Source organism: Mesorhizobium sp. M0040 (assembly GCF_040323505.1).
Taxonomy (GTDB): Bacteria; Pseudomonadota; Alphaproteobacteria; order Rhizobiales; family Rhizobiaceae; genus Mesorhizobium.
Window position 1 is genome coordinate 1 of sequence record NZ_JAMYVA010000010.1, and the last position, 56522, is coordinate 56522.

At 62.5% G+C, this 56522-nt stretch carries 51 protein-coding genes and 1 pseudogene (1 of these 52 running past the window's edge); 33 read left to right on the forward strand and 19 right to left on the reverse strand.

The features are described from left to right. Positions 1-281: 281 nt before the first annotated feature. A complete protein-coding gene (locus NKJ91_RS11425) occupies positions 282-1610 on the reverse strand; it encodes a DNA polymerase IV (protein ID WP_352455640.1) in 1329 nt (442 codons plus the stop codon). A gap of 68 nt (positions 1611-1678) precedes the next feature. On the opposite strand from NKJ91_RS11425, the gene NKJ91_RS11430 reads away from it, so the two are divergent. Then, entirely contained in the window at positions 1679-2254 is a 576-nt protein-coding gene (locus NKJ91_RS11430; RefSeq protein ID WP_352455641.1) for a GNAT family N-acetyltransferase, read from the forward strand. 95 nt (positions 2255-2349) lie between these two features. Then, entirely contained in the window at positions 2350-3897 is a 1548-nt protein-coding gene (locus NKJ91_RS11435) for a hypothetical protein (RefSeq protein ID WP_352455642.1), read from the forward strand. Positions 3898-4082: 185 nt separating this feature from the next. On the opposite strand, the gene NKJ91_RS11440 is transcribed toward NKJ91_RS11435, so the two are convergent. After that, positions 4083-4382, reverse strand: a complete 300-nt coding sequence (locus NKJ91_RS11440) for a DUF3572 domain-containing protein (protein WP_352455643.1) — start codon at positions 4380-4382, stop codon at positions 4083-4085. A gap of 217 nt (positions 4383-4599) precedes the next feature. On the opposite strand from NKJ91_RS11440, the gene NKJ91_RS11445 reads away from it, so the two are divergent. The 8 genes from NKJ91_RS11445 to NKJ91_RS11480 all read left to right on the forward strand — a co-directional run bounded on the left by NKJ91_RS11445 (position 4600) and on the right by NKJ91_RS11480 (position 13124). Beyond that, positions 4600-4971: a response regulator gene (locus NKJ91_RS11445; protein ID WP_006334976.1), complete on the forward strand. Its 372-nt coding sequence runs from the start codon at positions 4600-4602 to the stop codon at positions 4969-4971. 33 nt (positions 4972-5004) lie between these two features. After that, positions 5005-6378: a PleD family two-component system response regulator gene (locus NKJ91_RS11450; protein WP_023679987.1), complete on the forward strand. Its 1374-nt coding sequence runs from the start codon at positions 5005-5007 to the stop codon at positions 6376-6378. A gap of 462 nt (positions 6379-6840) precedes the next feature. Further along, the gene (locus NKJ91_RS11455) at positions 6841-7575 is read left to right on the forward strand and encodes a FadR/GntR family transcriptional regulator (RefSeq protein ID WP_023679986.1); all 735 of its coding nucleotides are present in this window, start codon (positions 6841-6843) and stop codon (positions 7573-7575) included. Next, entirely contained in the window at positions 7572-8759 is a 1188-nt protein-coding gene (locus tag NKJ91_RS11460; RefSeq protein ID WP_352455644.1) for a PLP-dependent transferase, read from the forward strand. The genes NKJ91_RS11455 and NKJ91_RS11460 overlap by 4 nt, the downstream gene beginning before the upstream one ends. 29 nt (positions 8760-8788) lie before the next feature. Then, positions 8789-10066, forward strand: a complete 1278-nt coding sequence (locus tag NKJ91_RS11465) for an ABC transporter substrate-binding protein (RefSeq protein ID WP_031212851.1) — start codon at positions 8789-8791, stop codon at positions 10064-10066. 214 nt (positions 10067-10280) lie between these two features. Then, positions 10281-11204, forward strand: coding sequence for a carbohydrate ABC transporter permease (locus tag NKJ91_RS11470; RefSeq protein WP_352455645.1), 924 nt, complete (start codon positions 10281-10283; stop codon positions 11202-11204). After that, entirely contained in the window at positions 11204-12052 is an 849-nt protein-coding gene (locus tag NKJ91_RS11475; RefSeq protein ID WP_352455646.1) for a carbohydrate ABC transporter permease, read from the forward strand. The genes NKJ91_RS11470 and NKJ91_RS11475 overlap by 1 nt, the downstream gene beginning before the upstream one ends. Before the next feature lie 4 nt (positions 12053-12056). After that, a complete protein-coding gene (locus NKJ91_RS11480; protein WP_352455647.1) occupies positions 12057-13124 on the forward strand; it encodes an ABC transporter ATP-binding protein in 1068 nt (355 codons plus the stop codon). Positions 13125-13192: 68 nt separating this feature from the next. Here NKJ91_RS11480 and rpmG read toward each other — a convergent pair whose 3' ends face one another. From rpmG to NKJ91_RS11525, 9 genes are all read right to left on the reverse strand, one after another. Then, on the reverse strand, positions 13193-13360 hold the full coding sequence (gene rpmG / locus NKJ91_RS11485) for a 50S ribosomal protein L33 (protein WP_006201775.1): 168 nt from the start codon (positions 13358-13360) through the stop codon (positions 13193-13195). Positions 13361-13679: 319 nt separating this feature from the next. Continuing rightward, positions 13680-14048: a YybH family protein gene (locus NKJ91_RS11490; RefSeq protein ID WP_352455648.1), complete on the reverse strand. Its 369-nt coding sequence runs from the start codon at positions 14046-14048 to the stop codon at positions 13680-13682. A gap of 51 nt (positions 14049-14099) precedes the next feature. Then, a complete protein-coding gene (locus tag NKJ91_RS11495) occupies positions 14100-14561 on the reverse strand; it encodes a YqfO family protein (RefSeq protein ID WP_352455649.1) in 462 nt (153 codons plus the stop codon). Between the two features lie 109 nt (positions 14562-14670). Continuing rightward, positions 14671-15846, reverse strand: coding sequence for an MFS transporter (locus tag NKJ91_RS11500; RefSeq protein WP_023679978.1), 1176 nt, complete (start codon positions 15844-15846; stop codon positions 14671-14673). A 16-nt stretch (positions 15847-15862) separates the two neighbouring features. Continuing rightward, positions 15863-16597 (reverse strand): NUDIX hydrolase, encoded by a 735-nt coding sequence (locus tag NKJ91_RS11505; protein WP_352455650.1) that lies wholly within the window; start codon positions 16595-16597, stop codon positions 15863-15865. A gap of 72 nt (positions 16598-16669) precedes the next feature. Beyond that, positions 16670-17122, reverse strand: coding sequence for a DUF983 domain-containing protein (locus NKJ91_RS11510; RefSeq protein ID WP_023679976.1), 453 nt, complete (start codon positions 17120-17122; stop codon positions 16670-16672). Next, complete coding sequence (gene rnr / locus NKJ91_RS11515) at positions 17122-19428, reverse strand: ribonuclease R (protein ID WP_502896617.1); 2307 nt, start codon at positions 19426-19428, stop codon at positions 17122-17124. Before rnr ends, NKJ91_RS11510 begins: the two co-directional genes overlap by 1 nt. Before the next feature lie 6 nt (positions 19429-19434). Next, entirely contained in the window at positions 19435-22050 is a 2616-nt protein-coding gene (topA, locus tag NKJ91_RS11520) for a type I DNA topoisomerase (protein WP_352455651.1), read from the reverse strand. A 446-nt stretch (positions 22051-22496) separates the two neighbouring features. After that, a complete protein-coding gene (locus NKJ91_RS11525) occupies positions 22497-22874 on the reverse strand; it encodes a COG4315 family predicted lipoprotein (RefSeq protein ID WP_352455652.1) in 378 nt (125 codons plus the stop codon). A 187-nt stretch (positions 22875-23061) separates the two neighbouring features. Here NKJ91_RS11525 and NKJ91_RS11530 point away from each other — a divergent pair, with 187 nt between their 5' ends. Continuing rightward, positions 23062-23808, forward strand: coding sequence for a cytochrome c biogenesis CcdA family protein (locus NKJ91_RS11530; RefSeq protein ID WP_031212847.1), 747 nt, complete (start codon positions 23062-23064; stop codon positions 23806-23808). A 53-nt stretch (positions 23809-23861) separates the two neighbouring features. Here NKJ91_RS11530 and NKJ91_RS11535 read toward each other — a convergent pair whose 3' ends face one another. After that, on the reverse strand, positions 23862-24767 hold the full coding sequence (locus tag NKJ91_RS11535) for an SDR family oxidoreductase (protein WP_023679971.1): 906 nt from the start codon (positions 24765-24767) through the stop codon (positions 23862-23864). Between the two features lie 129 nt (positions 24768-24896). Between NKJ91_RS11535 and NKJ91_RS11540 the strand changes: the two genes are divergently transcribed. Further along, positions 24897-25844, forward strand: a complete 948-nt coding sequence (locus NKJ91_RS11540) for an AraC family transcriptional regulator (protein WP_352455653.1) — start codon at positions 24897-24899, stop codon at positions 25842-25844. Between the two features lie 130 nt (positions 25845-25974). Next, the gene (gene glmU, locus NKJ91_RS11545; RefSeq protein WP_352455654.1) at positions 25975-27336 is read left to right on the forward strand and encodes a bifunctional UDP-N-acetylglucosamine diphosphorylase/glucosamine-1-phosphate N-acetyltransferase GlmU; all 1362 of its coding nucleotides are present in this window, start codon (positions 25975-25977) and stop codon (positions 27334-27336) included. Position 27337: 1 nt separating this feature from the next. On the opposite strand, the pseudogene NKJ91_RS11550 reads toward glmU, so the two are convergent. Continuing rightward, positions 27338-27690 (reverse strand): annotated as a pseudogene (locus NKJ91_RS11550) (ADP-ribosylation/crystallin J1). 227 nt (positions 27691-27917) lie between these two features. Between NKJ91_RS11550 and glmS the strand changes: the two are divergent. From glmS to NKJ91_RS11570, 4 genes are all read left to right on the forward strand, one after another. Continuing rightward, positions 27918-29741: a glutamine--fructose-6-phosphate transaminase (isomerizing) gene (gene glmS / locus NKJ91_RS11555; RefSeq protein ID WP_352455656.1), complete on the forward strand. Its 1824-nt coding sequence runs from the start codon at positions 27918-27920 to the stop codon at positions 29739-29741. Between the two features lie 112 nt (positions 29742-29853). Beyond that, a complete protein-coding gene (locus NKJ91_RS11560; RefSeq protein WP_023680028.1) occupies positions 29854-30135 on the forward strand; it encodes a type II toxin-antitoxin system RelE/ParE family toxin in 282 nt (93 codons plus the stop codon). Between the two features lie 37 nt (positions 30136-30172). Next, positions 30173-30472 (forward strand): HigA family addiction module antitoxin, encoded by a 300-nt coding sequence (locus NKJ91_RS11565; protein WP_031212869.1) that lies wholly within the window; start codon positions 30173-30175, stop codon positions 30470-30472. An 81-nt stretch (positions 30473-30553) separates the two neighbouring features. Then, the gene (locus tag NKJ91_RS11570; RefSeq protein WP_023680026.1) at positions 30554-31306 is read left to right on the forward strand and encodes a DUF502 domain-containing protein; all 753 of its coding nucleotides are present in this window, start codon (positions 30554-30556) and stop codon (positions 31304-31306) included. Here the strand turns inward: NKJ91_RS11570 and recG are convergent. Next, the gene (gene recG, locus NKJ91_RS11575) at positions 31258-33366 is read right to left on the reverse strand and encodes an ATP-dependent DNA helicase RecG (protein ID WP_352455657.1); all 2109 of its coding nucleotides are present in this window, start codon (positions 33364-33366) and stop codon (positions 31258-31260) included. The two genes, NKJ91_RS11570 and recG, sit on opposite strands and share 49 nt — an antisense overlap. Positions 33367-33457: 91 nt before the next feature. On the opposite strand from recG, the gene NKJ91_RS11580 reads away from it, so the two are divergent. From NKJ91_RS11580 to NKJ91_RS11605, 6 genes are all read left to right on the forward strand, one after another. After that, entirely contained in the window at positions 33458-33745 is a 288-nt protein-coding gene (locus NKJ91_RS11580) for an FAD assembly factor SdhE (protein ID WP_352455658.1), read from the forward strand. Positions 33746-33758: 13 nt separating this feature from the next. Next, entirely contained in the window at positions 33759-37256 is a 3498-nt protein-coding gene (mfd, locus tag NKJ91_RS11585; RefSeq protein ID WP_352455659.1) for a transcription-repair coupling factor, read from the forward strand. Positions 37257-37435: 179 nt separating this feature from the next. Continuing rightward, complete coding sequence (locus NKJ91_RS11590) at positions 37436-38809, forward strand: class II 3-deoxy-7-phosphoheptulonate synthase (protein WP_352455660.1); 1374 nt, start codon at positions 37436-37438, stop codon at positions 38807-38809. 149 nt (positions 38810-38958) lie between these two features. Then, on the forward strand, positions 38959-39378 hold the full coding sequence (locus tag NKJ91_RS11595) for a GFA family protein (protein WP_352455661.1): 420 nt from the start codon (positions 38959-38961) through the stop codon (positions 39376-39378). 77 nt (positions 39379-39455) lie between these two features. Further along, the gene (locus NKJ91_RS11600; RefSeq protein WP_031212866.1) at positions 39456-39815 is read left to right on the forward strand and encodes a diacylglycerol kinase; all 360 of its coding nucleotides are present in this window, start codon (positions 39456-39458) and stop codon (positions 39813-39815) included. 101 nt (positions 39816-39916) lie between these two features. Further along, positions 39917-40504, forward strand: coding sequence for a hemerythrin domain-containing protein (locus NKJ91_RS11605; RefSeq protein ID WP_352455662.1), 588 nt, complete (start codon positions 39917-39919; stop codon positions 40502-40504). 3 nt (positions 40505-40507) lie between these two features. On the opposite strand, the gene NKJ91_RS11610 is transcribed toward NKJ91_RS11605, so the two are convergent. Continuing rightward, positions 40508-41095: a DedA family protein gene (locus tag NKJ91_RS11610; protein WP_352455663.1), complete on the reverse strand. Its 588-nt coding sequence runs from the start codon at positions 41093-41095 to the stop codon at positions 40508-40510. Continuing rightward, complete coding sequence (locus NKJ91_RS11615; RefSeq protein ID WP_023680015.1) at positions 41092-41655, reverse strand: DUF1003 domain-containing protein; 564 nt, start codon at positions 41653-41655, stop codon at positions 41092-41094. Before NKJ91_RS11615 ends, NKJ91_RS11610 begins: the two co-directional genes overlap by 4 nt. A gap of 83 nt (positions 41656-41738) precedes the next feature. On the opposite strand from NKJ91_RS11615, the gene NKJ91_RS11620 reads away from it, so the two are divergent. From NKJ91_RS11620 to gltX, 5 genes are all read left to right on the forward strand, one after another. Further along, positions 41739-42452, forward strand: coding sequence for a DNA-3-methyladenine glycosylase I (locus tag NKJ91_RS11620; protein ID WP_352455664.1), 714 nt, complete (start codon positions 41739-41741; stop codon positions 42450-42452). 65 nt (positions 42453-42517) lie between these two features. After that, positions 42518-44200, forward strand: a complete 1683-nt coding sequence (locus NKJ91_RS11625) for an NAD+ synthase (protein WP_352455665.1) — start codon at positions 42518-42520, stop codon at positions 44198-44200. Positions 44201-44226: 26 nt separating this feature from the next. Further along, entirely contained in the window at positions 44227-44628 is a 402-nt protein-coding gene (locus NKJ91_RS11630; RefSeq protein WP_352455666.1) for a GNAT family N-acetyltransferase, read from the forward strand. Between the two features lie 372 nt (positions 44629-45000). Further along, complete coding sequence (locus tag NKJ91_RS11635; protein ID WP_352455667.1) at positions 45001-46806, forward strand: ABC transporter ATP-binding protein; 1806 nt, start codon at positions 45001-45003, stop codon at positions 46804-46806. Positions 46807-46939: 133 nt separating this feature from the next. After that, a complete protein-coding gene (gene gltX, locus NKJ91_RS11640) occupies positions 46940-48313 on the forward strand; it encodes a glutamate--tRNA ligase (RefSeq protein WP_352455668.1) in 1374 nt (457 codons plus the stop codon). Here gltX and NKJ91_RS11645 read toward each other — a convergent pair. Then, the gene (locus NKJ91_RS11645; RefSeq protein WP_352455669.1) at positions 48231-49442 is read right to left on the reverse strand and encodes a DUF2865 domain-containing protein; all 1212 of its coding nucleotides are present in this window, start codon (positions 49440-49442) and stop codon (positions 48231-48233) included. The genes gltX and NKJ91_RS11645 overlap by 83 nt on opposite strands. A 263-nt stretch (positions 49443-49705) precedes the next feature. Here NKJ91_RS11645 and NKJ91_RS11650 point away from each other — a divergent pair, with 263 nt between their 5' ends. Together NKJ91_RS11650 and NKJ91_RS11655 are read left to right on the forward strand one after the other, a co-directional pair. Further along, positions 49706-49900, forward strand: coding sequence for a hypothetical protein (locus tag NKJ91_RS11650; RefSeq protein ID WP_352455670.1), 195 nt, complete (start codon positions 49706-49708; stop codon positions 49898-49900). Between the two features lie 13 nt (positions 49901-49913). Then, on the forward strand, positions 49914-50324 hold the full coding sequence (locus tag NKJ91_RS11655; protein ID WP_352455671.1) for a DUF1287 domain-containing protein: 411 nt from the start codon (positions 49914-49916) through the stop codon (positions 50322-50324). A gap of 12 nt (positions 50325-50336) precedes the next feature. On the opposite strand, the gene NKJ91_RS11660 is transcribed toward NKJ91_RS11655, so the two are convergent. Continuing rightward, a complete protein-coding gene (locus NKJ91_RS11660; RefSeq protein WP_352455672.1) occupies positions 50337-52661 on the reverse strand; it encodes an NADP-dependent malic enzyme in 2325 nt (774 codons plus the stop codon). Between the two features lie 275 nt (positions 52662-52936). Between NKJ91_RS11660 and NKJ91_RS11665 the strand changes: the two genes are divergently transcribed. Further along, positions 52937-53461, forward strand: coding sequence for a GrpB family protein (locus NKJ91_RS11665; protein ID WP_352455673.1), 525 nt, complete (start codon positions 52937-52939; stop codon positions 53459-53461). Between the two features lie 107 nt (positions 53462-53568). On the opposite strand, the gene NKJ91_RS11670 is transcribed toward NKJ91_RS11665, so the two are convergent. After that, positions 53569-54348, reverse strand: a complete 780-nt coding sequence (locus tag NKJ91_RS11670) for an SDR family oxidoreductase (RefSeq protein ID WP_352455674.1) — start codon at positions 54346-54348, stop codon at positions 53569-53571. A gap of 118 nt (positions 54349-54466) precedes the next feature. Here NKJ91_RS11670 and NKJ91_RS11675 point away from each other — a divergent pair, with 118 nt between their 5' ends. After that, positions 54467-55288: a UDP-2,3-diacylglucosamine diphosphatase gene (locus tag NKJ91_RS11675; RefSeq protein ID WP_023720072.1), complete on the forward strand. Its 822-nt coding sequence runs from the start codon at positions 54467-54469 to the stop codon at positions 55286-55288. A 127-nt stretch (positions 55289-55415) separates the two neighbouring features. After that, positions 55416-56522: the 5' portion of an MFS transporter gene (locus tag NKJ91_RS11680; RefSeq protein ID WP_352455675.1), read on the forward strand. Its footprint extends 111 nt past the window's final position; only the first 1107 of its 1218 coding nucleotides appear in the window; it begins with the start codon at positions 55416-55418; the stop codon falls past the right edge of the window.

Below are 56522 nucleotides of genomic sequence, written 5' to 3' on the forward strand. Positions count from 1 at the left end.
CTGGCTCGCGGTCATGTAGGTATAGCCGGTCATGGCTGAAGGGTAGCTGGCACAGTTGCGGATACAAGCGCCGTTCTGAGCCGCTGTATTCTTCGGCTGACGTCACGGCATGGATCCCAGGGTCTCCGCGACGTCGCTTCGCTCCTGCTCCGCCCTGGGATGACGAAGACGTGGTGGCTTATCGCTAATCGCAACCTTGGAGATTGGCAGCCCGATCGGCAGGCTCCCATCCACAGCCCTTTCAGGCTCTGTCAAAGAACCAAAACCTCTGTGCAGAGGAACTAGTCCTCGACCGGTTCGGGCGGATGGGCATCGCGGCCCTTGCCGAAGGTATAGCCGGTTTCCACCGCCCTGCGGCCGAACTTGCCGCGCAGCGTGTCGATGGCGCCTTCGGCCATGGCGCGCTTGCGTGACTGGACGTCGACCAGGTCGGGCGGGTCCGCCCGGTCATCGTCGGAGAGATCGCTGACGCCAATGCCGAGCAGCCGGTATTTCGTGCCATCCGCTTCCTTGCGCAGCAGCTCGAGCCCGGTCTGAAAGATGCGGTCGGCCAGCCGGGTCGGATCGCCGAGTTGGCGATTGCGCGTGCGGATCTTGAAATCCTGGGTCTTCAGCTTGAGGACGACTGTGCGTCCGGCAATGCCGGATTTCTTCAGCCGGGCCGAGACTTTTTCCGACAGCGCCCTCAGCACCGAAACCAGTTCGTCGACGGAGGCGATGTCGGTATCGAAAGTGGTTTCCGCCGAGACGCTTTTCGCGTCCTGGTCGGGAACGACGCGACGGTCGTCCTCGCCGCGCGAAAGCCGGTAGAGCCGGTCGCCCATGACGCCGTAGCGGCGCATCAGATCGCCACGTTCCATGCGCTGCAACTGGCCGATGGTGCGGACGCCGTCGCGCTCGAGCGTGGCGGCAAAGGCCTTGCCGACCCCCCAGATCAGCGTCACCGGCTGCTCGGCCAGGAAGCCGATAGACTCGGCCTCGCCGATCACCGAAAAGCCGCGCGGCTTGCGGAAGTCCGACGCCACCTTGGCCAGGAACTTGCAGTAGGAAAGACCGGCCGAAACGGTGATGCCGATCTCCTTTTCCACGCCGAGTGCGAAGCGCGCCAGCACCACCGCAGGCGGCAGGCCATGCAGGCGCTCGGTGCCGGCGAGGTCGAGAAAGGCCTCGTCGATCGAGAGCGGCTCGACCAGCGGCGTCAGCGCCTGCATCATGGCGCGCACCTCGCGGCCGACGCGCACGTATTTTTCCATGTCCGGCGGCAGGACCACCGCTTCCGGGCAGGCTTCGAGCGCCTTGAACATCGGCATTGCCGAGCGCACGCCGTGGATGCGGGCAATGTAGCATGCGGTGGAGACAACGCCGCGCTTGCCGCCGCCGATGATCAATGGCCGGTCCTTCAACGCCGGGTTGTCGCGCTTTTCGACCGCCGCGTAGAACGCGTCGCAATCGATATGGGCAAGGCGCAGCCGGTAGAGCTCCGGATGGCGGGCGAGCCGTGGACTGCCGCAGCGCTCGCAATGGCGTGCCTCGCTGCGCTGAAAACTCAGGCAGTCGCGGCAAAAACCGTGTTCGGGATTGTTGACAGGGGCCGCCATCGCTGCGAACATAAAGAGAACAAATGCAATGGTACGTCAGGACGGACGCCACGACAAGGCGGTGGGCCGGGAGAGAGCTCATGAATACGACCATAGCGCCGCTAGTGCCCGAGCTTTGGGCGGATTTCGAAGATCTTTTCGGTAGGCAAGGCGCCTGCTACGGCTGCTGGTGCACACATTTCCGGCTGTCGCCCGCAGCGCGCCGCGCGAGCAACCGGGAACGCAACAAGGACCACATCAAGGCGCGGATCGAGGCCGGGCCGCCGCCCGGCCTGTTGGCTTTCGAGGGTGGCCAGGCGGTCGGCTGGATGCAGATCGGCCCGCGTGCCGACGTGCCCGAATGGAACAACCAGGGCAGGGGGTCGGCGCCGATCGACCCCGCCGACGCCAGCGATCCGGGTGTCTGGGCGATCTCCTGTTTCTTCATCCGGACCAAGGCGCGGGGCAGGGGCGTGTCGCACCGTCTGGTCGCGGGCGGCATCGAGTTCGCCCGCCAGAACGGCGCGCGGCTGATCGAAGCCTGCCCGATCGATCTATCGAAGGATTCGCGCTCGATCGGGCTGTTCGTCGGCTCGTCGCGGGTCTTCGAAAAGGCCGGGTTCCAGCGGTTGGTCGAACGTAAGCCAGGCCGACCGCTGGTGCGGCTGGTGCTGTAACAGCCGCCGCAACACATAGGCCTTCTCTTGCGGCTGCGATGGTATTTGCCTACCAGTGATGACGGCTTGAGGGCCGCGATTAAGTGAGGATCGACATGAAGCGCGTTTTGCCACTTGTTTTGCTTCTTGCCTGCAGCGCACCGGCCTTCGGCCAAGCGGTCGACAGGCAAGGCGCGAAGCAGCTTTCCGACGATCTGGCGCACTACATCGGCAAGAAGCTGTTCGATATCGGGTTCGTGAAAATTTCAGTCGACGGCGATGCCTACAAGCTCGCTTTCGACTTCAAGCCAGTCACGGATTTGATGGCAAAGCAGCAAGCCTTCAAGTTCGACGTCACGCCTTACTTCATCTTGGTCAAGCCACGCAAAGACGGTCAGTGGGACGTTTCGGCGGACGTGTCCCCGAAGGGGTCTGTTGATTTCGTCGGTCCGGAGGGGCCGCAGCACATCGACTTTTCCATTTCAAACAACAAGTTCACCGCTATCTATGCCCCTGATCTGGCGGCCTTTGTGAACGCCTCGGGTTCCACTTCGGGCGTCACGATGAGTGTAAAAAGCCCGCTGCAGAATGTGGAAGCCTCTGCGGATGGCGGCGCTGGCAGCATGAGCGCGACGAAATCAGCGAATGGCGGCATAGATTTTGCGTATTCACAGACAATGACCGCCTTTGCCGAAACCGTCAGACTGGACGATCCCAAGAGCGGTCTGAAATTCTCATACAATGTCAAATCGCCGCACGCGGCGGTGGATGCGACCGGCAAGGGTTTGCGGACAAAGCCGCTGCTCGACCTGCTTGCTTTCATCGTGGCGACTGATGATGCAGCCAAATTCAAGGCGGATGAGGCGGAGTTCAAATCGCTTCTGACGGCAGCACTGCCATTGTGGGAGCGGATCGACGGCACCTACGGCTTCAAGGACTTTGTGGTGGAGAGCCCGGTGGGCAAGTTCGGTGCGACGCAACTGAATACCGCCGTCGGCATGGACGGCATCGCCAAGGACGGCAAGATCAACTACGCGTTCAGGGTTTCCGGCCTGACAATACCACAGCAGGTGCTGCCCAGCTGGAGCGTTGCGTTGCTGCCGACGGATATCGACCTCAACTTCGGCGGCGCCAACATCGATCTGGACAGCATGGCGAAGAAAATCATCGAAACCCTTGATTTCAGCAAGGATCCACCGCTGCCGGCAGATTTCGGCAACCAGATCTCCGCCGATTTCCTGGCCAAGACGCCAAAGGCCATTCTCGGACACAGCACGATCAAGAACGGCAACATCGAGATTGCGATGGAAGGTGAAATGACGTTCCCCGGCAAGAAGCCCGAGGCGAGCATGACCATCGATGTCGCGGGCTATGACAAGATTGTGGAGGCTCTGCAAACGGCGGCCAAGACCGAGCCGGAAGCGGCGCAGTATTTCCCGTTCGCACTCGCCGTCAAAGGATTTGGCAAGGCACTGCCGGATGGTCGACTGGAATGGGTCGTCAACGCTAAGGCAGACGGTTCGGTCACGGTCAACGGCGCCATGCTGAAGCCGGCCGATGCCGTTCAGGACAACCCCATCATGGACCCAAGCGAGGCTACTGTTCCGGATCATGGCTCGGGCGAGAATGACAATGGCGGGGCAGGGGCGAAGTTGAAACCCTAAGTGCCGAGCTTGGAGCGGTTCATCGTTTCACGGAAACGCCGAACCGCTCCATGTCTTTGTTTTTTGCGCAATTCCGGACGGAAAACCGTTTCACACTTTTCCTGGAATTGCTCTACACGCGGCTGGCGTCAAAGCCCGAGTGCACTCACGATTTTCGGCGCGGCGATCTGTCTCGGGATCGCCGCTTATATCGAATGCTCATGATTATCGTCGCCGAGCGGCAGCGCCCGCAATGCCTTGCCGACTGCGGCGGGCGGCGTTCCGGTCTCCTCGGAAAAACGCATCAGCGTCGGCTCGTGGGCAAGGATGAACTGCAGCACGCCGGCCAGGAATCCCGGCTCGCCCGCCGCCCGGCGGATGGAATGGGCTTCGATGCCGGTGATCGCCAGGAAGCGGGGCAGAAGTTCCGGATCGGCGGCGACGAAGCCCAACGCCTTTACGGCAACCGTTTCCGCTTCCTCGCGCATTGACGCTGCGTTTGCCATTGCTACCTTCCTTCATGGGCGGAATCGTTCTGTTTTCGCAGTAGTGGCAAGTGTCGCCGGCAGCAAGCTCGCCGACCTGGAATCCGAACGCTTTTAGGGCGGCCGGTTTCCGTTTCGTCAATCATATTGCCGTATAGTGGGAACAGGTTTGGTGCGTGCCGACAAGGGGCGCATGACGGCACCCTTCGCGTGGAAGGCCAGCCGGGACGGGAAATCGATGCCAAAGAAGGTTATGATCGTCGAAGACAACGAGCTCAACATGAAGCTCTTTCGCGACCTCATCGAAGCGAGCGGCTACGAGACGGTGCGCACACGCAACGGCCTGGAAGCGCTGGATCTGGCGCGGCAGCACAGGCCGGACCTCATCCTGATGGACATCCAGCTGCCGGAAGTGTCGGGCCTCGAGGTCACCAAATGGCTGAAGGAGGACGATGATCTTCACGTCATCCCGGTCATCGCCGTCACCGCCTTCGCGATGAAGGGGGACGAGGAGCGCATTCGCCAGGGCGGCTGCGAGGCATATATCTCCAAGCCGATCTCGGTGCCGCGTTTCATCGAAACCATCAAATCCTACCTGGGCGATGCCTGATGTATCTTTCCAGCCGAGCCGGAGCTTTGTGAAATGACCGCGCGGATCCTCGTCGTCGACGACATCCCAGCAAATGTCAGGCTGCTGGAGGTTCGGCTGCTCGCCGAATATTTCGAGGTCCTGACCGCCACCAACGGGCCGGACGCGATCGAGATCTGCGAGAACGGCAAGGTCGACGTCGTGCTGCTCGACGTGATGATGCCCGACATGGACGGGTTCGAGGTCTGCCGGCGGCTGAAGGGCGACCCGGCGACATCGCACATCCCTGTCGTGATGATCACCGCGCTCGACCAGGTTTCGGACCGGGTGCGCGGCCTCGAGGCCGGCGCCGACGATTTTTTGACCAAGCCGGTCAACGATCTGCAGTTGATGACGCGCGTCAAGAGCCTGGTCAGGCTGAAATCGCTGACCGACGAGCTGCGGCTGCGCGCCTCGACGACACGCAATATCGGCATCGAGGAGCTTTTGAGCCGCAACTTCGCTGCCGACGATGCGGTGCCGAAGGTGCTGCTGGTCGACGAGCGCAAATCCTCGTTCGAGCGCATCCAGAAGATGCTGCGCGGCAGTGCCGATCTCGACGTCGCCAACGATCCGCATGCCGGCTTCTTCCAGGCCGCCGAGCAGCCGTATGAATGCGTGATGATCTCGACGGCCTTCGCCGATTTCGACCCTCTGAGGCTCTGCTCGCAATTGCGCTCGCTCGATCGCACCCGTTTCCTGCCGATCATCCTTCTGGCGGACGAGGGCGAGGAGGGGCGTATCATCCGCGGCCTCGAACTCGGCATCAACGATTATCTGATGCGGCCGATCGACCAGCAGGAGCTGACCGCGCGGCTGCGTACGCAGGTGCGCCGCAAGCGCTACAACGACCAGCTTCGCGCCAGCGTCACCCAGACCATCGAGATGGCGGTGACCGATGCCCTGACCGGCCTGCACAACCGCCGCTATCTCGACAGCCATTTGCAGACGCTGTTCGACCGCGCCGTGGCACGGCGCCGGCCGCTGTCGGTGATGATCACCGATCTGGACCGCTTCAAGAGCATCAACGACGCGCATGGCCATGACGGCGGCGACGACGTGCTGCGCGAATTCGCGCGGCGGCTGCGCAAGAATGTGCGCGGCATCGATCTAGCCTGCCGCTTCGGCGGTGAGGAGTTCGTCGTGGTGATGCCGGACACCGACGGCGCGGTAGCCGAAAAGGTCGCCGAGCGCATTCGCGCCGAAATCGCCCAGCTGCCGTTTGCCGTCGGCACCGAAGGCAAGGCCGTCGAAGTCACCGTCAGCGTCGGCGTGTCGTCGGTGCTGAAGGGGGTAGACACGGTCTCGGCGCTGATGAAACGCGCCGACCTCGCGCTCTACGAAGCCAAGAGCGGCGGCCGCAATCGCGTCGTCGCCAAGGCGGCTTAGCACCGAACACCAATTGCCGGGTCAACGCGACAAGGTTACGAATTTACCTTAATCCAAGCGATTTGCGAGGCTTGGTTAAGAAACGGTTGATTTCCATAAGTTGTTGCGCAAATGTGCAGCCCTTAGACGTAACCGGCACGAGGCTAGATCGCCGGTTCGACCCGAAGAATACCCCATGATGCTCAGGTCCGCCGCATCTCCTGGGTCCGTGGGGTCGGCCGGCCGGCGCTGGCACATAGTGGCCTCCTCGTACCGCTGCCAAACGCCGGCCGGCCCCCAATTTTCAAAACACATCAGGATTCTACGCCAAGACCAGGAAAACGCTTGGTTTTTGTTGCGGCAGCGACAGCGCCCTTTGAAATAGCCGGCTGGGCAGAGCCTATGCGCCCGCAGTCGGTTGACAGGGCCTGTCTTCTATGCAGAAATTGGTTGGACCATTGAGCCATTTGGTGACCCGTTCGCATGACCGAATTCGGCCTTTCCCCCATACAGGCAACTGCTCGCGACGACGCGGTGCTCAAGGCGCTGGCCGGCTTTGTGATGCGGGAAGCTCTCGGGCCCGGCCAGAGACTGCCGACCGAACGCATCCTTGCCGAGCGCCTCAAGGTGAGCCGCAACACCGTGCGCGAGGCGCTGACGCGCTGGGAAGGGCTCGGCCTGGTCGAACGGCGGCAAGGCAGCGGCACCTATCTCAAGGGAGTGGTCTCGCTGGACATGCTGCACATGCCGCTGACGCTGGCCGGCGGCAATGATTTCACCAGCCTGATGCAGACGCTGGAAATCCGCCGGGCACTGGAAGCGGAAGCCGCCGCCCTGTGCGCCGTCCGCGCGGGCCAGGCAGATCTCGTCGAGATCGGGCGCAAGCTCGACATTATGGAGCAGGCCTTCCACACCCGCGCCGGGATGTCGGCGGAGGAGGACTGGGAATTCCATCAGTCGATCTACCGCAGTTCCGGCAATCCGCTGTTCGAGCAGATCATCGCCGCCATGCACGAACTGTTCCATCGTTTCTGGGAGCATCCGCTCGGCGTGCGTGATTTCGGCCACGCCAGCTTTCCTTACCACCGCACCATCTACGAACGCATCGCCGCGCACGATCCGGAGGGGGCCCGGGCCGAGGCGCTCAAGCTGATCGCCACCGTCGAGGACGATCTGAAGCGCGGCGCGGCCAAACTCGAACTTTCAGGCCAGAAATGAGCGATCATCCCGCCGGTTTCGAAAACGACTATCTCGCCGAGGCAGCGACGCTTCTCGCCCATGACGAGCCTTTCCCCGGCGGCGCGGTGGTCCCGCCGATCTACCAGACTTCGCTCTTCACCTTCGCCAACTATTCCGAGATGGCCGACACATTCGCCGGCAGGCGACGTCAGCCGATCTATTCGCGCGGCGACAACCCGACGGTCATGGAGTTCGAGGCGCGTGTCGCCGCTCTCGAAGGCGCGGAGGCCGCGCGCGGCTTTTCCAGCGGCATGGCGGCGATCAGCGCCACGGTGCTTGCTTTCGTCGGTGCCGGTGAGCGCATGGTTGTCGTGCGCAATTGCTACGGCGATGCCTACCGGCTGTTCGAACGGCTTTTGCCACGGCTCAACATCAAGGTCGACTATGTCGACGGTTCCGATCCGGATGCGGTCGCGGCAGCACTTCCCGGCGCCAAGCTGCTCTACCTGGAAAGCCCGACGTCGATGATGTTCGAGCTCCAGGACATAACCCACCTGGCGCGGCTGGCCAAAGAGCAGGGCATCATCACCTCGATCGACAATTCCTGGGCTACGCCGGTGTTCCAGAAGCCGATTTCGCACGGTGTCGATCTGGTGCTGCATTCGGCCTCGAAATATCTCGGCGGCCACAGCGACACCGTCGCCGGTGTGGTGGCCGGTTCGGCCCCCCATATCCGACATATCAACGAGCAGACCTATTCCTATCTCGGCGGCAAACTTTCGCCTTTCGAGGCCTGGCTGTTGCTGCGTGGCCTGCGCACATTGCCGCTGCGGTTGCCGCATCACATGAAGAGCGGGCTGACCATCGCCGAACGGCTGAAAGCGCATGACCATGTCGAGCGGGTCAACCACCCGGCCTATTCCAACCATCCAGGCAAGGCGACGCTTGCCGGCTATGCCGGGCTGTTCTCGTTCGAAGTGACGGAAGACGTCGACATCCCGGCTTTCGTCGATGCGCTGAAACTCTTTCGCATCGGCGTCAGCTGGGGCGGCCATGAGAGCCTGGTCGTTCCGGCAAAGGCCTCGCTCGAGCAGACGCCGGGCCTGAATTCGATGGCGCGCTTCGGCGTCAGCCCACGAACCATCCGCTTCAGTGTCGGATTGGAAAGTGTCGAAGACCTGTGGGCGGATGTTGCCCGGGCCTTCGACAGAGCAAAAAGATAAAGGAGCCGTTCAAAATGGGAGTGCTGAACATGAAAAAACTGAGCATCCTTCTTGGTGCCGTCGCGGGTCTGGCGATTTCCGCCGGCAGCGTGCTGGCCGATTCCACGGTCAAGATGGTCGAGGTCATCACCAGCCCGCCGCGTACCGAATTCCTCAAGAAGCAGATCGCCGAATTCGAGGCGGCCAATCCGGGTGTCAAGGTCGAGCTGGTATCGCTGCCCTGGGGCCAGGCGTTCGAGAAGTTCCTCACCATGGTGCAGGCCGGCGACACGCCCGACATCGTCGAGATGCCGGAACGCTGGATGGGTCTCTATGCGACCAACGGCCAGCTCGAGGATCTCGGGCCATACATGGCCAAATGGGACGATGCCAAAACGCTGGGCGAGCGTGCCAAGCAGTTCGGCTCGACGGTCGATAACAAGCAGTACATGATCCCTTACGGCTATTACCTGAACGCGCTGTTCTGGAACAAGAAGCTGTTCAAGGAGGCCGGTCTGGACGGTCCGCCGGCGACGCTCGATGAATTCGTCGAGGACTCCAAAAAAATCTCGGCGATACCGGGCAAATACGGCTACTGCCTGCGCGGCGGCCCGGGCGCCTTCAACGGCATGCATATGTTCATGAACATCGCAGCCGGCAAGGGCGGCTATTTCAACGAGGACGGCACCTCGACCATCAACGAGGAAGGCTCGGTCAAGGGCCTGCAGATGCTCGCCGACATGTACAAGAACGGCCTGGCGCCGAAAGATGCGGTGAGCTGGGGTTTTAACGAGACCGTCACCGGCTTCTACAGCGGCACCTGCGCCATGCTGAACCAGGATCCTGACGCGCTGCTCGGCATCGCGGACAAGATGAGCGCCGACGATTTCGCCGTGGCGCCGATGCCGGTCGGGCCGAGCGGCAAATCCTATCCGACGCTCGGTTATGCCGGCTGGGCGATGTTCGCCAATTCCCAGCACAAGGACGATGCCTGGAAGCTGATGGCAACGCTGTTGTCGCCCAAGGACAATCTGGAATGGGCAAAGGAAGTCGGTGTCATTCCAATCCACAACGGCGCCGACCAGGACGCCCACTTCAGGACCGAGCAGTTCAAAGGCTGGTTCGAGGAACTGAACAACGGCGACAAATACGAGATGGTGACGCCTCCGACGCATCTGGAAAACCTTGGCAATTTCGTAGACCAGGTGGCGATCAAGAATTTTCAGGAAGTGCTTCTTGGCCAGAAGGCGGCCAAGGACGTGGCCGACGAATGGGCCAAGTTCCTGACCAAGGAACAGCAGGACTGGCTGGCCAAGAACAAGAAATAGCTTTTGTTCCTTCTCCCCGTTCACGGGGAGGGGGTGTCACGACGTGACGGATGAGGGGCGGCGCCAACCCGACTTGGCTCGCGCTGCTTCTCATCTGCCTGCCCGTCCTCCGCAGCAGCTGCGCTGCAGCTGCGGAGGGTGGACCGGCATCTCCCCGTAAACGGGGAAGGCGCTGTCGCCAGCCCGTGCTTACCCAGGAGACGATCAAGTACCAATGACCTATGCCGTGTCCGAAATCCGATCCGCCGGCAGGCCGCGAAAGAAGCGGCTATCCCATGCCGCGATCGAGCCTTGGCTCTATCTCAGCCCGGCGATCGCGCTGCTGGTCGTCGTGCTCCTGGTGCCGCTGGTTATCGGTGTCGGCTACTCGTTCCGCAAATTCTCCGCTTTCAAATCCGAATATGTCGGGCTTGGGCAGTATCAGGCGATGCTGTCGGATCCTGTGCTCGGGCAGGCGCTCGTCAACACGCTATGGTGGACGGCAGCCAGCCTGTTCTTCCAATTTTTCCTTGGACTTGGCCTGGCGCTGCTGCTCGATACGCCGTTCCGGGGCAGAAAGATCGTGCAGGCCGTGGTGTTCCTGCCTTGGGCGGTACCGTCCTTCCTCTCGGGCCTGACCTGGGCCTGGCTGTTCAACCCGATCATCGGGCCGCTGCCGCATTGGCTCTACGCCTTGGGGCTGAAAGCCGAGCCAACCAACGTGCTCTCCGATCCCTCGACAGCCATGTGGGGGCCGATCGTCGCCAATGTCTGGTTCGGCATTCCCTTTTTTGCCGTCACGCTTTTGGCGGCGTTGAAGTCGATCCCGTCAGAACTGCATGAGGCGGCGGCGATCGACGGCGCCTCGCCGTGGCAGCGCTTCACCAAGGTGACGCTGCCGTTCCTGGCGCCGACCATCGTCATTACCGTCATGCTGCGCACGATATGGATCGCCACATTCGCCGACCTGATCTTCGTCATGACCGAAGGCGGGCCTGCCGGTTCGACCGCCACGGTGCCGGTCTATATCTATGTCAGCGCGTTCAAGTCACTGGATAAGGGCTATGCCTCGGCGGTGGCGGTGCTGCTGCTTGTGCTGCTCATCGTCTATGCGATTGCGCTGATAGGCATCCGCCGCTCGCTGGTGAGGCACGTCTGATGATTGCCGGACGCTCCGTCTCCTCGCGCATTCTCGGCGGCATCGGCCTTTACGGCGCCATCGCCGCCTATATGGCCTTCGCGCTGTTCCCGATCTTCTGGACGTTGAAGATCTCGGTCACGCCGGAGCGGCTGCTCTATTCCGAAGGCATCACTTTCTGGCCGTCGCAAACGACGCTGCAGAACTTCGTCACCGTGCTCGAAGCCACCGATTTTCCGCGCTATTTCCTGAACAGCGTTATCGTTTCGGTGTCGACGGCAGCCTTCGTAACGGTCATTGCCACGCTGGCCGGCTACGCCATGTCGCGATTTTCCTTCCGCGGCAAGGCGACCCTGGCCATCCTGCTTTTGCTCACCCAGACTTTTCCGCTGGTGATGGTCATTCCGCCGATCTACCGCATCATGGGACAGATCGGCCTCATCAACAGCCTGACCGGCCTCGTCATCATCTACACCGCGTTCAATACGGCCTTTGCGACCTTCCTGATGCAATCTTTCTTCGACGGCATCCCGCGAGACCTGGAAGAGGCAGCCATGATCGACGGCTGCACGCGCCTGCAGGCGATGCGCAAGGTGATCGTGCCGCTGACGCTACCCGGCATGGGCGCGACGCTCGGCTTCGTCTTTACCGCCGCCTGGAGCGAGTTGCTGTTTGCGCTGATGCTGATTTCCAGCGACGACCAGAAGACCTTCGCGGTCGGCCTGCTCACCTATATCGGCAAATTCGCGGTCGACTGGGGACAGATGATGGCTGCTTCCATCCTGGCGCTGATCCCGGTCTGCGTCTTCTTTGCCTTCCTGCAACGCTACCTCGTCACCGGCCTTACCGCCGGTGCCGTCAAGGGATAGATCGATGGCCTCCGTTACACTCGACAAAGTCCGCAAAGACTATGGAGCCGTGCGCGTTCTGCACGCGGTCGATCTCGAAATCGCCGACGGCGAGTTCGTCGTTCTGGTCGGCCCGTCCGGCTGCGGGAAATCGACACTGCTGCGTATGATCGCCGGGCTGGAGGAAGTCTCCGACGGCGAAATCCATATTGGTGAGCGCCTGGTCAACGACATTGCGCCAAAGGACCGCGACATTGCCATGGTGTTCCAGTCCTACGCGCTCTATCCGCACATGGACGTGTCGAAGAACATGGGTTTCAGCCTGATGCTGAGAAAGGCCGGCAAGCCGGCGATCGATGCAAGGGTGGACAGTGCCGCCAAGCGGCTCGGGCTCGGTGCGTTTCTGCAGCGCCTGCCGCGGCAATTGTCTGGCGGCCAGCGTCAGCGCGTCGCCATGGGCCGTGCCATCGTGCGCGACCCGAAGGTCTTTCTCTTCGACGAGCCGCTTTCGAACCTCGATGCCAAGCTGCGCGTTCACATGCGTGCCGAGATCAAGGCGCTGCACCAGCAATTGAAGACCACTTCGGTCTATGTCACCCACGACCAGACCGAAGCGATGACAATGGCCGACCGCATCGTCGTCATGCATGACGGCCTCGTCCAGCAGGTCGGTGTGCCGCTCGATCTGTACGACCGGCCGGTCAACATGTTCGTCGCCGGGTTCATCGGCTCGCCCGGCATGAATTTTCTGCCTGCCGTGGTTGAAAAGGGCGCCAAGCCGGATGCCATCCTGGCCGACGGCCAGAAGCTGAGGCTGCCGGACGGCATGCCGCTCAGGGATGGCGATGCGATCACCGTCGGCTTGCGGCCCGAGCATATCCGGCTCGCCGACAATGGCGCGCTGAAGGGCGAGGTGGGTGTCGTGGAGCCGCTCGGCCTGTCCACCCAGTTCTATGCCGGGCTTGCCGGCCAGCAGGTCTGCGTGTTTGCCATGGGCCGGGCCAGCGTGAAGCCGGGTGAGGCCGTGCGCCTATCGGCTGATCCGGCATCGCTCCATCTGTTCGATCCGGCAAGCGGCGATCGCATCGGCTAATCCTGCATCCCGAAATGAAAAACGCCGCCCGGAAGGCGGCGTTTCGGTACCGCGAGAGAAAACCCCGATTACTTGATCTTGGTTTCCTTGAATTCGACGTGCTTCTTGGCGACCGGGTCGTATTTGCGGAACGACAGCTTGTCCGTCTTGGTGCGGCTGTTCTTGCTGGTCACGTAGAAGAAACCGGTGTCGGCGGTCGACAGAAGCTTGATCTTGATGTTTGCGGCTTTGGCCATGATGTTCGTCCGTTAATGTTCGTGGAGTTTTGGCCGCTGGAGCACGGGAAACACCCGGACGCGGGAAACTTGCCGCGACACATAAAGAACGCGCCCGGAAAGTCAACCCTTGTCCAGGTTCTGTGTCGTAAGCAGATGAGTTGTCCGGATTAGGTGGCACATGAGTTGTCCGGGTTTATTGCCAGCCGATGGAGGCTGGGGACGAAGCGGACATTGATGTGCTACCAAAACCCGACAATTTGATTGGGTGCCGACAGCCGCGGGAGGCTCCTGTGTGCCTCCGGCCGTCCTCCGGGTGGCGTCTCAGTTTGAATGCTAGCTATGAGTATCGAGCGATGGACGGCTGATCGATCACCCAAAGCCAGTTCCCGTCACCTTGCCGGCGAGCGATTTCCGCAGTAACGGTGCCATCGGCAAGGCGCGTGGAAGTGAGCGCCAAATCCCTGTTGATGATAGCCGGACGCTGATCTCCGAGATCAAACTTTCGTCCCGCTGCCACCAACTTGGCGTAAAATCGGCGGATGGCATCTCTGCCGCAGGCCAACTGTCCGTTGCCGGTAGCGAGGATGGCACCGGGTTCGTAAAGAGCAGCCATTCCTTCCGCGTCTCCCGCTTGCTCGCGAGAAACCAATAGCCGCGCCAGGTCCTGGGGATCGCTTGCCGGTTTGCGGTTTGCTTCATCATTCATCGGCAGGCTTCCTGACAGCCAAATTCAAACCGAGATACGACCAGGTTCCGGTCACTCCGCCGCGACGGTTTCCCGTTGCAACGCCTTCTTCCAGTCTCCCGTCGTGTTCCACCAGCGGTTCGGGTTGGCGCGGTCGTCGAGACCCTTGGAGCGGCTGGCAAGCAGTGGCTGAATGCGGATCACCGGCTCCTGATAGCTGTGAACCTGGTAAATCGCTTCGACGACGCGAGCGGCGAGCTTCTGGTCGTCAGGCAGTTCGAACGACACCTCGACAGTCCCTGGCCGCCTGCGCAATTCCGTCTCGGCGCCAGCGGCGGCACCTTCAAGCGGCCGGTAGCGTTCGATGCCGTCCGCCGACTGGAAAGCATTGCTGTCATATTTGCCCATTCCGAGCGGTACGATCGCGACCACCGCCTCCATGATGCGGTCGACATCGGCTGCCGGTGCCTGAAAGGTCACCAGCAGCAGCAATTCCATCCGCAGCGATTTCGTTTCAAAGCCACTATCGATCATCCGAGGTCTCCCTGCTATGCATTTTGGGGGAGCATATACTCGAGCCCTCCTGACATGGTTGTGTCAGGAGTTGGTCAGCAGTGGGAGCGATGTCGGCAGCTGGGCCGACTCAGAGGATTTTGCGGAGCAGCCTGGTGCCGACCAGCACGATATAGCAGGCGAAGAACAGGCCGAGCGCCCAACCGAAGCCCGACGGCCCGAAAGCGTCCATGCCGATGCCGATTGCCTGCGGGCCAAGCACCATGCCGACGCCGTAGCAGAGAACGAAGGCGGCGTTGGCGGAGGCCAGTTCGTGGCCGGAAAGCTGGGAGCCGAGGTGAGCAAGACCGATTGTATACATAGCGGCGACCACACCGCCCCAGATGAACAGAAGCGCTGCCATCAAATGCCAGTTATGCGCGAAGAACGGCATGAAGACCGTGCCGGCAAGCCCGACAGTGGCACAGGCCATCAGCAGATAGCGGCGGTCGCTGACGCGGTCGCTGATCATGCCGATCGGGATCTGCAACAGCACATTGCCAAGCCCGATCATGGTGAGCAAAAGGGCGGCGTCCGCCTCTGAGTAGCCGATGCGGCTACCGTAGACCGGGAACAGTGCAAAGCCGCCGGTCTCGACCGCGCCGAACACCAGCACGGCGGCGGTTGCCGTCGGCACCAGCCAGATGTAACGCAGGAAATTGCTGGTTTCGCCGTCCGAGACGATCGTCGGGCTCTCGTTGCGTGCCGCCAGGACCGGTATGGCAGCGAGCGTAACCAAGGCGATGGTAACGCCGAAGGGCAGGAAGCCACTGCTGCCGAGATGGGCGAACAGCCAAGGCCCGGCGGCAAAGCCGAGAGACAGCACGGTGGCATAGATGCCGAGGACCAGTCCGCGCCGGTGTGGCGGCGCCGAGGTGCTGATCCAGAATTCCGACAGGATGAACAGCACCGTCAGCGCGATATGCAGCAGCACGCGCAGCGGAAACCACATCCAGAAAGCTGGCGCGAAATGGAAACCGACAAAGGCCAGCGCTCCGGCCGCAATCATGGCAAGCATCGTCCAGGCGACCCCGAACCGCATGGCAAGCGGAGTGGCGAGCGGCGCGCCGGCGATAGAGGCGAGGCCGGCGACCGCGGTGTTGAGACCGATCATCGACGCGGAATGGCCACGCGTTTCCAGGATCACGCTGAGCAGCGGCATGCCAAGGCCGATGGCAATGCCGACGACGCTGATCGACGAGATCGCCGCGACCATCGGCAGCCAGTGTACGCGTTCCTTGCCCTGCGGCTGGATATCGACTGTCATGGAATGCCTGGCTGCTCTAGAGAATTTCGCGGACGAAGCGATTGCGGACAAGCCGGTAGAACGGCACGGGACCGCCGGGGCTCAGCAGCGGATCCCGGGCGAGCCGGGTTTCCAGCTCCTCCAGGACCGTGCGCGTGATGTCTGGAATATCGGCTTGCCGGGCCTTGGCCAGCGGCAGCCAAACGACGTCTTCCAACTCGTCGGTCGGACCGCCATCCGGCAGTTGCACGGCGACATCGTCGCGCCATGCGGCGAGAAAGCGCGTATCGAAGCGGCGCACCCGGTTGGGCGGGGTGATGGCGCGTGCGACGAAGCGCAGCGCTTGCAGTGATGGGATGACGCCGTGTTCGACAAAGCCCTGCCAGTCGCGCCTGGCGGTTGCGAACACGCCTTTTTGACCGATCAGCAGGCCGGCCTCCTCATAGGCTTCGCGGATTGCCGACAAGGCAATGGCGCGGGCGCGAGCCGGGCTGGTGCGGCCGATGCCAGCGGTCAATCTCGCTTCTTCCTCGGGATGAAGTGCGGTGGCTATCGGGATGCGGCTGTCGGCCGGATCTGTGCGGCCGCCGGGAAACACGAATTTTCCCGGCATGAAGGCATGACGGGCGTGGCGCCGGCCCATCAGCACCAGGAATTCGTCGCCCTTGCGGTCGAGCAGGATCAGCGTCGCGGCGTCGCGCGGGCGTATAGGCTTGGCATCGAGCGCGATCCGCTCAACCTTGTCGATTTCCGCCTTGGTCATAACGTCCATGCGCTCGACCTAGCGGAATCTTCTCCGATGCGGAAGTGGCGTCCAGCCATGCCGATTGCGCCAGCCTCGGTTTCAAGCCTCGGGATGCGACTCGATCAGATCTTCTTCACCGCCAAAGCCGTGCATATAAAATGCCCATTGCAGGCCGATGACAGCGCCCTTGACTGGCTGCAGCAGGACGACGGCGAGAATGATGGTCAATGGCACCCAGATGGCGATGTGCTGCCAGGTCGACAGCGTCGAGGTCGCTTCGACACCCATGAAGGCGCCGAGCACGATGTGGCCGACAATGACCACCACAAGATAGGCCGGCAGGTCGTCGGCGCGATGGTGGTGAAGTTCCTCGCCGCAATGATCGCATTTGTCGACGGTCTTGACGAAGGCGCGAAACAGCTTGCCCTCGCCGCAATGCGGGCAGCGGCCGAGCATGCCGCGCTTCATTGCCGTCCATAGCGGCCGGGCGGTCCGGCCCGAGTGATGTTCGCCGCCGAAAATCCGTTCTTCCACCTGCAGTTCTGTTGGCATTACCGTCTCCTGCCGCGCGAGCCTGGACGCGATTGCGACGCCCGGGCGCGGCCTTTGGCCTTGTGGAACGACCGTTTGGAGCCGGGCAGCGGCTTTGGCTCGGTCAGCATCTCGAAACGCATCGCGCCGGCCATCGGCGCCACCTCGATCAGGCGAACCTCGACGCGATCAGCAAGCTGATAGCCCTTGCCGGTGCGTTCTCCGAAAAGCGATCGAGCAGTTTCGTCGTATATATAGTAGTCGCCGCCCAGGGTTGAAACCGGAATGAAGCCATCCGCGCCATACTGCGGCAATTGGACAAACAGGCCCGATTTGGTGACGCCCGAGATGCGGGCGTCGAAACGGTCGTCGATGCGCTCGGCGAGATAGGCGGCGATCAGCCGGTCGACCGTGTCGCGCTCGGCGGCCATCGCGCGCCGCTCGGTCGCCGAAATCAGCGCCGAGACCTCTTCCAGCCGCTCCGCCTCGTCCTGCGTCAGGCCCCCCGGACCAAGGCCGAGTGCGGCAATCAGCCCGCGATGCACGATCAGGTCGGCATATCTGCGGATCGGCGAGGTGAAATGCGCGTAGCGCTTCAGGTTGAGGCCGAAATGGCCGATATTGGCGGGCGAATATTCGGCCTGGCTCTGCGAGCGCAGCACCACTTCGTTGACCAGCCCCTCATTGTCGGCGCCGCGCACGCGAGCGAGGATGCCGTTGAACTGGTTCGGCCGCATTTGCGCGCCGCGCGCCAGCGACATGCCGAGCGTCTGCAGGAATTCACGCAACGATTCCTGCTTGGCGAGCGAGGGCGCATCGTGGATGCGGTAGACCAGCGCCTGGCGCTTCGCCTCGAGTGTCTCGGCGGCGGCGACATTGGCCTGGATCATGAACTCTTCGATCAGCTTGTGCGCGTCGAGCCGCTCCGGCACGACGACCTTGTCGACGGTGCCGTCCTGCTTGAGCAGGATCTTGCGCTCGGGCAGATCGAGCTCAAGCGGCTGGCGCGTGTCGCGGCCGCGCTTCAGGATCGCGTAGGCGTCCCATAGCGGCTTCAGCACCGTATCGAGGATCGGGCCAGTCGTGTCATCCGGTGCGCCGTCGATCGCCGCTTGCGCCTGCTGATAGGCGAGTTTCGCCGCCGACTTCATCATGACGCGATGGAAGGAGTGTCTGAGTTTGTGGCCATCGGCCGAGAAAGTCATCCGCACCGCTATCGCCGGACGATCCTGGCCTTCGCGCAGTGAACAGAGGTCGTTCGAGATGCGCTCCGGCAGCATCGGCACGACGCGGTCGGGGAAATAGACCGAATTGCCGCGCTTCAGCGCTTCGCGATCGAGCGCCGTGGCATAGCGCACGTATGCAGCGACATCCGCAATGGCGACGGTGACAACCACGCCGCCGGCGTTCTTCTCGTCGGTGTCGGGCATAGCGAACACCGCGTCGTCATGATCCTTGGCGTCGGCCGGATCGATGGTGAGCAGCGGCAGCTCGCGCCAATCCTCGCGGCCGGCAAGCGTCGCCGGCTTGACCGCCTCCGCCTCGGCGATAACGTCGGCGGGGAAAATATGCGGAATGTCGTGTGCGTGGATGGCGATCATCGAGACCGCCTTTTCGCTGGTCAGCGACCCCAACACCGCCAGAACCTTGGCTCGCGGCAGCCCGTAGCGCGAGGCCCGCGCCGGCTCGACCTCGACCAGGTCGCCGTTCTTGGCGCCGTTCTGGAATTCCTTGTCGACGACCAGCTCCGGCTGACGCCTTTCCACCGGCTCGATGCGGAACGTGCCGTCCTTCAGCACACGGAAAACGCCGAGAACCGCATCGGTGCGCTTCTCGAATATCTTCATCACCCGGCCGGTATAGGCCGGGCCTGCCGGATCGTCGGTCGGAAAGGTCTTGGCCAGCACGCGGTCGCCGATGCCCGGCGTCGGGCCATTGCCGCCGCGCGACACGCGGATCGCTATGACCGGAGGTTCGCCATTGCCGATCGCTTCGGTCGGGTGCGCCAGCAGCACACCGTCGGCGTCACGGCCGAAGATGTCGAGCACCGCGACGTGGGGCAGGGCGCCGACACGGGCAAGCCGCTTGCGCTCCTTGGTCAGCAGGCCTTCATCCTGCAGGTCGCGCAAGACGTCCTTCAGCCAGATACGGTCTTCGCCGCGTAGCGCAAACGCCTTGGCGATGTCGCGTTTTCCGGCGCGGTCCGGATTTTCGGCGATGTAACGCAGTATCTCGTCGCGTGAAGGCCGGTAATTGTCCCTGACCTTGGCACGGGTATCGGCGGTGCGCAGATCGCCGTGGCTTCTTCCGGAGACTTTGCGCGCCAATCCGTCCTATCCCTTTTTCCTGGCCGCCGGTTTTTTGGCCGCAGCCGGTTTCTTCGCAGGCGCGGCCGCTTTGCGGAAGGGCTTCCTGGCGCCGTTGCCGCCCTTGGCTTCCTTTTCCGCAATGAGCGCCACCGCATCCTCGATCGTCACCGATTGCGGATCCTTGCCCTTCGGCAGCGTCGCATTGACCTTGCCGAAATTCACATAAGGCCCGTATTTGCCGTCGCGCACGACTATCTTGCCGCCGCCGGCAGGATGCTCGCCCAGTTCCTTGAGCGCAGCGGCTGTGCCGCCATTGCGGCCGCCTTTGCCCTTCAATTGCTTCTCGGCGATCACCGAGACGGCGCGATTGAGGCCGATCGAGAACACGTCCTCGATGCTGTCGAGATTGGCGTAGGTGCCGTCATGCAGCACGAACGGCCCGTAGCGCCCCAGCCCGGCCGAAATCATCTTGCCGGATTCCGGATGCTTGCCGACGTCGCGCGGCAGCGACAACAAGGCGAGCGCCTTTTCGTGATCGATCGAATCGACCGTCCAGCCCTTGGGCAGACTGGAACGCTTGGCATCCTTGCCGTCGCCGCGCTGGATATAGGGGCCGAACCGGCCATTGCGCAGCGTGATCTCCTCGGCGGTATAGGGGTCCTTGCCGAGCACTTTGGTGCCGTCTTCACCACCGCCGTTCTCGCCATTGGGATTGGCGGCGTCGCCGAGCTGGCGGGTGAAGGAGCATTCGGGATAGTTCGAACAGCCGACGAAGGCGCCGAACTTGCCGAGCTTCAGCGACAGGTTGCCGGTGCCGCATTTCGGACAGATACGCGGGTTCGAACCGTCTTCGCGCGCGGGAAAGACCAGCGGCGCCAGTTCCTCGTTCAATGCATCGAGGACGTCGGTGACGCGCAACTCCTTGATGTCGGCGACGGCGCCGGAAAAATCCTTCCAGAAATCGCGCAGCACGTCCTTCCATGCGAGCTTGCCGTCGGAAATCTCGTCGAGCTTTTCCTCCAGCGAAGCGGTGAAGTCGTACTCGACATAACGCTCGAAGAAGCTTTCGAGGAAGGCCGACAATAGCCGGCCCTTTGCCTGCGGCACCAGCTTGCGCTTGTCGATGGTGACATAGTCACGATCCTCGAGCGTCTTCAGGATCGCCGTATAAGTCGACGGCCGGCCGATGCCCAACTCTTCCAGCTTCTTGATCAGCGAAGCTTCCGAATAACGCGGCGGCGGCTCGGTGGTGTGCTGGGTGGCGTTGATCGCCTCGCGTGTGAGCTGCTCGCCGGCACGGATCTCGGGCAGGCGGCGGCTTTCCTCGTCTTCCGAATCTTCTTCCTTCTGCTCGATGTAAGCGGCAAGGAAGCCGTCGAAGCGAACAACCGAGCCTACAGCGCGAAGCTCGGCGGTGCGCGGGCCGTTGACTGCCTCTATCTCGACCGTGGTGCGCTCTATCTCGGCCGGCTGCATCTGGCTGGCGATGGCGCGTTTCCAGATCATCTCGTAAAGCCGCGCCTGGTCGGCGTCGAGATACTGCTTGACGGAAGCCGGCGTGCGCATGAAATCGGTCGGACGGATCGCTTCGTGCGCCTCCTGGGCATTCTTGGCCTTGGCGGAATAGTAGCGCGGCTTTTCAGGCAGGTATTTAGGGCCGAATTCCTTGGCAATCGCATCGCGTGCGGCAGAGATCGCCTCCGGTGCCATCTGCACGCCATCGGTCCGCATATAGGTGATCAGGCCGGTGGTCTCACCGCCGATCTCCATGCCCTCATAGAGCCGCTGCGCCACCTGCATGGTGCGATTGGCCGAAAAGCCGAGACCCGATGAGGCTGCCTGCTGCAGCGTCGAGGTGGTGAAGGGCGGCCCGGGATTGCGCTTGGTCGGCTTCGCTTCGACAGACGCCGCCTTGAAGCTGGCGCCTTCGAGCATCGCTTTGATGTCGTCGGCCTGCGCCTTGTTGGAAATGTCGAGCTTTTGCAGCTTCTTGCGCTCGAAGGCGGTCAGCCGCGCCTCGAAATTTTCCTTGCGCGGCGTACCGAGAATGGCGGCGACCTGCCAGTATTCCTCGCGGATGAAGCGCTCGATCTCGGATTCGCGGTCGCAGACCAGACGCAGCGCCACCGACTGGACGCGGCCGGCGGAGCGGGCGCCGGGCAGCTTGCGCCACAGCACGGGCGACAGCGTGAAGCCGACCAGATAGTCGAGCGCGCGGCGGGCGAGATAGGCATCGACCAGCGGCGCGTCGATCTGGCGCGGATTGGCCATCGCCTCCAGCACGGACGCCTTGGTGATGGCGTTGAAGACGACGCGGCTGACCGGCTTGTCCTTCAACGCGCGCTTTTGCTTCAGCACTTCCAGGACATGCCAGGAGATCGCTTCGCCCTCGCGGTCCGGATCGGTGGCGAGGATCAGCCCGTCGGCGTCCTTGACCGCCTTGGCAATATCGGCGAGACGCTTTCCAGACGCGGTGTCGACGGCCCAGGACATGGCAAAGTCCTCATCCGGACGCACCGAGCCATCCTTGGCCGGCAGATCGCGGACATGGCCGAACGAGGCCAGAACCTTGTAGTTCTTGCCGAGATATTTGTTGATTGTCTTCGCCTTGGCCGGCGATTCGACGACGACGACGTCCATACGGTCTCATATCAGTTGTGATGCGGCAGAAGAATTCCGCTGCGCGCGACGAAATCTCGTTCAATGTGTCGCTCACATGGCCGCGCTTTTGCATCCGGTCAAGGCCAAGCAGTCAAAATGCGGCCCTGTACCGAATGTGCAACCTAACGGCGCCATGCGATTTTCCGCAATCCTGGATAAGGGAAATGGCCAGCCTATCACTGGACAAGCCCGGCAATTGATCCTGGAGAACGGGACAAACTCTCCCGCGGATATAAGAGAAACATCGAGCACGCGCCAGCCCTGCTTGAACAGATGCTGTGAAGCGCGCAATCGGTAGCCCGGCATTTTGCTCGGACAGTCGCAAGGAAGTACCGTGCTGAAAAGCTGGCCGCCAGGGCGGTTGGGTCGAGTTCCCAGCGACCAACCGTGTTACCGCCTGTTACAGCCGATCAGAAGCTCAAGGCCTAGTCGGCCTTGGCGATGTGCCAGACGCCGCCGACACCCTCGCCGGTCACGTCGCCGGTCTTCTTGTCCTTGATGAACGTGTAGAGCGGCTTACCTTCGTAGGCCCACATCCTGGTGCCGTCGGTGCGGTCGACGATCGTCCACTCGCCCTCGGCCTTGGCGTTGGCGTCAGCCTTCAGCGGCGGCCAATTGGCGGCGCATTTGTCGTAGCAGTTCGACTTGCCCGCCTCGTCCTTGTCGTAGGTGTAGAGCGTCATGCCGCTGGCGTCGGTGTAGATCTTGGTGCCGCCGACCTCCGCTTCCTTCCACGCCTCGGCGGCGAAGGATGCGGCAGTGCCGAGCAAAAGCGCGGCCATGCCAATTGGGATCGTTTTCATGGACTTCTCCCTGGATCATTCGAAAAGCGCGCGGAACAACGCAGCTTCGTTTGATCAACGCTGCCTGGCTGCCCTTTCTTCCCGGGCGGGCGTCGACTTGCTACCCAATGTGATGGGGCCACGCGATGGTGATTGGCGGACGACCGCCGTCGCGGCTATATGGCTGCGCAGTCATCGGGAGACGGAAATGGCATTGGACGTCGGCTATGTCAGTGCGATCGGGGCGGGAGCGATTTCCTTCCTGTCCCCCTGCGTGCTGCCGCTGGTGCCGCCTTACCTGTGCTATATGGCCGGCGTGTCGGTCGACGATTTTCGCGGCGAGGCCGGCATTACGGCAAAGGCCGGTGCGCGAGGCGCGCTGGTTAATTCCTCCATCGCCTTCGTGCTCGGCTTCTCGACCGTCTTCGTCGCGCTCGGCGCCGGTGCCTCGACCATCGGCCATCTGCTGCGGGTCTGGCAGGAGCCGCTGGCAATGGCGGCCGGCGTGCTGATCATCCTGATGGGGCTGAATTTCCTCGGCGTACTGCGCATCCCTTTGCTTTCACGCGAGGCGCGCTTCCAGTCACAAGGCAAGCCGGCCAGCCTGATCGCCGCTTACGTAATGGGCCTGGCCTTCGCCTTTGGCTGGACGCCCTGTATCGGCCCGGTGCTGGGGCCGATCCTGACGCTTGCCGGCGGCCGCGAGACGGTGGGCGAGGGCGCGCTGCTGCTTGCCGCCTATTCGCTCGGCCTCGGTATTCCCTTCCTCGTTGCGGCGCTGTTTTCAGGCGCCTTCATGCGCTTTCTCGGGAAATTCCGCGTCCATCTCGGCCGCGTCGAAAAGGCCATCGGCGCGTTGCTGGTGGTCGCCGGCGTGTTTTTCCTGACCGGCGGCGTGCAGGCGGTGTCCTATTGGTTGCTCGAGAATTTTCCGGTGCTGGGGCAATTGGGATAGGTTTGCCGCCCGGCCGAAGCGCGAGGCCGTAGCTGCGGCGCAGGGCACCGCAGCTACGCGGTCCATTCACCTTCGAAATAGCCCGGCTGGTCGATATCGGCGATGAGCCCGGGTCCGCTCGGCGCCCACCCCAGCAGCGCGCGAGTCCGCTCGCTCGAGGTCGGGACATCCATCGCCGCGAACATCGCGAACCAGCCAAAATGATCGGCGGCTTCTTCCGCGGACTTGGCGACGACCGGCACGTTCAGGCGCCGGCCGATCACGCCGGCGATGTCCTTGAACGGCACGCCTTCTTCGGCGATCGCGTGATATCGCCCGCCATCGGCTCCATGCTCGAGCGCAAGCCGGTAAACGCGGGCGGCATCGAACCGATGCACGGCAGGCCAGCGATTGAGCCCTTCGCCGATATAGGCCGACACGCCCTTCTTGCGAGCGAGGTCGATGAGAATAGGAACGAAGGCGTGGTCGCCTTGGCCATGGACCGACGGAGGAAGGCGCACAACCGACGCGCGCACGCCGCGTGCCGCCAGCGCGGCGGCTGTCGCTTCGGAGGCGCGGGGATACGAAGCGGAAGAGGGGACAGGCGCATCTTCCTCGGTCGCGATACGGCCCCGCGCCTGGAGCGCGGTTCCGGAGGTGACGAGCAGGGGCCGCTCGGAGCCTTCGAGTGCACCGCCCAAGGCCTCGATGGCGCGCCGGTCCATCTCGCAATTTTGCGCGAATTTCGAGAAGTCGTGGTTGAAGCCGGTATGGATCACTCCATCAGCTGCCGCTGCGCCCCTGCTGAGGCTTTCGAGGTCTTCGAGGTCACCTCGATGCACCTCGGCTCCGGTGGCTGCAAGCGACTTGGCCGACGCCGCCGAGCGGGCGAGGCCGAGCACCTGATGGCCGGCGCCGATGAGTTCTTGAACGACGGCAGAACCGACGAATCCGGTCGCTCCGGTAACGAAAACACGCATCACGACTTCTCCTTGTTCGTTTCTGACCACGACCATTTTCGCGGCACAGTTGTGTCGTGATAGGCGCTTGAGAAAATACGATCTATGCGGTAAAGTCCGTATTATCTTCGCAATCGTCCGGAATGACCTGTGGATCCCCTTTCAGATGTGCTCTCGCTGCTGAAGCCGCGAAACTATATGTCGGCCGGTTTCGATGCTGGTGGTGAATGGTCGATCCAGTTCCCCGACCAGCAGCAAAGCATCAAGACCGGAGCGGTGATCTCCGGCCGGTGCTGGCTATTAGTGGAGGGCGTTGCCGACGCAGTGCGCCTTGAGACGGGCGACTGCTTCCTGCTGCCGAGTGGACGGCCTTTCCGCCTTGCAAGCGACATGAGCTTGTCGCCTGTTGAAGCCGTCAAGATTTTTCCGCCAGCGCGGGCCGGCGGTGTCGTGACCCACAATGGCGGCGGTGATTTCTTTCTGGTCAGCAGCCGCTTCGCGCTTGGCGGCAATCATGCCGGCATCCTGTTGCGGATGCTGCCAGCCATTGTGCATATCCGCAAAGAGTCGGACCAGTCGGCGCTGCGCTGGTCGGTGGAGCGGATGATGCAGGAGCTGCGCGAGTCACAGCCGGGCGGCTTTCTGGTGATCCAGCACCTCGCCCACATGATGCTGGTTCAGGCGCTGCGGCTGCATCTTTCGGAAGGATTGAAAGGCGGCATCGGCTGGCTCTTTGCCCTCGCGGACAAACAGATCGGCGCGGCGATCAGCGCCATGCATGACGATCCGGCGCATGGCTGGACGTTACAGGAACTGGCGGAACGGGCCGGCATGTCGCGATCGACCTTTGCGCTCAGATTCAAGGAGACGGTTGGCGCGTCGCCGATGGACTATTTGACGCGGTGGCGAATGCTGCTGGCCGGCGACCGGCTGACGAATTCCAGCGATCCCGTCGCCGTCATAGCGCTTTCGCTCGGCTACGAATCCGAAAGCGCCTTCAGCACAGCCTTCAAGCGGGTCATGAACTGTTCGCCACGGCAATACGGCCGTGGCCGAGCCTCCAGTTTCGCATCACGCAACGAGGCGGAAGCCGCCTGAGCCGATCGGCTTGAGCGTGTCGCGGGTTGGAGGTTCCACCGTCTCACCGGAATTTAACCGCATTGGTGCAGCATGGCGCCGGTGCTGCTAACGCTTCGATTCCAGACCCCTTTCAACGGTTGCTGTCCCCATGAGCCAGAGATCCTGCCTGTCCATCATCCTCGCCGCCGGCGAAGGCACGCGCATGAAGAGTGCAGTGCCGAAAGTGCTGCACACAATCGCCGGCCTGCCGATGGTTGCCCATGTTGTGAAGGCGGCCGAGGCCGCGGGCAGCGGCGAGTTGGCGCTGGTGATCGGCCATGGCGCCGATGAGATGCGCAAGGCCGCACTCAAGTTTGCGCCGAAGGCCGAGGCTTTCGTTCAGGAAAAACGTCTCGGCACCGCGCACGCCGTGCTTGCCGCACGCGCAGCAATATCAAAAGGTTATGACGACATCTTGGTGATGTTTGGCGACACGCCGTTGATCGATCCGGAAGCGCTCGCGGCGGCGCGGCTGAAGCTGGCGGAAGGTGCGGCCGTCGTCGTGGTCGGCTTCCGTACGGAAAATCCTTCGGGCTACGGCCGGCTTATCGAAAAGGCCGGCAAGCTCGTGGCCATCCGCGAGGAGAAGGACTGCTCGGACGAGGAGAAGAAAATCACCTTCTGCAATGGCGGGCTGATGGCGGTCGCCGGCAGGCACGCGCTGAAGCTGCTCGATGAAGTCGGCAGCAAGAACGCCAAGGGCGAGTATTATCTCACCGACATCGTCGGGATCGCCGCTGCGCAGGGTTTTGATGTGGTCGCCACCGAAGCAAGTTTCGAGAACGCGCTCGGCATCAACAACCGTGCCGAGCTTGCCCAGGCGGAAGGTATCTGGCAGGCGCGCCGCCGGCGCGAGGCGATGCGTTCCGGCGTTACGCTGATCGCGCCCGAAACCGTGTTCTTCTCGCACGATACCGAGATCGGTGCCGACACGATCGTCGAGCCCAATGTCTGGTTCGGACCGGGCGTGAAAATCGCGACGGGCGCCAAGATCCATGCCTTCAGCCATATCGAAGGCGCCACCATCGCGTCGAATTGCGATGTCGGGCCGTTCGCGCGGCTGCGGCCCGGGGCCGATCTGAGAAACAAGGCCAAGGTCGGCAATTTCTGCGAGGTCAAGCAGGCGATCGTCGAGGAGGGCGCGAAGGTCAACCATCTGACCTATATCGGCGATGCCCGCATCGGCGCCGGTGCCAATATCGGCGCCGGCACCATCACCTGCAATTATGACGGCTATTCGAAATTCTTCACCGATATCGGCGAGGGCGCCTTCATAGGCTCGAACTCCTCGCTGGTGGCGCCGGTGTCGATCGGCAAGGGCGGCTACATCGCCTCGGGCAGCGTCATCACCGAAAGCGTACCCGACGATGCGCTGGCCTTCGGCCGCGCCCGCCAGCGGACTCTAGCCGGCAAGGGCAAGGAGTTGCGAGAGCGTTTTTCTCAGGCCGCGGCGGCCCGTAAAAAAGGGTAGACTAGCGGAACTCGGCGACAAGCTGGATTTCGCCAACGATTGCATCGTTGAAGGCCGACAGGTCTTCGGCCGGGATCCAGTATTCCAGATGCGCCCGGCTGCCGGCATGCTGGACGCTGTAACGGTCCAGAAAGCTGCGACGCACCTCGAAACGCGTCACGAAACCTGATCCGCTCGCGGGCACATTCCAGTCTCGGGCGATCTGGGTGGCATAGGCCTCGCTGGTGACCGGATAGAAGATCGGCTGATCGGCAAGTCGAGGAGGAAAGGCGCGCATCCTGCCCTCTGGATCAACTCCAGTTCGCGGGGCCCAACCGGACGCCAAAGCGTCACCGTGTCAATTCGTTCGTTCATAGCCGCATCATGTCTTTGACTGATTTCTGGAGCCGTTGAGCCGAGATAGGATACATAAGCGGAGAAACTGAGCAATTGCAGTAACCGGATTGCAAGTGCGCGCTGTCATGGTGCATCTGTGCAGGATAGTCCGGCTGATACCGGACGAAATGGAATGTGATTTTTCGCGACAGCCCGGCAGTCTCTAAATAGCGCCGGGTTTGAGGTCGGAATCGGGGGCAAGCGCCATGTGCGGTATCGTTGGAATTGTCGGTAACTCGCCGGTCGCGCCGCTTATCGTCGATGCGCTGAAAAGGCTCGAATATCGCGGCTATGACTCGGCCGGCGTCGCCACGATCGAGCACGGCAGGCTTGACCGCCGCCGCGCCGAGGGCAAGCTGGTCAATCTCGAGCGCCGGCTGAAGGACGAACCGCTCGACGGCATGATCGGCATCGGCCACACGCGCTGGGCCACACATGGCGTTCCGAACGAGAGCAATGCGCATCCGCATTTTTCCGACGGCGTCGCCATCGTCCATAACGGCATCATCGAGAATTTCGCCGAATTGCGCGACGAGCTGATGCGCGACGGCTACAGTTTCGCCTCGCAGACCGATACCGAAGTCGTCGCTCATTTGGTGGCGCGCGAACTGGCCAAGGGGCTGAAGCCGGTTGAGGCGGCGCACAAGGCGCTGAAGCGGCTGGAAGGCGCCTTTGCGCTCGCCATCATGTTCAAGGGCGACGAGGATCTGATCGTCGGCGCCCGCAACGGCCCGCCGCTCGCCGTCGGTCATGGCGATGGCCAGATGTTCCTTGGCTCCGACGCCATTGCGCTTGCCCCTTTCACCAATTCGATCACCTATCTGGAAGACGGCGACTGGGCGGTGGTGCGCCGCAACGAGGTCGATATCTTCGACATGGGCGGCAACAAGGTCGACCGCAAACGCCAACAGTCGCTCAGCACGAGCTTCATGGTCGACAAAGGCAACCGCCGCCATTTCATGGAAAAGGAAATCCATGAGCAGCCGGAAGTGATCTCGCACACGCTGGCGCATTATGTTGATTTCGTCAGCGGCGTCTCGAAGCCGCTCGACCTGCCGTTCGATTTCGCCAAGATCGACCGGCTGGCGATCTCGGCCTGCGGCACCGCCTATCTCGCCGGGCTGATCAGCAAATACTGGTTCGAGCGCTATGCGCGGCTGCCGGTCGACATCGATGTCGCTTCGGAGTTCCGCTATCGCGAGATGCCGCTGTCGAAGAACGATGCCGCTTTCTTCATCTCGCAATCGGGTGAGACCGCCGACACGCTGGCGTCGCTGCGCTACTGCCGCAAGGCCGGCATGAAGATCGGCGCGGTCGTCAATGTGCGCGAATCGACCATGGCGCGCGAATCCGACGTCATCCTGCCGACGTTGGCCGGCCCGGAGATCGGCGTCGCTTCGACCAAGGCGTTCACCTGCCAACTTTCCGTGCTGGCCTCGCTGGCGGTGCGGGCGGGCGTGGCGCGCGGAACGATTTCGCAGGAGCAGGAGAAAACGCTGATACGCGAGCTGTCGGAAGCGCCGCGTTATGCGAACCAGGTGCTAAAGCTCGACGGGCAGATCGAAAAGGTCGCGCGCGACCTCTCGCACTACAAGAATGTGCTTTATCTCGGCCGCGACACCAATTTTCCGCTGGCCATGGAAGGTGCGCTGAAGCTCAAGGAGATCTCCTACATCCATGCCGAAGGCTATGCTGCCGGCGAGTTGAAACACGGCCCGATCGCGCTGATCGACGAGAACATGCCCGTCATCGTCATCGCGCCGCATGACCGCATCTTCGAAAAGACCGTGTCGAACATGCAGGAGGTCGCGGCACGCGGCGGCAAGATCATCCTGATCACCGACAGCAAGGGCGCCGCACACGCTACGGTGAAGACGATGGAGACGATCGTTTTGCCGGACGTGCCGGAAATCATCTCGCCGATCATCTACGCGCTGCCGATCCAGATGCTCGCCTATTTCACCGCCGTGTTCATGGGCACGGATGTCGACCAGCCTCGCAACCTGGCGAAATCGGTAACGGTGGAATGATCGGTTCCAAACGGCTACCGATAGGGTCCAACGACAATTTAGTATCAGTTATTGATACATATTTCTTGCACCCTGTCTTGTATCAATGTATGATACAAGACGAGGGCAGAAGTTGATCGTTTCGTTCAAAGGCAAAGCGGTGGAAGCGGTTGCCGAGGGGAAGGCACCGAAAGGTTTTCCACCGGATCTGGTTGCCCGCGGCGAACGTCGTCTTCGAGCGAACGAAAACGCCGCACAATTGAACGACCTTCGATCGCCACCCGGAAATCGCCTTGAAGCCCTGAAAGGGAGCAGAGCTGGGCAGCATTCAATTCGTATCAACGACCAATGGCGTATCTGCTTCAAATGGACCAACGCTGGCGCCGAAGAGGTGGAGATCGTCGACTACCATTGAGCGGGCACTTGCCCTAAACCCTTGAGGTCTCTGAACCATGCTCAAGTTCGTTCGTCCAATTCACCCCGGAGAGTTCCTGCGCGAGGAATATCTCGTCCCGCTCGGTATGAGTGCCGGTGCGCTGGCGAAGAAGCTCAATCTTCCTCGTACCCGTATCGAACGCATTGCCAAGGAAGAGATCGGCCTGACTCCTGATACCGCGCTTCGCCTCGCCAGGTTCTTCAACACCACGCCGGAATTCTGGATGAATTTTCAGCAGGCTTATGAACTTGAAACCGAGGCGAAGAAACTCGCACCGGAGCTCGAGAAGATCGAACCGCTGGAAGCCGCGGCATAGTTGATCTTTTAAAAACTTCGCCATTCCAAAGCGCCTTGGGGTTCAGTAGTGTCGCGCTGCAAACACACGCTGCGGTGAACCATGTCGGATGCTCTCAAGACCTCAGGCATGACCCGGCTGAGAAACTATTTCCTGACCGGCTTCGTCGTTTGCGCGCCGCTGGCGATTACTGCCTACATTGCCTGGTCGCTGATCGGCTGGGTCGATTCCTGGGTGAAACCCTACATTCCGGTACGCTACAATCCGGACACGTACCTCCCGTTTCCAGTGCCGGGTTTTGGGCTGATCGTTGCCTTGATCCTCATCACCTTCATCGGCTTTATGACCGCCAATATCGTTGGCCGCGCCATCGTCAACTTCGGCGAGCGCCTGCTTGGCCGCATGCCGCTGGTGCGCGGCATCTACCGTTCGCTGAAGCAGATTTTCGAGACCGTGCTGTCGAACAAGGGCGACATGTTCCGCCAGGTCGGGTTGGTCGAATATCCGCGCAAAGGGGTCTGGTCGCTGGTCTTCGTCGCCAGCGAGAAGGAAACCGAGATCAACCAGAAGCTCGACCGGGAAGGCGATCCGCTGATTGCCGTATTCATGCCATGTACGCCCAACCCGACGACGGGCTTTCTGATGTATGTGCCGAAATCCGACATTGTGCTGCTCGACATGACAATCGAGGACGGAGCCAAGCTGATCGTGTCGGCCGGCTTGGTGGCGCCGGCGGTCAAAATGGTGACGGTGAACGGCGAGCAGATCCACGGCGCGCTTGCCAATCCTCCGCTCGACACGATGCCTCAGCCGGCACGCAGGAGCCGCACGGCCTCGTCGCGGCCGAACAGATAGAGCAACAGGCGCAGCGCCGTGCCGCGTTCGGACTGCAATTCCGGATCGCGCGACAGGATCAGCCGCGCATCGTCGCGAGCGGCCTCGAGCAGGTCGGCATGCGCCTCGATGCGCGCCACCTGGAAGCCCGGCGTGCCGGACTGGCGGGTGCCGAGCAACTCGCCTTCGCCGCGCAGCTTCAGATCCTCTTCGGCGATACGGAAGCCGTCCTCGGTCTCGCGCATTACCGACAAACGGCGTTTTGCCGTCTCGCCGAGCGGATCCTTGTAGAGCAGCACGCACGATGAAGGCTTGTCGCCACGCCCGACCCGGCCGCGCAATTGGTGCAGTTGGGCGAGGCCAAAACGCTCGGCATGCTCGATGACCATGATTGTCGCGTCCGCCACATCGACGCCGACCTCGATGACGGTGGTGGCGATCAGGATACGGGTGTCGCCCTGCTTAAAGGCGCGCATCGCCTCGTCCTTGTCGGCGCCTTTCATGCGACCATGCACCAGGCCGACGCGGTCGCCGAACAGCGGCTTCAGCGAGGCAAAACGGTCCTCGGCCGACATCAGCTTGATCTCCTCGGATTCCTCGACCAGCGGACAGATCCAGTAGATTTTCTGGCCATCGGCGACGGCGTCGAGCATGCGTCCGATCAGTTCGTCGAGCCGTTCAAGCGGCAAGGTGACGGTGCGGATCGGCTGGCGGCCGGCCGGCTTTTCCGTCAGCTTCGACACATCCATGTCGCCGAATGCAGTCAGCACCAGCGTCCGCGGTATCGGCGTTGCCGTCATCACCAGCATGTCGGGCGCGTCGCCCTTGGCGGTGATCGCAAGGCGCTGGTGGACACCGAAACGGTGCTGCTCGTCGACGACGGCGAACACGAGGTCACGGAACGTCACCGTTTCCTGGAACAGCGCATGGGTGCCGACGACAATGTCGATGTCACCATTGGCCAGCCCGGTCAGCGTGTCGGCACGCTCGCGGCCCTTTTCGCGACCTGTGAGGACGGCGACACGCAGGCCGGCCCGTTCCGCCAACGGCGCAATCGTTGCCAGATGCTGGCGCGCCAGGATTTCGGTCGGCGCCATCAATGCCGCCTGGCCGCCGGCCTCGACGGCACGCGCCATGGCAAGCAGCGCGACCACCGTCTTGCCTGAGCCGACATCGCCCTGCAAAAGGCGCAGCATGCGTTCGGGGTCACCGAGATCGGCGTTGATTTCGGCAAGCGCCATTTCCTGCGACATGGTCAGCGAATAGGGGAGTGCCACGCGCAGTTGTTCGACTATGCGGCCGTCGCCGACAAGTGGCCGGCCAGATAATCGGCGGACCTTGGCCCGCACCAGCGCCAGCGATACCTGGCCGGCCAAGAACTCGTCATAGGCAAGGCGCCGCCACGCTGCGCCGTCGACAGAGACGTCGATCGGGTCGGCAGGATTGTGGATGCGGTTGAGCGCATCGCTGAAAGCAGGAAAGGCATGGCGGCGCCGGAACTCACCGTCCTGCCATTCGGGCAGCACCGGCAGGCGGGCCAGCGCCTGGCCGATGGCCCGGCGCAGCACCTTGCCCGAGAGCCCGGCGGTCAGCGGATAGACCGGCTCGACCAGCGGCAGGTTTTCCGCGTCGCCGGCAAGTGCGATATGGTCGGGGTGAACCATGGTCGGGCGGCCGTTGAACCATTCCATGCGGCCGGAGACGACGACATGCTCGCCTACGGGCATCGCCTTTTCGAGATAGGCGGCATGGGCATGGAAGAAGGTCAGCGCGATTTCGCCGGTGTCGTCATGGGCGTAGACCCGGTAGGGTACCGACCTGTTGCCGCGCGGCGGCGGCTGGTGGCGGTCGATGCGGACGTCGAGCGTAACGATGGCGCCTTCCGCCGAGCCGGCGATGCCAGGCCGGTTGCGGCGATCGATGACGGTATGCGGCAGCACGAACAAGAGATCCCCGGCGCGCGCGGCCCGGTCGCCGAGGTCGGCTGCTACGACTTTTTCGATCAGGGCGCCAACTTTTGGCCCGACCCCGGCAAGCGAGGTGATCGGGACAAACAGCGGATCGAGGAGGGAGGGACGCATGATGTCAGCTTATGTTGCGGCGACTGTAGCGCAAGGCTGACACCGCCTTCTATCCACGCTATATGCGCCGCCTGGGCAAGGATGTTGCAAGATGACCGGAACGAAACGATCAAGCGAGGGGCTCGATGCCCGCCGCCGCAAGCTTCTGTTTCGTTCGTGGCACCGCGGCATGCGCGAGATGGACCTTATACTCGGCAGCTTCGCCGACGCCGAGATCGGCGCCTTGACCGACGACGAGATCGACCAATATGAGAGGCTCCTCGACATTCCCGACACCGAATTCCTGCCTCTCGTCACTGGCGAACGCCCGGTTCCGGCGGATATCGACTGTGCCGTCCTGCAAAAAATCCTGGCTTCGCGCCGGGAGATGACCTTCTGAACAACGTGTAGCCATGAGCCTTATCCCTACGATCGGTCTGCCGAAAGGCCGCGCCGGCCAGTTCATCGTCGATGGCGTCGCCGACGGCTACGAAGCCTTTGCGCTGGTGCAGGCTGCGCACGAGATCGCCCCCGACAAGCCGGTGCTGTTCGTGGCGCGCGACGGCCAGCGTCTGCCGGCGATCGTCGAGGCGCTTGCCTTTGCGGCGCCGGGCCTGCCGGTGCTGGAACTGCCGGCCTGGGACTGCCTGCCTTACGACCGCGTCTCGCCCGGCGCCGATGCCGCCGCAAGGCGGCTCGATGCACTGGCCGCAATGATTGCGCTGGCGAAGAAGCCGCACCGCGCCGTCGTCCTCACCACTGCGAATGCGCTGTTGCAACGCATTCCGCCGGCTGAACTCGTCGAGGCGCAGACCTTCCACGCCAAACCCGGCAACCAGATAGACATGAACGTGCTGGTGTCGCGGCTGGAGAATTCCGGCTTCGAGCGAGTGCCGACAGTGCGCGGCATCGGCGAATTTGCGGTGCGCGGCGGCATTCTCGATCTCTTCGCGCCCGGCTGGACGGAGGCACTGCGCCTCGATTTCTTCGGCGATACGCTGGAATCGATCCGCGTCTTCGACACCGCAACCCAGCGCACCATCGGCCAACGCAAATCGATGGCGCTGCAGGCGATGAGCGAGGTGGCGCTGACGCCGGAAACCATCAGCCGCTTCCGCCGCGCCTACATCGAAGCCTTTGGCGCGCCCTCCCGCGACGATGGGCTCTATGCGGCGGTCAGCGAGGGCAGGCGGTTTGCCGGCATGGAGCACTGGCTGCCGTTCTTCTATGAGCGGCTGGAAACCGTCTTCGACTACCTGCCCGATGCGCCTGTGGTTTTCGACCATCTGGCGCATGAGGCACTGGCCGAGCGCCACACTCTGATCCTCGACCACTACGAAGCGCGCAAGAAGCAGGCCGACGGCGCCTTGAAGGACGCGGTGCCCTACAAGCCGGTGCCGCCGGATCTGCTCTATCTGTCGCCCGAGAACCTGATTGCCTCGCTTGGCCCGCGCGAGGCGATAGATTTCACGGCCTTCGACGCGCCCGATGCCGGCGCGAAAAAGGTGTTCCATGCCGGCTCGCGCCACGGCCGCAGCTTCGTCGAGGAACGCGCCGATCCTAACGCCAACGTTTTCGACGTCGTCGTAAAACACATTTCCGACGAGCGCGCTGGACGCCGCCGTGTCGTCGTCGCCGGCTGGACTGAAGGTTCGCTCGACCGGCTCGGCCAGATCCTGGTCGAGCATCACCTTGGCAATCTGAAGCCGGTGGCGACGCTTGCCGAAGCCGAAAGGCTTGAGCCAGGGCAGGCGGGACTGGCCGTGCTGCCGCTCGAATCCGGCTTCGAGACTGAGAAACTGGTCGTCGTCGCCGAGCAGGACATTCTCGGCGACCGGCTGATCCGGCGCTCGAAGCGCAAGAAGCGCGCGTCCGACTTCATCGCCGAGGCTTCGGCATTGTCTTCAGGCGATATCGTCGTCCATGCCGACCATGGCATTGGCCGCTTCATCGGGCTGCGCACCATCGAGGCGGTCGGTGCGCCGCACGATTGCCTCGAAATCCACTATGCCGGCGACGATCGGCTATTCTTGCCGGTGGAAAACATCGAGCTGCTGTCGCGCTATGGCTCGGATTCGGCCGAGGCGACGCTCGACAAGCTTGGCGGCGGCGCCTGGCAATCGCGCAAGGCGCGGCTGAAGAAGCGCCTGCTCGACATGGCCGGGCAACTGATCCGCATCGCGGCCGAGCGACAGATGCGGGCCGCGCCGGCGTTGGTGCCGGCGGAAGGCCTCTATGGCGAGTTTGCAGCGCGTTTTCCCTATGAGGAGACCGATGACCAGCAGACGGCGATCGATTCGGTCATGGATGATCTAGGCGCCGGAAAGCCGATGGACCGGCTGATCTGCGGCGATGTCGGCTTCGGCAAGACCGAAGTTGCACTTCGCGCCGCCTTCATTGGGGCGATGGAAGGCTTTCAGGTGGCCATAGTGGTGCCGACGACATTGTTGTCGCGCCAGCATTTCAAGACCTTCTCGCAGCGCTTCTCCGGCCTGCCGATCCGCGTCGCCCAGGCCTCGCGGCTGGTCGGCGCCAAGGAATTGGCGGAGACCAAGAAGGGCATCGCCGAAGGCCAGATCGATATCGTCGTCGGCACGCATGCACTGCTCGGCTCCTCGATCTCGTTCAAGAATCTTGGTCTGCTGATCATCGATGAGGAGCAGCATTTCGGCGTCAAGCACAAGGAGCGGCTGAAGGATCTCAAGACCGACGTCCACGTTCTGACTTTGTCGGCGACGCCGATCCCACGCACGCTGCAGCTTGCCTTGACCGGCGTGCGCGAGTTGTCGCTGATCGCTACGCCGCCGGTCGACCGCCTGGCGGTGCGCACCTTCATCTCGCCCTTCGATCCGCTGGTCATCCGCGAGACGCTGCTCAGAGAACGCTACCGCGGCGGCCATTCCTTCTACGTCGTACCGCGCATCAGCGATCTCGCGGAAATCCATGATTTTCTGCGCGAATCTGTACCTGAGCTGAAAGTGGCGGTGGCCCATGGCCAGATGCCGCCCCGCGAGCTCGACGATATCATGAATGCCTTTTATGACGGCCAGTACGACGTGCTTTTGTCGACCACAATCGTCGAATCCGGCCTCGATATACCGACCGCCAACACGCTGATCGTGCATCGCGCCGACATGTTCGGCCTGTCGCAGCTCTATCAGTTGCGTGGCCGCGTCGGCCGTTCGAAGGTGCGCGCCTATGCGCTGTTCACGCTGCCCGCCAACCGCAAGCTAACCGATACAGCCGAGCGTCGGCTGAAAGTGCTGCAGTCGCTCGATACGCTAGGCGCCGGTTTCCAGCTGGCCAGCCACGACCTCGACATCCGCGGCGCCGGCAATCTGCTTGGCGAAGAGCAGTCGGGCCACATCAAGGAGGTCGGTTTCGAGCTCTACCAGCAGATGCTGGAGGAGGCGGTGGCCGAAGTGAAGGATTCCGGCGAGGTGCAGGACGGCGGCTGGTCGCCGCAGATCGCCGTCGGCACGGCGGTGATGATCCCGGAAAGCTACGTCCCGGATCTGCAGCTCAGGCTGGCGCTCTATCGCCGTCTTGGCGATCTCGAAAATACGGAAGAGATCGATGCTTTCGGCGCCGAGCTGATCGACCGGTTCGGGCCGCTGCCGGAAGAGGTAAAGCATCTGTTGAAGATCGTCTTCATCAAGGCGCTTTGCCGCAAGGCCAACGTGGAGAAGCTCGACGCCGGGCCGAAAGGCGTCGTCATCCATTTCCGCAAGCGGGAATTCCCCAATCCGGTCGGGCTGGTCAAGCTCATCGGCGAACAAGGCTCGCTGGCCAAGATCCGACCCGACCAGAGCGTCGTCTTCAGCCGTGACTGGGCGACGCCCGAGAAGCGGCTGGCTGGCTCAGCGGTTGTCATGACGCAGCTGGCGCGGCTGGTGGAGAAGGCGGCGTAGCAGCGCGTCGCTGGTGCTCTGGGCACAGCCGCACCGGCACTTTCGCAGTGCCGTGCTCATTCGCCACGCGACCACTTCCGGTCTAGAATAGGAAATCGGCTTCGTGTATGGAGCCGCGACCCCATATGGGGCGGATTGGCGGGCGATGGCGTCCGTGTGAAAGAGCGTTAGGTGCTTCGATGACGAAATGGTCGCCGAATTCGTGGAGAGCTAAGCCGATCCAGCAGGTTCCAGCCTATCCGGACCTTGCCGCGCTGAGGAACACGGAAGCCCAGCTTGCCACGTTTCCGCCGTTGGTTTTTGCAGGTGAGGCACGCAAGCTGAAGAAGCAGCTTGCAGCCGTCGCTGCCGGTGACGCATTCCTTCTGCAGGGCGGCGATTGCGCCGAGAGCTTCGCCGAGCACGGCGCCGACAATATCCGCGACTTCTTCCGCGTCTTCTTGCAGATGTCGGTGGTGCTGACCTTCGCCGGCGCCCAGCCGGTGGTGAAGGTCGGCCGTGTCGCCGGCCAGTTCGCCAAGCCGCGCTCATCCGACAATGAGACCAAGGGCGGCGTGACGCTGCCGAGCTATCGCGGCGACATCATTAACGGCATCGAGTTCGACGCCAAGTCGCGCATTCCCGATCCTGCAAGACAGGAGATGGCGTACCGCCAGTCGGCGGCGACGCTCAACCTTTTGCGTGCCTTCGCCCAAGGTGGCTACGCCAGCCTGGAGAACGTGCATCAATGGATGCTTGGCTTCGTGTCCGACAGCCCGCAGGGGGAGAAATACGAGTCGCTCGCCAACCGCATCACCGAGACGATGGACTTCATGAAGGCCGTCGGCATCACCTCGGAGACCAATTACGCGCTGCGCGAGACCGACTTTTATACCAGTCATGAGGCGCTGCTGCTCGGTTATGAAGAGGCACTGACTCGCGTCGATTCGACTTCGGGCGACTGGTACGCCACCTCTGGCCACATGATCTGGATCGGCGATCGCACGCGCCAGCCCGACCATGCCCATGTCGAATACTGCCGTGGCATCAAGAACCCGCTCGGCCTGAAATGTGGTCCGTCGCTGTCGCCGGATGGCCTCTTGCAGCTCATCGACCTGCTCAATCCGGAGAACGAGCCGGGACGGCTGACGCTGATCGCGCGCTTCGGTTCCGAAAAGGTCGCCGATCATTTGCCGAAGCTGGTGCGCGCGGTGCAGAAGGAAGGCCGCAGCGTGGTGTGGTCGTCGGACCCGATGCATGGCAACACCATCGAGGCCGCCGGCTACAAGACACGGCCGTTCGACCGCATCCTGAAGGAAGTGCAGACCTTCTTCGAGGTGCACCGCGCCGAAGGCACGCATCCGGGCGGCATCCATGTCGAGATGACCGGCAAGAACGTCACGGAATGCACCGGTGGCGCCCGCGCCATCACCGCCGAAGAGCTGCAGGATCGCTACCACACCCATTGCGATCCGCGCCTCAACGCTGACCAGGCGATCGAGTTGGCGTTCCTGGTCTCCGATCTGCTCAAGAAGACCCATCCGGTGCAGCACAAGCAGGCCGTCAACGGCTGATACGATCTGAACTGTGATGTCATTGAAGAAGCGCCGGGCGAAAACCGGCGCTTTTTCTATTCAATCCCGCCGGTGTCGCATTTGCTCGTGCCTAACGCGCGCAAAACTGGAATCCTGCCAGGCGATGGCAATTGCATCGGGAGGCCGACATGGCTGACAGTCACACCGGATCATGCTTGTGCGGGGCAGTGCGATTCCAGACACGAGGACCGCTACGCGGTGTCGTCTACTGCCATTGCTCGCAGTGCCGGAAGCAGAGCGGGCATTTTTATTCGGCGACCAATGTTGCCGACCGCGACATCACAATCACCGGCGCGGAGAGCATCACCTGGTACGAGGCTTCTCCGTTCGCCAGACGCGGCTTCTGCAAGACATGCGGCTCTCTGCTGTTCTGGAAGCCGAGCGATGAGGGCTATGTTTCGGTCATGGCAGGGCTGTTCGACGCGCCAACCGGGCTTCAAGGAGAATGCCATATCTTCGTCGGCGACAAGGGCGATTATTACGCCATCGATGACGGGCTGCCGCAGTTCGAGAAGTCGACACCGTCGATCAAGGTGGCAGGCGACTGATTTTTGAAGGGGTCGCCTTATTCCCTTGGTCCAGCCATTGCGCTAATCCCCTGCCGGTGATTCCGAAGGGTTTTGGCATGCAGCGGCTGATCGACGCTTTTTACAATTCGGTGCGGGCGTTTCGCAAACTGGCGGCCGGCGAGGAGGCCTTCCAGCTGGAGCTGACACTGCTCGTGCTTGCCTTGCCGCTCGGCTGGTTCCTTTCGGAATCGTGGCGCGGCTATGCGTTGCTGATCGGCGCGGTGCTGCTCATGATCATGATCGAGGTGTTGAACACCGGCATCGAGGCGGCATGCGACGCGTTCAGCCGCGAATTCAACATCGATATCCAACTGGCCAAGGATTGCGGTTCGCTGGCGGTGCTGATTTCGGTGGTGATCGCTGCCGGCGTCTGGGGCGTCGCCGTCATCGAGCGGATCCTCGGGGTACCGATCTGAGGTTTCAGACACTACATGTCGTCACTGCATTTCTCGTTTTGACCATGATATTTTCCGAAAACCGGTACCACTTTTCGGGATCATGGTCTGAGGAGACCGATATGGCCGATACCGCCGGATTTCTGCTGCTCGAACGTGAGGGCCTGCCGGACGATCTTCGCTGGCTGGTTGAAAAATTTCCACGCGAGGTCTGGCAGGCGCATGCCAACATCCACGGCGTGGCCAATATGTGGCTGCAGCGGCACGATATGTTCCGCGAGCTTGGCGGCATGCTCACCAATGGTATCGGCGATTATCGAGAAGGTAGGCTGAACGCGCCGGAATTCGCGCGCTGGTTCGCGCCGCGCCTCAACCATTTCCTCGGCAATCTCGACGGCCATCACAATGTCGAGGACCATCATTATTTCCCGGTCTTCGCCAGGGCCGAGACCCGTCTGAAGCGCGGCTTCGAGATTCTCGATGCCGATCACCACACAATCCATGAGGGACTGGAGCGCAATGCCGAGGCGGCAAATGCCTTCATCCGCACGCTTCAGGAGAGCCAAGACAAGCAGCGTTTCGCCGCCGATGCCTATGCTGACGAGAACAGCCGGCTGATCGCCATGTTGACCCGGCATCTTGCCGACGAGGAAGACCTGATCATTCCGCTGATCCTCGAGAAGGGTGATCGTGCGCTCGGCATTGATTGACGATCAGCTTCCCTTGTGGAGTTCCTTCTTGGCGACGATATGGGCCGCGAGCCAGCCGAGGATGGCCACAACGAGGCCGATTGCCAGAGCGATCAGCAACCGCTCGTGGCGGGCCAGCGCCTGGCCGACGATGTGCTCCGCGCCCAGCCCGAAGACATAACCGACAGTGCAGAACAGTGCCGCCCAGACTACCGACGAGATGGCGTTGAGGATGATGAAGCGCGCCGCGGCGATGCCCGACAGCCCGGCCGCGACTCCGCCGACCAGTCGCAAGCCATAGATGTAACGGTTCGACAGCACGAAAATGTTGGGATGAGAGGTGACAAGGCGGTAGGCGTGGCTGAAGCCCGGCCGGGCTCGGAGCCTGATCACGAATTTATGGTCGGCGAAGCTCCGTCCCAAGATGAAGAAGAACGTGTCGCCACCGAAGGCGCCGAGCGCGGCTGCGAGAAACGCCTGCCACGGGACGAAGACGTGCTGATGCGCAAAAAAACCGCCAAGAATTGCGGCGCTTTCGCCCTCGGCGACGCAGCCCAGAAAAACCGCGACCAATCCATATTGCTCAATGAGACGATGGATGACTTCCGTCATGAAGACGTTCGCTGCTTCGACAGAATGTCGTCGATGCGCTTCACCTGCTCGGCCAGCCGGGCGATCTCGTCTCGCATGCCGATGATCTGGCTGTGGCGCAGTTCGTCGAGCTTTTCATGCAACGCCATGATCTCGATCTCGGCTTTGAGATTGACCTCATAGTCGTGGGCGGCGTCGATACGATCGCGCTCCGTCTGGCGGTTCTGCGCCATCATGATCACTGGCGCCTGCAGGGCAGCGACCATGGAAAGCACGAGATTGAGGAAGATGAAGGGATAGGGATCGAAGGCGGCGCGCGACAAGAGCCAGACATTGCCTGCCGTCCACAGGATCAGGAAGCCAATGAATGCCAGGATGAAGGACCACGAGCCGCCGATCCGGGCGATGGTGTCGGCCAGGCGATCTCCAAACGTCTGGTGAAAGGCGACGGCCTTGTTGGTGTCCTTGGAGATCGTGGTGCGCTCGAGCGTAGATTGCAGTACCCGGCTTTCGAGCGCGCTGAGGCCGTCCGGCTTTCGCTTCAGCCAGCGGCTTGCCAGGTCCTCGATCGTTTTGTTCATCGTCGCCTCCGTCGTCAGCGATGAGGTAGAAGCTGCCGGTTCATACGGGAAGTGGTAGATTGACGCGATGGGGTCAGGAAACAATGGTGGATTTTCAGAAAATTCGCGCCCGTGCAGCGAAGCGCAAAGGCGGTGAGGCAGCGCTGACGTCGCTGCTGGGTCCTATGCCCGACAATGCCGCGGTGGCAAAGATTGCGGACGACCGGATCCTGTCGACCATGGCCGAGCGGGTTTTTGCCGCCGGCTTTGTCTGGCGCGTCATCGAGCAGAAATGGCCGGGTTTCGAGGAAGCATTTCTTGGCTTCGAGCCGAAGCGGCTGCTGTTCCAGCCTGACGATTTCTGGCACGATCTCACAGCCGACAAGCGCATCGTCCGCAATCCGCAGAAGATCAAATCCGTACGTGACAACGCAGCCTTCGTCGAGCGCGTGTCGAAGGAGCATGGCAGCTTCGGCAAGTTCCTGGGCAATTGGCCGGCGGATGACCAGGTCGGATTGATGGCCTATCTCGGCAAGCATGGCAGCCGGCTCGGCGGCAATACCGGCCAGTATTTTCTGCGCTGGCTGGAGTGGGACGCCTTCATCGTCTCGGCCGACATGGCGGCAGCGCTGCGCGACGCCGGGCTCGACCTCGCGCAGAGCCCGACATCGAAGAAGGATTTGGGCAAGATCCAAGTGCAGATAAACGCCTGGGCGGCGGAAACCGGGCTGCCGCGCCGGCACATTTCGCGCATTCTGGCAATGTCGATCGGCGAGAACCATCCGCCGGAAGCCTTGCGCGAATATATGGGCGAATAGGATCGACTGTTTGGTCCAAACGAACGCCATTGCTCGACGAATTTTGCCGCGCTAAACCCACGGGCATGACAGAAAAGACCGCTCCAGACATATTGCGCATCGCCGTCGCCCAGCTCAATCCGACGGTCGGCGACGTCGCCGGCAATCTTGCCAAGGCACGCGAGGCGAGGGCGGATGCCGCCCGCCAAGGCGCCGACCTCGTGCTGTTTACCGAGCTTTTCCTTGCCGGCTATCCGCCTGAGGATCTGGTGCTGAAACCCGCCTTCCTGAAGGCCTGCGAGCGGGCGGCGGAGGATTTCGCCGGCGATACCGCCGACGGCGGCCCGGGTTTCGTCATCGGCACGCCGTTGAAGCGCAAGACCGGCACGCACAATTCGATCATCTTTGCCGATGGCGGCAAGATCCTTGCCGAACGCTACAAGCTTGATCTGCCGAATTACGGTGAGTTCGACGAGAAGCGCGTCTTCCAGGCCGGCCCCGAGATCCAGGGGCCGGTCAATTTCCGCGGCGTGCGCGTGGGAGTGCCGATCTGCGAAGATATCTGGGGCGAGGTTGCCGTCTGCGAGACGCTGGCCGAAAGCGGCGCGGAAATCCTGCTGGTCCCGAACGGCTCGCCCTATTACCGCGGCAAGGTCGACGTCCGCCACCAGATCGTCATCCGCCAGGTCATCGAATGCGGACTGCCGATTATCTATGCCAACCAGCTTGGCGGCCAGGACGAGCTGGTTTTCGATGGCGCATCGTTTGCCATAGGTTCTGACAAGACGCTGGCCTTCCAGATGAGCCAGTTCGAGGAGACGGTCAACGTCACCACCTGGAAGCGAAAGAATGACATCTGGGTCTGCTCTGACGGACCGATGTCGAAAATCCCGGAGAAGGAGGAGGCCGACTACCGCGCCTGCATGTTGGGCCTGCGCGATTACGTCAACAAGAACGGCTTCAAGAATGTCGTGCTCGGCCTCTCCGGCGGCATCGATTCGGCGATCTGCGCGGCACTTGCCGTCGATGCGCTCGGCGAGGAACGGCTGCGCGCCGTGATGATGCCTTACCGCTACACTTCGAAGGACTCGCTCAAGGATGCCGAGGACTGCGCCCGCGCGCTCGGCTGCCGCTACGACATCGTGCCGATCTTCGAGCCGGTCGAGGGTTTCCTGCACACGTTGACACAGCTTTTCGAGGGCACGAAGGAAGGCATCACCGAGGAAAACCTGCAGAGCCGGGCCCGCGGCACCATCCTGATGGCGATTTCCAACAAGTTCGGCTCGATGGTGGTCACCACCGGCAACAAAAGCGAGATGTCGGTCGGCTACGCGACGCTCTATGGCGACATGAATGGCGGCTTCAATCCGATCAAGGACCTCTACAAGATGCAGGTCTATGCGCTGTCGCGCTGGCGCAACGCGCATGTGCCGCCGGGTGCGCTCGGTCCGTCCGGCGAGGTGATCCCGACCAACATCATCGACAAGGCGCCCTCGGCGGAACTGCGAGAGAACCAGACGGACCAGGATTCGCTGCCGCCCTATCCGGTGCTCGACGACATATTGGAGTGCCTGATCGAAAACGAGATGGGTGTCGACGACATCGTCGCGCGCGGCCATGACCGGGCGACGGTGACGCGCGTCGAGCACCTGCTTTACGTCGCCGAATACAAGCGCCGGCAGGCGGCGCCCGGCGTGAAGATCACCAGGAAGAACTTTGGCCGCGACCGCCGCTATCCCATTACCAACCGGTTCAGGGATGGCGGGTAGGCGATTGGCTGCATAACGGTTTAGCCATGGCCAACCTTGAAATCAGCTTCGACCTGTCGCGGATCGATTTCCGGGCGACGTCCGACATTTTGAAGGAGAGCTATTGGGGCAGTGGCCGCAGCGACGAGCAGCACCACCGCGCCTTCGCCAACTCACTGTGCGTCGGCGCCTATGTCGGCGGCAATCAGGTCGGCTTCGGCCGGGCGATCACCGACCGTACGGTATTTGCCTATCTCGCCGACATAATTGTCTGGCCGGGGTATCGCGGACAAGGCATAGGAACCCGGCTTGTCCAGGCGCTTATCGACCACCCGGACGTCAAGACGGTCACGCATTGGAGCCTGTCGACCAACGACGCCCATGCGGTTTACGAGAAGCTCGGCTTCAGGCCTTCCACCGACGGCCGCTATATGCGCTTCGACCGATGAGGGCGCACAACCCGCGATTGTTGCAAAATCGTCTCACTGCTTGGACCAGATGCGCTTTGGGCTATCTAGTGACTTGGCGCGGCGTTGAGGCGTCTCTATAAACACCTCTCCGCGATTCCCCTTCAGGAGGAACCGAATGCCAGGATTTGACATCGTTATGCGAGGCCGCGAAGCCTAGGTCTTCAGTGCGCCGCGAGATAGCCTCGCGGCAAGGCTGAACCGAGGCAGGTATTTCGCCGCTGCCGGTCGCCGCCCCTCTACAGGGCCGCCAAATACGCCAAACCTCCGCATCTCCGGGCGCCTGACGGCGCCGACGCGGTATTTCAATTTCTACTTTCGTGGGATCGGGCTCGTTTGCGCCCGAATGACATCATGACTCGTTTTCGAATAGATTTGCGCGCGGGCGCCTTTCGCAGCGTTCTTGGCTTCACGCTCAGCCATTGGCGGCGTCAGCCGTGGCGGCTTGCCGGCATTATGGGCACGTTCCTGCTCTCGACCTTGGCCGACGTGCTGACGCCGCTCTATTCCGGCCGGCTGGTGGATGCCGTCGCCAGCAGTGCTGCGGCCGACGATGTTGCGTGGAACGCGGCGACAGCGGCCTTTTCGATGCTGGTGGCCCTGGCGCTCACCGGTGTCGTGCTGCGCAATCTCGCCTTCATGGCCATTGTCGAGCTGACGTTGAAGATGATGGCGGATATCGCCGCCGACGCCTTCCACCGCGTCCAGCGCTTCTCCACCGACTGGCACGCCAACAGCTTCGCCGGATCGACGGTGCGCAAGATAACGCGCGGCATGTGGGCGCTCGACCTGCTCAACGACACGATCCTGATCGCGCTGCTGCCATCGGTCGTCATGCTCGTCGGCTCGACGCTGCTGCTTGGCTGGTTCTGGCCGCTGATGGGTGCTGTCGTCGCCACCGGTTCGGTTCTGTTCATCGCGGTGACGACGATGCTGTCGCTTGGCTATGTCGCGCCCGCGGCAAGGCTTGCCAATGCGTGGGATACACGGCTCGGCGGCTCGCTGGCCGACGCGGTGAGCTGCAACGCCGTGGTCAAGGGTTTTGGCGCCGAGGAACGCGAGGAGACGCGGCTTGCCGAGGTCGTCGCCAAATGGCGCGGCCGCACGCGCCGCACCTGGATGCGCGGCACTGTCAACGGCACCACGCAAGGGACGATGCTGCTGCTTTTGAGGGCAGCGGTCATCGGGTTCTCCCTGCTGTTGTGGTCGTGGGGGCAGGCGAGCGCCGGCGACGTCGCCTTCGTGCTGACCTCATTCTTCGTGCTGCAAGGCTATTTGCGCGACATCGGCACGCATATCCGCAATCTGCAGCGCTCGATCAACGACATGGAGGAACTGGTCGACTTCCAGTCCGAACCACTCGGCATCGAGGATCGGCCCGGCGCCAAACCGATCCGGATCACCGATGGCCGTATCACCTTCGACAATGTCACGTTCCATTATGGCAGCCACCGCCTGCCGCTCTATCGCGACTTTTCGGTGGACATCGCGCCGGGCGAACGGGTTGGGCTGGTTGGCCATTCGGGCTCCGGCAAAACGACATTCGTCAAGCTGATCCAGCGCCTCTATGACGTGACCGCGGGAAATATCCTGATCGACGGCCAGGACATTGCCGGTGTCGCGCAGGCGTCGCTGCGCGCACAGATCGCGATTGTCCAGCAGGAGCCGATCCTGTTTCACCGGTCGCTGGCCGAAAACATCGCCTATGCCCGGCCGGCCGCCACGCGGGCCGAGATCGAGCACGCGGCGCGATTGGCCAGCGCGCATGACTTCATCGCCAATTTGCCGAAAGGCTATGGCACGCTGGTCGGCGAGCGTGGCGTAAAGCTATCGGGTGGTGAGCGTCAGCGCGTTGCAATCGCACGCGCCTTTCTTGCCGATGCGCGCATTCTCATCCTGGACGAGGCAACGTCGAGCCTCGATTCGGAATCGGAGGTGCTGATCCAGCAGGCGATGGAGCGGTTGATGGTCGGCCGCACGACGCTGGTCATTGCCCACCGGCTGTCGACGGTGCGGGCGCTGGACAGGCTTTTGGTGTTCGATCGCGGCCGCATCGTCGAAGAGGGCTCGCATGACCAACTGATCCGGCTGCAAGGCGGCATCTACCGCCGGCTGTTCGAACGCCAGGCGCTTGAACTGACCAAAGGCATGGTGATCTGACGGTTGCGGCGCCGCGCGTCCTGATGGACGCGTGGCGCTGCAGTCTTTTCTTCGCCTTCGTCATGTTCTATGTCTGCCGCCGAGCGCGGGGGCGCGTCTTGTCAACAGCAAAACCATCCGGTACGCCCCGCTCATGACAGTTACCGTCCGTTTCGCCCCGTCACCGACCGGCCGCATCCATATCGGCAATGCGCGCACCGCTCTGTTCAACTGGCTGTTCGCCATCAAGAACAAGGGCCGCTTCATCCAGCGCTTCGACGACACCGACGTTGCCCGTTCGACGCAGGAATTTTCCGACGCCATCCTTTATGACCTGCATTGGCTAGGCATCTTCCCCGACGCCACGGAGTATCAGTCGCGGCGGGTCGAAATCTATGATGCCGCACTGCAGAAGCTGAAGGAGGCGCGCCTCGTCTATGCCTGCTATGAGACGCCTGAAGAGCTCGACCTGAGGCGCAAGGTGCGCCGCACGCGTGGCCTGCCGCCAGTCTATGGCCGCGAGGCGCTGACGCTGGCACCCGAGCAGGTGGCGGAATATGAGGCCGATGGCCGGCGGCCGCACTGGCGCTTTCTGCTGCCCAACTTCAGCAGCGATCCGCTGCAGCCGGAGCGCACCGAAATCCACTGGAACGACCTGGTGCGCGGCGAAGAGACCGTCGACCTCGCCTCGCTTTCAGACCCGGTTCTGCGGCGTGAGGACGGCACCTACCTCTATACATTGCCTTCGGTTGTCGACGACATCGACATGGGCGTCAGCCATGTCATCCGCGGCGACGACCACGTCACCAATACCGGCGTCCAGATAGCCCTGTTCCGAGCACTTGGCGCGGAGCCGCCGGTGTTCGGCCACCACAATCTCCTGACAACGGCATCAGGCGAGGGACTTTCGAAGCGCACCGGCGCGCTGTCCATCCAGAGCCTGCGTGAGAGCGGCATCGAGCCGATGGCGATCGCTTCGCTGGCGGTGCTCGTCGGCACCTCGGAAAACGTCGTGGCGGTGCCAACGATGGCCGAGCTAGCCGAGCGCTTCGATCCGGCTGCAACATCGAAATCCGCCGCCAAATTCGACCCGGACGAGCTCTTCGTGCTCAACCGCACGCTGCTGCATCACATGCCGTTTTCCGAGGCGCGCGACCGGCTGATCGTGCTCGGCATCTCCGGCGAACAGGCCGAGCCTTTCTGGCTGGCCGTGCGCGGCAATCTCGACAGGCTGGCCGATGCGGCGATCTGGTGGCGTACGCTTCGAGACGGTCCAGAGGAGCCGGCGGAGTTTTCCGACGATGACCGCGACTTTCTTCGCCAGGCGTTCGAACTGCTGCCGGAGGAGCCTTGGAACGGCACCGTCTGGAAAGACTGGACCGGCAAGATCCGAGAGGCGAGCGGCCGTAAGGGCAAGGCGCTGTTCATGCCGCTCAGGCTGGCGCTTACGGGACAGCCTTCGGGTCCGGAGCTTGCAGATCTGTTGCCGCTGCTGGGTCGGGAAGGAACGTTGGCCCGACGACCCTGACCTTGCGCTGTTCTGGCGGGGGCAGGGACGTCGGCGAAGGCACGGGCTTGACGGCAAGGCGTCTGATCGCCTCACGGTCGAGACCGTCTTGCGCATTGGCCAAGGACTCCGGGTCGGCGCCCGGATCAGGCCTAGCAACCGGCAGCGGAATGAACGGGGTACTCTCTACATTCGCCTCAGATTGTGCCCGGGTTGGCGGGTTGCCGGCGATGATCTCGAAATTCTGCGCGGCATTGCAGCCGCAGGTCGGCGGCCGCGGCATGTCGGACTGCTTGTAGAGGTAGGCCGTCGGCAGTTCGATATAAGGCCTGCCGGTCACCGAAGACGTCATGGACGCCGAATCGCCATTCATGCCGCGCGTGTAGAAAACCTGCATTTCTGTGCCGGGGCAGCTCGATTCGCAATTCTTCTGGTCGCGCTCGAAATCGCCCAGTGAGGCGGCATTCGACATCGGAAAGAAATAACCGTCGCAGGTCCGCACGCACATGGTGCGGAATTCGCCTTGGGGCTGGCCCATGTCGGCGTTGTTGAGCATGGTGCGGATGTTGCCCGGCTGGCTTAGCTCTTCGGCCTGGCTGGGCCCTTCAGGCTGGTCGGGCGCACCGGGTTCAGTTGCGTCACTGCCCAAAAGCTGGTCGAGCAGGTTTCGCTTGCCGTTTTCACGGCTGGCTTCGCGGACCGGCGCGGGCGTCCGCGCTGCCGCATCATCGCGGCAGCCATTGGCGTCAAGCAACGTCAATATGCGCGCGCGATCGCGTCGCGAACCACCGCCGGCAAGGTCGGCGCGCTTGGCCTGCAGGGCGTCGAGATTGGCTGCCATGCGATCGATGGTGGCGTCGAGTGCCGCGCATGCGTTGGCGTTGCGGCGAGACAGCGAAAAGCCGCAGCCGGCGCTGCTGGCCTGGCTGACGGCCTTTGAAATCTGCTGGCGCTGCCGGACGATTGCGTCGTCATATTTCCTGAGCAAGGCCGGTTTGCCGCCGCCACCGCGAGAAGCGGCGGCAAGATCGGCTTCAAGCTGGCGGCAGAGGCGCGGAGCGGCCTGCGCCTGAGTGACGGCAATGTCGCACAGTAGCAGGGCACCGAGCAGCGCGGCGGCACGCGTCAGCTTCCAACATGCGCCCGTCATCCCTCCGAAACTCCGCCTGCCTGTCGTTCAGAAAGCTACCGCGCTTGCGGTTAACCGTTTGTTTAGCATACCGCCGATTCCGGCTTCATCCCAAATCGGACGGCTTGCGCCGGTGCGCGGCTTCGACCACGACCAGCGCTGTCATATCGACCACGCCGCACGACATACTCGGACAGAGCCACGACCGAGACATCCTGGCGATGCACGAAAAAGGCGTATTCGCCCAGAAGAATGCCCGGATCCAGAATGCCCGGAGGCTTGGCATGACCGCGATTACCCGTCGAGCCGCAGTGCAGTTTGGTCTTTTGTGCCTGGCGATGCCGGATGCCATGGCGCAGGAAAAGCCCATCACGCCGGATTGGGGTACCAAATTGGTCGAAGCTGCCCGTGAGCAGATCGGCGTCACCATACTCTACGATCCGACCTATACACGCCTGGCCTATCCGGGGGGACGTTGAGCCCGAGCGGGGTGTGTGCACGGATGTCGTGATCCGTGCCTATCGCCGCGCCTTCGATCTCGACCTGCAAGAATTGGTGCATGAGGATATGCGGGCCAATTTTGCCGCCTATCCGAAGGCTTGGGGCTTGAAGGCGCCCGACCGCAACATCGACCACCGCCGTGTGCCCAACCTTGCGGTCTATTTCGAGCGGCGCGGTGCTGCCTTGCCCGTCAGCCAAGATCCGGCCGACTATCGGCCAGGGGATCTCATCGCCCAGATGCTGCCCGGCAATCTGTCGCATATTGCCATCGTGTCGTCCAATCGCTCCACTTTGGTACCGACAAGAAGACTGGTCATTCACAATATTGGCGGCGGCGCCAGGGAAGAGGACACTTTGTTTGCCTTCAGGCAGACAGGGCATTTCCGGTTCAGGCCAATCTGAGAAAGCCCGCGGCTACCCCAGATCGACGATGGCTTGCGCCTTATGCGCGGCTTCGACCACTGCCAGTGCCGTCATGTTGACGACGCCGCGCGAGGTGACCGACGGCGTCAATATGTGCGCCGGGCTGTCGGTGCCGAGCAGGATCGGGCCGACATGCAGCGCGTCCATCATCGTGCGCAGTGCCGTCAGCGTGATGTTCGCCGAATCGAGATTGGGAAACACCAGCAGATTGGCTTCGCCCTTCAGCCGCGAATGCGGATAGACGCGTTGGCGCAGCTGCTCCGATAGTGCCGAGTCGGCATGCATCTCGCCGTCGCATTGCAGGTCGGGCGCGATGCGCGCCAGGATTGCCGCTGCCTGCCGCATCTTCATGGCGCTTGGCGAATCGCGGGAGCCGAAATCAGAATGCGACAGTAGCGCTGCCTTGGGCTCGATGCCGAAACGCTGAATTTCCTCGGCCGCCAAAACGGTCATTTCCGCAATTTCTTCGGCGGTCGGGTCGACGGAGACATGGGTATCGGTGAGGAAAATGATGCCGCGCTGCGAGATCAGCATGGAAAGCGTCGACAGGTCGCGATCCCTAATGCCGGCGCGTGGCCCGATGATCAGCGTGACGTTGCGCAAATGGCGCTCGAAACGGCCTTCGAGCCCGCAGACCATGGCGTCGGCGTCGCCGCGCTTCAGGGCAAGGGCGGCGATCACCGTATTGTCGGTGCGCACCATAGTGCGCGCGGCTTCCGTCGTCACCCCACGCCGGCCGGCAAGCTCGATCAAAAGGTCGACATAGTGGCGGTAACGCGGATCGTCTTCCGGGTTGATCAGGCCGAAATCGACGCCCGGCTTGATGCGCAGCCCGTAGCGCTTCAGCCGCACCTCGATGACATGCGGGCGGCCGATCAGGATCGGTTCGGCAATGCCTTCCTCGAGCACGACCTGCGCGGCGCGAAGCACGCGCTCGTCCTCGCCGTCGGCATAAATGACGCGCTTGGAGCTCGACGTCTTGGCCATCGAGAATACCGGCTTCATGACCAGGCCGGAGCGGAAGACGAAGCGGTTCAGCTTGTCGATATAGGCGGCGAAATCGGTGATCGGCCGGGTCGCGACGCCGGTCTCGCAGGCTGCCTTAGCGACGGCAGGGGCAATGCGCAGGATCAGCCGCGGATCGAAAGGCGAGGGGATCAGGAACTCCGGACCAAAGATCGGCGTCTCGCTGGAATAGGCACGCGCGGCAACGTCGGACGGCTCTTCGCGGGCAAGCGCTGCAATCGCTCGCACGGCAGCCATTTTCATCTCTTCGTTGATGGCGCTTGCGCCGCAATCCAGCGCGCCACGGAAGATGTAAGGAAAACAGAGTACGTTGTTGACTTGGTTGGGGAAATCGGAGCGGCCCGTGCAGATCATCGCGTCGGGCCGCGCTGCCCGCGCCGCTTCCGGCATGATCTCGGGATTGGGATTGGCCAGCGCCAGGATCAGCGGCTTGGGCGCCATGTGGTGGAGCAATTCCGGCTTCAGCACGCCGGCGGCAGACAGGCCGAGAAACACGTCGGCGCCGGGCAGAACGTCGGCCAGCGTGCGCGCCTCGGTGTCCTTCACATAGGGGTCTTTCCAGCGGTCCATCTCCTCGACGCGGCCCCTATGGGCGACCCCGAACCGGTCGGTGACCCAGATGTTTTCGACCCGCGCGCCGAGCGAGACCAGAAGGTTGAGGCACGCAAGCGCCGCAGCACCTGCGCCCGACGTGACGATCTTGATGTCGGCGATGGACTTGCCGGCGAATTCCAGCCCATTGAGCACAGCGGCGGCGACGATGATGGCGGTGCCGTGCTGGTCGTCATGGAAGACCGGTATGCCCATGCGGGCTTTCAACTGTTCCTCGACTTCGAAGCATTCGGGCGCCTTGATGTCTTCCAGGTTGATGCCGCCGAAGGTTGGTTCCAGCGCCGAGATCGTCTCGACCATGCGCTCGATGCCCGGTGCATCGATCTCAATGTCGAAGACATCGATGCCGGCGAATTTCTTGAACAGCACCGCTTTGCCCTCCATCACCGGCTTGGAGGCGAGCGGACCGATATTGCCGAGGCCGAGCACCGCCGAACCGTTAGTGACGACGCCAACAAGATTGGCGCGGGCTGTATAGTCGGCAGCGGTTGCCGGATCGTCGCGGATTTCAAGGCAGGGGGCGGCGACACCCGGCGAATAGGCAAGCGCCAGGTCGCGCTGGTTGCCGAGCGGCTTCGTCGCCTGGATTTCAAGTTTTCCGGGACGGGGGTGCTTGTGGAAGTAGAGCGCTGCTTCGTCGAGGTCGGATCGGGCCGCCTTCTTGCTTTCGCCTGTCATGACGGCCGCCTCCTCAGTTCAGTCCGTTTGGTGTTTTGAGTCTCTTAGCATGCAGCCGAGGCTTTTCGAGAGCTGATATGTCGCAAGCGCGAGCTTACGGCTTCGCATCGCCGGCCAGTGCGGCCTGCCATTGAAATCTCGAACAACGGGCGGCGAGCTGCGCCGCCGCCCAGTTGAATGTCTGCTAAGGTGGTTTGCAGGCGGTCCGCTTTCTGGCAGATATTGAATGGACCGGACGTTTGCAGACCTGTCCGCAATTCATGAGGAGTCAGAGTTTGCCCCCACCGATCCCCGTTCGCCTGGCACCCCATAATGCGAGCTGGGCCACCCGTGCTGCCAGCGAAGCAGATCGGCTGCAACAGCAGGCGGCTTCGATCCTTCAGGTCCACCACATCGGCTCAACCTCCATCCCCGGCATTGCCGCCAAGCCTGTCCTTGACCTGATGCCCGTCGTTTCGAACCTGGCGGCGCTGGATGCCGAACAGGCAGCCATTGAAGCCCTTGGCTATGAATGGCATGGCGCCTACGGCATGGAAGGACGACGCTATTGCACCCTACACGATCAGGTAACGGGCGAGCGGGTCGTTCAAATTCACTGCTTCGTCGACGGCGACCCCGCCATCCGCAGACATCTTGCCTTTCGCGACCTTCTGCGCAGTTCGCCTAGCATTGCAGAGGAGTATGAGCGAGAGAAGCGGCGATGTGCTGCGCTGCATCCCGAAGACAGCCACGCCTATTCCGACTGCAAAGACGCCTGGATAAAACGTGTCGAAGCAATGGCACTCAGCCGCTATCCCTGAGAACACGTCTATCGTCCGCATCAGAGCTCGCCAGAGACACGAACGAACGTCTTAGCAGGGTCGTTTCCCGCCGTTCCCCAGCGGATACCAAGCGTTAGATATTCCCGCTAGAACGCGCTGACATACAGGCCGCCGTCGACCGGTATGTTCTGCCCGGTCAGGTAACCGGCATGGACCGAGCACAGGAAGGCGCAGATCTCACCGAATTCCTCGGGTGTGCCCAGCCGTTTGGCCGGAACGTCGGCGCTGATGCGAGCTTTGCGCGCGGCGGCCGCTGCCGGATCTTCGGGCGTGCCGGCCTCCTTCGGATCACGCAGCCGGTCGGTGTCGAGCTTGCCTGGCAGCATGTTGTTGATGGTCACGTTGCGGTCGGCCACCGTGCGCGCCACGCCGGCCAGGAACGAGGTGAGGCCGGCGCGGGCGCCGGACGACAGGTCAAGGCCGGGAATCGGGACATAGACCGATAGCGAGGTGATGTTGACGATGCGGCCGAAGCCGCGCGCCGCCATGCCGTCGATCACGGCCTGAACCAGTTCGACAGGGGTCACCATGTTCTGGGTGACGCCCTCGAGGATCTTTTCGCGGTCGAGCGCGCGGAAATCGCGAAACGGCGGACCGCCATTGTTGTTGATGAGGATGTCGGGATCGGGGCAGGCGGCAAGCAGCGCCTTCTGGACATCGGGCTTGGATACGTCGCCGACGATTTCGGTCACCTTGACGCCGAATTTCTCGCGCAGTTCAGCGGCGGTTTTGGCCAGCACGTCGGCGTTGCGGCCATTGACCACCAGATCGCAACCTGCCTCTGCCAGTGCCATGGCGCAGCCGCGTCCCAAGCCTTTGCTGGAAGCGCAGACTATGGCCTTCTTGCCGCGAATGCCGAGATCCATGGTGATTTTCTCCTCTGATTGCCGCGGCAACCTATCCGGATGGCTGGACCAATCGCAACCGTCATACGGTTGTTGCATGAATCGGGGCATAGCCTCACCGAAGCAACGGTGACAAATGATGTCCGGCGCAGAGCCCCGCACTTTCCGCAGCATGTTCATCTCCGACGTCCATCTCGGATCGAAGGCGGCGAAGGCCGAGTTCCTGATCGATTTCCTGCGCCATCACGATGCCGATATCATCTATCTCGTCGGCGACATCGTCGACGGCTGGCGCTTGAGACGGAGCTGGCATTGGCCGCAGAGCCACAATGACGTCGTCCAGAAGTTGCTGCGCAAGGCGCGCAAGGGCGCCAGTATCACCTACATCGCCGGAAACCATGACGAGTTCGCGCGCCAGTTCCAGGGCGTTCACTTCGGCGGCATTGTCGTCGCCGACCGCGCCATCCATGAGACCGCCGATGGCAAACGCCTTCTTGTCATCCATGGCGACCAGTTCGACACCGTCGTCCATAATGCGCGCTGGCTGGCCTATCTTGGCGACTACGCCTATGACGCGGCGATGCTGGTCAACCGCGTCATCACGCGCCTGCGCCAGGTGCTCGGCCTGCCTTACTGGTCGTTCTCGTCCTGGGCCAAGGTCAAGGTCAAGAAGGCGGTGAATTTCATCGGCTCGTTCCAGACCGTGCTGACCGAGGAGGCGCGCCGCTCGCATGTCGACGGCGTGATCTGCGGGCACATCCACCATGCCGCGATCGAAAGCTATGAGGACGTGCAATATATCAACACCGGCGATTGGGTGGAGAGCTGCACGGCGGTGGTCGAGCATTTTGACGGCCGGATGGAGATCCTGCACTGGGCGCATGTCCTGCCGGAGACTCCGGTCGGCAGCGAGGTGCTCGTACCGATCGACATCAAGGGCAGGGCAGTCCAGGCGGCTTGACCAAATCCGGCCGCATCTCGCTTCAATCGGTTAGTCCAGCGGTTTCATCGACTTTTTCGCCGTGTTAAGCAGCGGCAGGTGTGGCGGGCCGACCCGGCTGAATGCCGTGCCGACGGATCGCCTGTCAATGTCCTCGCTGCCGCCGCTTTCGCCCGAACAGCTCGTTAAGCCACGCCATTTCGAACTGCGCATGAGCTTGATCTTCTTTACGCTCTTCGTTCCGCTCGGGGCGCATGTGCCGTATTTCCCGCTGTGGCTGCAGGCGAAGGGGTTCCATGCCGAACAGATAGCCGTGATCCTCGCCGCGCCGATGTTCCTGCGCGTGGCGACGACGCCTTTTCTTACTGCGCTGGCAGACAAAGCGAGCGACCGCGCCAATGTCTATGTTGCGCTGGTCGCCGCATCGCTGATCCTGTCCGCCGGCTACCTCCTGCCGCCGACCTACGCAACGGTACTTGCCGTGTCGTTGGCCCTGACGGTCGTCTGGACGCCGCATTCGCCGATTGCCGATTCGCTCGCCCTTTCAGGTGTTCGCCGCTTCGGCTCGAATTACGCAAGCATGCGCAAATGGGGCTCGATCTCCTATCTCTGCGCCAATCTCGCCGGCGGTTTCATCCTGTCGGCGAGCGGTGCCCAGGCTGTCCCGGTGATCATCTTCGCGGCGCTGTGTGCCGCGCTAGCCGCCGGACTGATTGCGCCGCGCCTCGGCCGTCCACGCCGCGCCTCGCCGCTTTCGGCCGCCGATATCCAGCAATCGGCACCGAAACTCCTCAACCGGTACTTCCTCTATTTTTCGACAGGCGTCGGCGTCATCACCGCCAGCCACGCATTTCTCTACGGTTTCGTGTCGATCTACTGGAAGTCGATCGGCATCAGCGATTCGGTTGTCGGGCTTCTGTGGGGGTGGGGCGTCGTCGCCGAGATATGCATGTTCGTCGTTTTCACCCGCGCTTTCGCCTCCTTCTCGGTCGTCTCGATCATGCTGATTGCCGGGATTGGCGCAATCGTGCGCTGGTTCGCCTTTCCGCTGATCTGGCCGCTTGGGCTTGGCGTTGGCGGGTTTTTCGCGATCCAGACGCTGCACGCGGTTTCGGTGGCGCTGGTGCTGATCGGCCTGCAAAAGATGATCGGTGAGACGGTCGCGGAAGAACGCACCGGGGCGGCGCAAGGCATCGCCTACTTCTCCAATGGCTTCTTCATGGCGGCGGCGACGCTGATTTCCGGTCCTCTTTAC

What these genes read in the sequence shown, in the direction of transcription:
- NKJ91_RS11425 (WP_352455640.1), bottom strand. Translation starts at nt 1,610, where the DNA reads ATGTTCGCAGCGATGGCGGCCCCTGTCAACAATCCCGAACACGGTTTT.
- NKJ91_RS11430 (WP_352455641.1), top strand. Translation starts at nt 1,679, where the DNA reads ATGAATACGACCATAGCGCCGCTAGTGCCCGAGCTTTGGGCGGATTTC.
- NKJ91_RS11435 (WP_352455642.1), top strand. Translation starts at nt 2,350, where the DNA reads ATGAAGCGCGTTTTGCCACTTGTTTTGCTTCTTGCCTGCAGCGCACCG.
- NKJ91_RS11440 (WP_352455643.1), bottom strand. Translation starts at nt 4,382, where the DNA reads ATGGCAAACGCAGCGTCAATGCGCGAGGAAGCGGAAACGGTTGCCGTA.
- NKJ91_RS11445 (WP_006334976.1), top strand. Translation starts at nt 4,600, where the DNA reads ATGCCAAAGAAGGTTATGATCGTCGAAGACAACGAGCTCAACATGAAG.
- NKJ91_RS11450 (WP_023679987.1), top strand. Translation starts at nt 5,005, where the DNA reads ATGACCGCGCGGATCCTCGTCGTCGACGACATCCCAGCAAATGTCAGG.
- NKJ91_RS11455 (WP_023679986.1), top strand. Translation starts at nt 6,841, where the DNA reads ATGACCGAATTCGGCCTTTCCCCCATACAGGCAACTGCTCGCGACGAC.
- NKJ91_RS11460 (WP_352455644.1), top strand. Translation starts at nt 7,572, where the DNA reads ATGAGCGATCATCCCGCCGGTTTCGAAAACGACTATCTCGCCGAGGCA.
- NKJ91_RS11465 (WP_031212851.1), top strand. Translation starts at nt 8,789, where the DNA reads ATGAAAAAACTGAGCATCCTTCTTGGTGCCGTCGCGGGTCTGGCGATT.
- NKJ91_RS11470 (WP_352455645.1), top strand. Translation starts at nt 10,281, where the DNA reads ATGACCTATGCCGTGTCCGAAATCCGATCCGCCGGCAGGCCGCGAAAG.
- NKJ91_RS11475 (WP_352455646.1), top strand. Translation starts at nt 11,204, where the DNA reads ATGATTGCCGGACGCTCCGTCTCCTCGCGCATTCTCGGCGGCATCGGC.
- NKJ91_RS11480 (WP_352455647.1), top strand. Translation starts at nt 12,057, where the DNA reads ATGGCCTCCGTTACACTCGACAAAGTCCGCAAAGACTATGGAGCCGTG.
- rpmG (WP_006201775.1), bottom strand. Translation starts at nt 13,360, where the DNA reads ATGGCCAAAGCCGCAAACATCAAGATCAAGCTTCTGTCGACCGCCGAC.
- NKJ91_RS11490 (WP_352455648.1), bottom strand. Translation starts at nt 14,048, where the DNA reads ATGAATGATGAAGCAAACCGCAAACCGGCAAGCGATCCCCAGGACCTG.
- NKJ91_RS11495 (WP_352455649.1), bottom strand. Translation starts at nt 14,561, where the DNA reads ATGATCGATAGTGGCTTTGAAACGAAATCGCTGCGGATGGAATTGCTG.
- NKJ91_RS11500 (WP_023679978.1), bottom strand. Translation starts at nt 15,846, where the DNA reads ATGACAGTCGATATCCAGCCGCAGGGCAAGGAACGCGTACACTGGCTG.
- NKJ91_RS11505 (WP_352455650.1), bottom strand. Translation starts at nt 16,597, where the DNA reads ATGGACGTTATGACCAAGGCGGAAATCGACAAGGTTGAGCGGATCGCG.
- NKJ91_RS11510 (WP_023679976.1), bottom strand. Translation starts at nt 17,122, where the DNA reads ATGCCAACAGAACTGCAGGTGGAAGAACGGATTTTCGGCGGCGAACAT.
- topA (WP_352455651.1), bottom strand. Translation starts at nt 22,050, where the DNA reads ATGGACGTCGTCGTCGTCGAATCGCCGGCCAAGGCGAAGACAATCAAC.
- NKJ91_RS11525 (WP_352455652.1), bottom strand. Translation starts at nt 22,874, where the DNA reads ATGAAAACGATCCCAATTGGCATGGCCGCGCTTTTGCTCGGCACTGCC.
- NKJ91_RS11530 (WP_031212847.1), top strand. Translation starts at nt 23,062, where the DNA reads ATGGCATTGGACGTCGGCTATGTCAGTGCGATCGGGGCGGGAGCGATT.
- NKJ91_RS11535 (WP_023679971.1), bottom strand. Translation starts at nt 24,767, where the DNA reads ATGCGTGTTTTCGTTACCGGAGCGACCGGATTCGTCGGTTCTGCCGTC.
- glmU (WP_352455654.1), top strand. Translation starts at nt 25,975, where the DNA reads ATGAGCCAGAGATCCTGCCTGTCCATCATCCTCGCCGCCGGCGAAGGC.
- glmS (WP_352455656.1), top strand. Translation starts at nt 27,918, where the DNA reads ATGTGCGGTATCGTTGGAATTGTCGGTAACTCGCCGGTCGCGCCGCTT.
- NKJ91_RS11565 (WP_031212869.1), top strand. Translation starts at nt 30,173, where the DNA reads ATGCTCAAGTTCGTTCGTCCAATTCACCCCGGAGAGTTCCTGCGCGAG.
- NKJ91_RS11570 (WP_023680026.1), top strand. Translation starts at nt 30,554, where the DNA reads ATGTCGGATGCTCTCAAGACCTCAGGCATGACCCGGCTGAGAAACTAT.
- recG (WP_352455657.1), bottom strand. Translation starts at nt 33,366, where the DNA reads ATGCGTCCCTCCCTCCTCGATCCGCTGTTTGTCCCGATCACCTCGCTT.
- NKJ91_RS11580 (WP_352455658.1), top strand. Translation starts at nt 33,458, where the DNA reads ATGACCGGAACGAAACGATCAAGCGAGGGGCTCGATGCCCGCCGCCGC.
- mfd (WP_352455659.1), top strand. Translation starts at nt 33,759, where the DNA reads ATGAGCCTTATCCCTACGATCGGTCTGCCGAAAGGCCGCGCCGGCCAG.
- NKJ91_RS11590 (WP_352455660.1), top strand. Translation starts at nt 37,436, where the DNA reads ATGACGAAATGGTCGCCGAATTCGTGGAGAGCTAAGCCGATCCAGCAG.
- NKJ91_RS11595 (WP_352455661.1), top strand. Translation starts at nt 38,959, where the DNA reads ATGGCTGACAGTCACACCGGATCATGCTTGTGCGGGGCAGTGCGATTC.
- NKJ91_RS11600 (WP_031212866.1), top strand. Translation starts at nt 39,456, where the DNA reads ATGCAGCGGCTGATCGACGCTTTTTACAATTCGGTGCGGGCGTTTCGC.
- NKJ91_RS11605 (WP_352455662.1), top strand. Translation starts at nt 39,917, where the DNA reads ATGGCCGATACCGCCGGATTTCTGCTGCTCGAACGTGAGGGCCTGCCG.
- NKJ91_RS11610 (WP_352455663.1), bottom strand. Translation starts at nt 41,095, where the DNA reads ATGACGGAAGTCATCCATCGTCTCATTGAGCAATATGGATTGGTCGCG.
- NKJ91_RS11615 (WP_023680015.1), bottom strand. Translation starts at nt 41,655, where the DNA reads ATGAACAAAACGATCGAGGACCTGGCAAGCCGCTGGCTGAAGCGAAAG.
- NKJ91_RS11620 (WP_352455664.1), top strand. Translation starts at nt 41,739, where the DNA reads ATGGTGGATTTTCAGAAAATTCGCGCCCGTGCAGCGAAGCGCAAAGGC.
- NKJ91_RS11625 (WP_352455665.1), top strand. Translation starts at nt 42,518, where the DNA reads ATGACAGAAAAGACCGCTCCAGACATATTGCGCATCGCCGTCGCCCAG.
- NKJ91_RS11630 (WP_352455666.1), top strand. Translation starts at nt 44,227, where the DNA reads ATGGCCAACCTTGAAATCAGCTTCGACCTGTCGCGGATCGATTTCCGG.
- NKJ91_RS11635 (WP_352455667.1), top strand. Translation starts at nt 45,001, where the DNA reads ATGACTCGTTTTCGAATAGATTTGCGCGCGGGCGCCTTTCGCAGCGTT.
- gltX (WP_352455668.1), top strand. Translation starts at nt 46,940, where the DNA reads ATGACAGTTACCGTCCGTTTCGCCCCGTCACCGACCGGCCGCATCCAT.
- NKJ91_RS11645 (WP_352455669.1), bottom strand. Translation starts at nt 49,442, where the DNA reads ATGACGGGCGCATGTTGGAAGCTGACGCGTGCCGCCGCGCTGCTCGGT.
- NKJ91_RS11650 (WP_352455670.1), top strand. Translation starts at nt 49,706, where the DNA reads ATGACCGCGATTACCCGTCGAGCCGCAGTGCAGTTTGGTCTTTTGTGC.
- NKJ91_RS11660 (WP_352455672.1), bottom strand. Translation starts at nt 52,661, where the DNA reads ATGACAGGCGAAAGCAAGAAGGCGGCCCGATCCGACCTCGACGAAGCA.
- NKJ91_RS11670 (WP_352455674.1), bottom strand. Translation starts at nt 54,348, where the DNA reads ATGGATCTCGGCATTCGCGGCAAGAAGGCCATAGTCTGCGCTTCCAGC.
- NKJ91_RS11675 (WP_023720072.1), top strand. Translation starts at nt 54,467, where the DNA reads ATGTCCGGCGCAGAGCCCCGCACTTTCCGCAGCATGTTCATCTCCGAC.